General features: G+C 43.5%; 52 protein-coding genes and 2 pseudogenes (2 of these 54 running past the window's edge). 22 read left to right on the top strand and 32 right to left on the bottom strand.

Annotation, left to right across the window (positions count from 1 at the left end; all coding sequences use genetic code 11):
- The 6 genes from L1271_RS18285 to L1271_RS18260 all read right to left on the bottom strand — a co-directional run.
- A protein-coding gene (locus L1271_RS18285; RefSeq protein ID WP_235368468.1) for a TonB-dependent receptor crosses the window boundary here: on the bottom strand, positions 1–762 show its 5' end (the start). The gene continues 1,911 nt to the left of window position 1, outside the view; the window shows 762 of its 2,673 coding nt (coding positions 1–762); it begins with the start codon at positions 760–762; the stop codon falls past the left edge of the window.
- 74 nt (positions 763–836) lie between these two features.
- A complete protein-coding gene (locus tag L1271_RS18280; RefSeq protein ID WP_102058303.1) occupies positions 837–1,880 on the bottom strand; it encodes a FecR family protein in 1,044 nt (347 codons plus the stop codon).
- Positions 1,881–1,903: 23 nt separating this feature from the next.
- Entirely contained in the window at positions 1,904–2,479 is a 576-nt protein-coding gene (locus L1271_RS18275) for an RNA polymerase sigma factor (RefSeq protein WP_010375741.1), read from the bottom strand.
- Positions 2,480–2,566: 87 nt separating this feature from the next.
- Positions 2,567–5,311 (bottom strand): family 20 glycosylhydrolase, encoded by a 2,745-nt coding sequence (locus tag L1271_RS18270; protein WP_235368467.1) that lies wholly within the window; start codon positions 5,309–5,311, stop codon positions 2,567–2,569.
- Positions 5,312–5,453: 142 nt separating this feature from the next.
- Positions 5,454–7,739 (bottom strand): beta-N-acetylhexosaminidase, encoded by a 2,286-nt coding sequence (locus L1271_RS18265; protein ID WP_235368466.1) that lies wholly within the window; start codon positions 7,737–7,739, stop codon positions 5,454–5,456.
- Between the two features lie 226 nt (positions 7,740–7,965).
- On the bottom strand, positions 7,966–10,488 hold the full coding sequence (locus tag L1271_RS18260) for a TonB-dependent receptor (protein WP_235368465.1): 2,523 nt from the start codon (positions 10,486–10,488) through the stop codon (positions 7,966–7,968).
- A 728-nt stretch (positions 10,489–11,216) separates the two neighbouring features.
- Between L1271_RS18260 and L1271_RS18255 the strand changes: the two genes are divergently transcribed.
- Positions 11,217–11,855 (top strand): hypothetical protein, encoded by a 639-nt coding sequence (locus L1271_RS18255; protein WP_235368464.1) that lies wholly within the window; start codon positions 11,217–11,219, stop codon positions 11,853–11,855.
- A gap of 121 nt (positions 11,856–11,976) precedes the next feature.
- Here L1271_RS18255 and L1271_RS18250 read toward each other — a convergent pair whose 3' ends face one another.
- The 3 genes and pseudogenes from L1271_RS18250 to L1271_RS24980 all read right to left on the bottom strand — a co-directional run.
- Complete coding sequence (locus L1271_RS18250; RefSeq protein WP_233525260.1) at positions 11,977–14,202, bottom strand: sensor domain-containing protein; 2,226 nt, start codon at positions 14,200–14,202, stop codon at positions 11,977–11,979.
- Between the two features lie 348 nt (positions 14,203–14,550).
- Positions 14,551–14,895, bottom strand: a complete 345-nt coding sequence (locus L1271_RS18245; RefSeq protein ID WP_010603872.1) for a VOC family protein — start codon at positions 14,893–14,895, stop codon at positions 14,551–14,553.
- Positions 14,896–14,929: 34 nt separating this feature from the next.
- Positions 14,930–15,093: pseudogene (locus L1271_RS24980) on the bottom strand (GTP cyclohydrolase FolE2); the annotation flags it as partial.
- A gap of 234 nt (positions 15,094–15,327) precedes the next feature.
- On the opposite strand from L1271_RS24980, the gene L1271_RS18240 reads away from it, so the two are divergent.
- The 4 genes from L1271_RS18240 to L1271_RS18225 all read left to right on the top strand — a co-directional run bounded on the left by L1271_RS18240 (position 15,328) and on the right by L1271_RS18225 (position 19,268).
- Complete coding sequence (locus L1271_RS18240) at positions 15,328–17,124, top strand: glycoside hydrolase family 3 protein (protein WP_102058296.1); 1,797 nt, start codon at positions 15,328–15,330, stop codon at positions 17,122–17,124.
- 12 nt (positions 17,125–17,136) lie between these two features.
- Positions 17,137–17,937 (top strand): D-glutamate cyclase family protein, encoded by an 801-nt coding sequence (locus L1271_RS18235; RefSeq protein WP_102058295.1) that lies wholly within the window; start codon positions 17,137–17,139, stop codon positions 17,935–17,937.
- Positions 17,938–17,946: 9 nt separating this feature from the next.
- Positions 17,947–18,675 (top strand): 5-oxoprolinase subunit PxpA, encoded by a 729-nt coding sequence (locus tag L1271_RS18230; RefSeq protein WP_039496314.1) that lies wholly within the window; start codon positions 17,947–17,949, stop codon positions 18,673–18,675.
- Between the two features lie 62 nt (positions 18,676–18,737).
- On the top strand, positions 18,738–19,268 hold the full coding sequence (locus L1271_RS18225) for a GNAT family N-acetyltransferase (protein ID WP_102058294.1): 531 nt from the start codon (positions 18,738–18,740) through the stop codon (positions 19,266–19,268).
- Positions 19,269–19,634: 366 nt separating this feature from the next.
- On the opposite strand, the gene L1271_RS18220 is transcribed toward L1271_RS18225, so the two are convergent.
- The gene (locus L1271_RS18220) at positions 19,635–20,048 is read right to left on the bottom strand and encodes a VOC family protein (protein WP_102058293.1); all 414 of its coding nucleotides are present in this window, start codon (positions 20,046–20,048) and stop codon (positions 19,635–19,637) included.
- A gap of 166 nt (positions 20,049–20,214) precedes the next feature.
- Here L1271_RS18220 and L1271_RS18215 point away from each other — a divergent pair, with 166 nt between their 5' ends.
- From L1271_RS18215 to katG, 3 genes are all read left to right on the top strand, one after another.
- The gene (locus L1271_RS18215) at positions 20,215–22,233 is read left to right on the top strand and encodes a S9 family peptidase (RefSeq protein ID WP_235368463.1); all 2,019 of its coding nucleotides are present in this window, start codon (positions 20,215–20,217) and stop codon (positions 22,231–22,233) included.
- 102 nt (positions 22,234–22,335) lie between these two features.
- Positions 22,336–23,109, top strand: coding sequence for a class I SAM-dependent methyltransferase (locus L1271_RS18210; protein WP_174169631.1), 774 nt, complete (start codon positions 22,336–22,338; stop codon positions 23,107–23,109).
- A gap of 330 nt (positions 23,110–23,439) precedes the next feature.
- Positions 23,440–25,662, top strand: a complete 2,223-nt coding sequence (katG, locus tag L1271_RS18205) for a catalase/peroxidase HPI (protein WP_235368462.1) — start codon at positions 23,440–23,442, stop codon at positions 25,660–25,662.
- Positions 25,663–25,952: 290 nt separating this feature from the next.
- Here katG and L1271_RS18200 read toward each other — a convergent pair whose 3' ends face one another.
- The gene (locus tag L1271_RS18200; protein WP_235368461.1) at positions 25,953–27,065 is read right to left on the bottom strand and encodes a VarG family subclass B1-like metallo-beta-lactamase; all 1,113 of its coding nucleotides are present in this window, start codon (positions 27,063–27,065) and stop codon (positions 25,953–25,955) included.
- 111 nt (positions 27,066–27,176) lie between these two features.
- Here L1271_RS18200 and L1271_RS18195 point away from each other — a divergent pair, with 111 nt between their 5' ends.
- Positions 27,177–28,109: a LysR family transcriptional regulator gene (locus L1271_RS18195; protein WP_102058289.1), complete on the top strand. Its 933-nt coding sequence runs from the start codon at positions 27,177–27,179 to the stop codon at positions 28,107–28,109.
- A gap of 78 nt (positions 28,110–28,187) precedes the next feature.
- Here L1271_RS18195 and L1271_RS18190 read toward each other — a convergent pair whose 3' ends face one another.
- The 5 genes from L1271_RS18190 to L1271_RS18170 form a co-directional block, all read right to left on the bottom strand.
- The gene (locus tag L1271_RS18190; RefSeq protein ID WP_102058288.1) at positions 28,188–28,643 is read right to left on the bottom strand and encodes a hypothetical protein; all 456 of its coding nucleotides are present in this window, start codon (positions 28,641–28,643) and stop codon (positions 28,188–28,190) included.
- A 111-nt stretch (positions 28,644–28,754) separates the two neighbouring features.
- Entirely contained in the window at positions 28,755–29,603 is an 849-nt protein-coding gene (locus L1271_RS18185) for a lipase secretion chaperone (protein ID WP_102058287.1), read from the bottom strand.
- The gene (locus L1271_RS18180; protein WP_102058286.1) at positions 29,600–30,517 is read right to left on the bottom strand and encodes a lipase family alpha/beta hydrolase; all 918 of its coding nucleotides are present in this window, start codon (positions 30,515–30,517) and stop codon (positions 29,600–29,602) included. Before L1271_RS18180 ends, L1271_RS18185 begins: the two co-directional genes overlap by 4 nt.
- Before the next feature lie 242 nt (positions 30,518–30,759).
- The gene (locus L1271_RS18175) at positions 30,760–31,722 is read right to left on the bottom strand and encodes an LNS2 domain-containing protein (RefSeq protein WP_102058285.1); all 963 of its coding nucleotides are present in this window, start codon (positions 31,720–31,722) and stop codon (positions 30,760–30,762) included.
- 157 nt (positions 31,723–31,879) lie between these two features.
- Entirely contained in the window at positions 31,880–32,911 is a 1,032-nt protein-coding gene (locus L1271_RS18170; protein ID WP_227388054.1) for an NAD(P)H-dependent flavin oxidoreductase, read from the bottom strand.
- A gap of 166 nt (positions 32,912–33,077) precedes the next feature.
- On the opposite strand from L1271_RS18170, the pseudogene L1271_RS18165 reads away from it, so the two are divergent.
- Positions 33,078–33,518 (top strand): annotated as a pseudogene (locus L1271_RS18165) (GNAT family N-acetyltransferase).
- Positions 33,519–33,605: 87 nt separating this feature from the next.
- Positions 33,606–34,121: a hypothetical protein gene (locus L1271_RS18160; protein ID WP_010603889.1), complete on the top strand. Its 516-nt coding sequence runs from the start codon at positions 33,606–33,608 to the stop codon at positions 34,119–34,121.
- Between the two features lie 103 nt (positions 34,122–34,224).
- On the opposite strand, the gene L1271_RS18155 is transcribed toward L1271_RS18160, so the two are convergent.
- The 10 genes from L1271_RS18155 to L1271_RS18110 all read right to left on the bottom strand — a co-directional run bounded on the left by L1271_RS18155 (position 34,225) and on the right by L1271_RS18110 (position 38,525).
- On the bottom strand, positions 34,225–34,431 hold the full coding sequence (locus L1271_RS18155; protein ID WP_010375685.1) for an EF-hand domain-containing protein: 207 nt from the start codon (positions 34,429–34,431) through the stop codon (positions 34,225–34,227).
- Positions 34,432–34,440: 9 nt separating this feature from the next.
- A complete protein-coding gene (locus L1271_RS18150) occupies positions 34,441–34,662 on the bottom strand; it encodes a crotonobetainyl-CoA--carnitine CoA-transferase (RefSeq protein WP_010375684.1) in 222 nt (73 codons plus the stop codon).
- Between the two features lie 49 nt (positions 34,663–34,711).
- Positions 34,712–34,933, bottom strand: a complete 222-nt coding sequence (locus L1271_RS18145) for an EF-hand domain-containing protein (protein ID WP_010375683.1) — start codon at positions 34,931–34,933, stop codon at positions 34,712–34,714.
- Between the two features lie 50 nt (positions 34,934–34,983).
- Positions 34,984–35,205 (bottom strand): calmodulin, encoded by a 222-nt coding sequence (locus L1271_RS18140; protein ID WP_017218753.1) that lies wholly within the window; start codon positions 35,203–35,205, stop codon positions 34,984–34,986.
- 68 nt (positions 35,206–35,273) lie between these two features.
- Positions 35,274–35,495: an EF-hand domain-containing protein gene (locus tag L1271_RS18135; RefSeq protein WP_010603891.1), complete on the bottom strand. Its 222-nt coding sequence runs from the start codon at positions 35,493–35,495 to the stop codon at positions 35,274–35,276.
- Between the two features lie 73 nt (positions 35,496–35,568).
- Positions 35,569–35,790: an EF-hand domain-containing protein gene (locus tag L1271_RS18130; RefSeq protein WP_010603892.1), complete on the bottom strand. Its 222-nt coding sequence runs from the start codon at positions 35,788–35,790 to the stop codon at positions 35,569–35,571.
- Positions 35,791–35,849: 59 nt separating this feature from the next.
- On the bottom strand, positions 35,850–36,071 hold the full coding sequence (locus L1271_RS18125; RefSeq protein WP_010375679.1) for a calmodulin: 222 nt from the start codon (positions 36,069–36,071) through the stop codon (positions 35,850–35,852).
- A 573-nt stretch (positions 36,072–36,644) separates the two neighbouring features.
- Positions 36,645–37,016 carry a hypothetical protein gene (locus L1271_RS18120; RefSeq protein ID WP_235368460.1) on the bottom strand — a complete coding sequence of 124 codons (372 nt, stop codon included), beginning with the start codon at positions 37,014–37,016 and terminating at the stop codon, positions 36,645–36,647.
- Positions 37,006–37,467, bottom strand: coding sequence for a GNAT family N-acetyltransferase (locus L1271_RS18115; RefSeq protein ID WP_235368459.1), 462 nt, complete (start codon positions 37,465–37,467; stop codon positions 37,006–37,008). The genes L1271_RS18120 and L1271_RS18115 overlap by 11 nt, the downstream gene beginning before the upstream one ends.
- Positions 37,468–37,598: 131 nt before the next feature.
- Positions 37,599–38,525: a hypothetical protein gene (locus tag L1271_RS18110; protein ID WP_102058280.1), complete on the bottom strand. Its 927-nt coding sequence runs from the start codon at positions 38,523–38,525 to the stop codon at positions 37,599–37,601.
- Positions 38,526–38,704: 179 nt separating this feature from the next.
- On the opposite strand from L1271_RS18110, the gene L1271_RS18105 reads away from it, so the two are divergent.
- Positions 38,705–39,517: a hypothetical protein gene (locus L1271_RS18105; protein ID WP_102058279.1), complete on the top strand. Its 813-nt coding sequence runs from the start codon at positions 38,705–38,707 to the stop codon at positions 39,515–39,517.
- A 70-nt stretch (positions 39,518–39,587) separates the two neighbouring features.
- Here the strand turns inward: L1271_RS18105 and L1271_RS18100 are convergent, their stop codons facing one another.
- Positions 39,588–40,313 (bottom strand): YebC/PmpR family DNA-binding transcriptional regulator, encoded by a 726-nt coding sequence (locus L1271_RS18100; protein ID WP_010375669.1) that lies wholly within the window; start codon positions 40,311–40,313, stop codon positions 39,588–39,590.
- Positions 40,314–40,510: 197 nt separating this feature from the next.
- On the opposite strand from L1271_RS18100, the gene L1271_RS18095 reads away from it, so the two are divergent.
- The 5 genes from L1271_RS18095 (at position 40,511) to L1271_RS18075 (ending at position 45,575) form a co-directional block, all read left to right on the top strand.
- Positions 40,511–43,255, top strand: a complete 2,745-nt coding sequence (locus L1271_RS18095; RefSeq protein ID WP_235368458.1) for a methyl-accepting chemotaxis protein — start codon at positions 40,511–40,513, stop codon at positions 43,253–43,255.
- Between the two features lie 162 nt (positions 43,256–43,417).
- Positions 43,418–43,858 (top strand): GNAT family N-acetyltransferase, encoded by a 441-nt coding sequence (locus tag L1271_RS18090; protein WP_102058278.1) that lies wholly within the window; start codon positions 43,418–43,420, stop codon positions 43,856–43,858.
- Between the two features lie 426 nt (positions 43,859–44,284).
- Positions 44,285–44,692, top strand: coding sequence for a hypothetical protein (locus L1271_RS18085; RefSeq protein WP_010603899.1), 408 nt, complete (start codon positions 44,285–44,287; stop codon positions 44,690–44,692).
- A 46-nt stretch (positions 44,693–44,738) separates the two neighbouring features.
- A complete protein-coding gene (locus tag L1271_RS18080; protein ID WP_235368457.1) occupies positions 44,739–45,155 on the top strand; it encodes a hypothetical protein in 417 nt (138 codons plus the stop codon).
- Between the two features lie 12 nt (positions 45,156–45,167).
- Positions 45,168–45,575 (top strand): hypothetical protein, encoded by a 408-nt coding sequence (locus L1271_RS18075; RefSeq protein ID WP_157782766.1) that lies wholly within the window; start codon positions 45,168–45,170, stop codon positions 45,573–45,575.
- A 47-nt stretch (positions 45,576–45,622) separates the two neighbouring features.
- Here L1271_RS18075 and L1271_RS18070 read toward each other — a convergent pair whose 3' ends face one another.
- The 3 genes from L1271_RS18070 to L1271_RS18060 form a co-directional block, all read right to left on the bottom strand.
- On the bottom strand, positions 45,623–46,381 hold the full coding sequence (locus tag L1271_RS18070) for a phytanoyl-CoA dioxygenase family protein (RefSeq protein WP_102058277.1): 759 nt from the start codon (positions 46,379–46,381) through the stop codon (positions 45,623–45,625).
- A 280-nt stretch (positions 46,382–46,661) separates the two neighbouring features.
- The gene (locus L1271_RS18065) at positions 46,662–47,135 is read right to left on the bottom strand and encodes a peroxiredoxin (protein WP_102058276.1); all 474 of its coding nucleotides are present in this window, start codon (positions 47,133–47,135) and stop codon (positions 46,662–46,664) included.
- Between the two features lie 68 nt (positions 47,136–47,203).
- Positions 47,204–49,261, bottom strand: a complete 2,058-nt coding sequence (locus L1271_RS18060) for a winged helix-turn-helix domain-containing protein (protein ID WP_235368456.1) — start codon at positions 49,259–49,261, stop codon at positions 47,204–47,206.
- 336 nt (positions 49,262–49,597) lie between these two features.
- On the opposite strand from L1271_RS18060, the gene L1271_RS18055 reads away from it, so the two are divergent.
- Entirely contained in the window at positions 49,598–52,633 is a 3,036-nt protein-coding gene (locus L1271_RS18055; RefSeq protein WP_235368455.1) for a TonB-dependent receptor domain-containing protein, read from the top strand.
- A gap of 46 nt (positions 52,634–52,679) precedes the next feature.
- Here L1271_RS18055 and L1271_RS18050 read toward each other — a convergent pair whose 3' ends face one another.
- Positions 52,680–53,837: a serine hydrolase domain-containing protein gene (locus L1271_RS18050; protein WP_235368454.1), complete on the bottom strand. Its 1,158-nt coding sequence runs from the start codon at positions 53,835–53,837 to the stop codon at positions 52,680–52,682.
- A gap of 246 nt (positions 53,838–54,083) precedes the next feature.
- Here L1271_RS18050 and L1271_RS18045 point away from each other — a divergent pair, with 246 nt between their 5' ends.
- From L1271_RS18045 to L1271_RS18030, 4 genes are read left to right on the top strand one after another with little or no spacing between them, the layout of a single operon-like run.
- On the top strand, positions 54,084–54,875 hold the full coding sequence (locus L1271_RS18045) for a MipA/OmpV family protein (protein WP_010603906.1): 792 nt from the start codon (positions 54,084–54,086) through the stop codon (positions 54,873–54,875).
- A 10-nt stretch (positions 54,876–54,885) separates the two neighbouring features.
- Complete coding sequence (locus L1271_RS18040) at positions 54,886–55,257, top strand: DUF3019 domain-containing protein (RefSeq protein ID WP_102058272.1); 372 nt, start codon at positions 54,886–54,888, stop codon at positions 55,255–55,257.
- An 8-nt stretch (positions 55,258–55,265) separates the two neighbouring features.
- Positions 55,266–55,958 carry a winged helix-turn-helix domain-containing protein gene (locus L1271_RS18035; RefSeq protein ID WP_235368453.1) on the top strand — a complete coding sequence of 231 codons (693 nt, stop codon included), beginning with the start codon at positions 55,266–55,268 and terminating at the stop codon, positions 55,956–55,958.
- Positions 55,958–57,211, top strand: coding sequence for a sensor histidine kinase (locus tag L1271_RS18030; RefSeq protein WP_235368452.1), 1,254 nt, complete (start codon positions 55,958–55,960; stop codon positions 57,209–57,211). Before L1271_RS18035 ends, L1271_RS18030 begins: the two co-directional genes overlap by 1 nt.
- 92 nt (positions 57,212–57,303) lie before the next feature.
- Here the strand turns inward: L1271_RS18030 and L1271_RS18025 are convergent, their stop codons facing one another.
- Positions 57,304–57,671, bottom strand: the 3' portion of a protein-coding gene (locus tag L1271_RS18025) for a beta-propeller domain-containing protein (protein WP_235368451.1). The gene runs 1,636 nt beyond the window's last position; 368 of the gene's 2,004 nt are visible here — the last part of the coding sequence; its start codon lies off the right edge, out of view; its stop codon occupies positions 57,304–57,306.

Here is a 57,671-nt window from a genome sequence, read left to right as displayed (position 1 = left end):
ATAGCTCAATCCCTGACTCACTTTCACTAAGTTAAAAGGATTTTCTGAGCCTCGCCTGCCGATATAGTTCACCATTGCCGCAGGCCCGTTCACCGTAAAAATACCGCTACTGCCGCCACGCACCGCTTCAATGGCTTGATGGGTTAGGTCTGGACGTAAAAAAAAGTCCCCCCAAATACCGTCATAGGTCACGGGCAATCCATCTTCCATCAGGCTGATAAATCTAAACCCCTCTCCACCTCTGAGTCCCCTTGGCGCAACATTATTGTTAGTTTCGCCACCCGAGTCTTCAACCCAAAAGCCGGTGATATTTTTGAGCGCTTCTGCACTGGAATACGGTGTTTGTTTTTCAAGTTGTAGGCTTGCAAGCTGAGTGATTGAAATAGACGAGTTTAAAATGCTACGGTTTTTGCCGCTTACACCCGTTACGATAATGCGCTCAAAGTGTTGTGCAGACTCAAGTTTTTTAGGAGTCACAAAAATACGCTGCTGCTCTGGGTCTAGGGAAAAGTCGTAGGCGGCTTGTTGAAAACTGGTGAGCAAGACTTGTTCGAGGGTGTAGCGGCCAGTTATCTGCTCAACGCTAATGTTATCTGGAATTTCGGCTGCACTTAACTGCCAACCACTTTGCGCAGCAATATCGAGTAAACGCTGCTGCAAAGTCGCTTTAGGCAAGTTAAATTGATGATCCGTGGTAGCAAATGCAACGCCACCAAACCATATTAACCACGCTAACAGCGGGATTAATAGCTTGAATAACATAGTTTAAATCAATGTATTTATTATTGTATAAACTTTGTACCACTTATGTTGTGACTTTGCTATGACACTTTTAGCTAATTTGCGATTAGGGTGTATTCCTCGCCTTTTTGCATCACGGTGATCGGATAAATTTTTTCTAAACTGTTGATCCAATCGCCTATTTCAGTGGTTAAAAAGGTGCCGTTGTAGGTCAGTTTTGCTAGGCGTTGATCGCTTAACTTCACTTTGATTTCGCTATATCGCGACACATCATTAAGCACATTGCCTAATTCTGCGTTTTGATACACTAAGTAGCCTTTTTGCCACGCCATGGTCAACGCTTCACCCTGGGCTTTACTGCGGGTAACTTCGCCTTGCTGTGTGACTTCTACCGCTTGCCCTTGGGTCAATTTGATCGCTTGTTGCTGAGTCACAGCCACACGGCCCTCAAGCACATCGACTCTAATTGAAGCCGGATTGGCGCGAACATTAAACACTGTGCCTAGCGCCTCAACTTGGTTGTTTTGGTAGCGCACGATAAACGGTCTCTGCTTGTCTTTACTCACGCTAAACAGCGCCTCACCTTGATACAACAGCAGTTCTCTTGAAGTGTTGCTGTAGCGAACAGCTAATTGGCTATTGGCCCCTAAATCAACCTGACTATTATCATCAAGGGTAATGGTGCGATGCTCATTGACCTTAGTTTGAAAGAACTCGCTGTACACTGTATCGACTGGTGCTGGCTTCGCACTGGCAACAGGTGCTTGCTGTAGTGGCTGCTCTGGTGCCATAAAAGTCACCAAACTAACCAGCAGCAAAGTCGCGGCAATCGCAAGATACCAAGGCTGAGCGCGGCGTTTGGACTGTGGCTTAATGTCAGTTGCAGCCGTGGCGTTTTGTGCATCCAGCTGTGCAAGCTGCTGAGTAACATAGTCATCGTCAAGTTGGGCTGAAAGCGTCCAAAGCTCCAACATGTTGTTGAACACATCACTGTGTAGCGGATTTTCAGCTAGCCAAGCGTTTAGCGGCTGTGGATAGTGAGTGCTGTCATGAGGTGAGATCTGCTGCTCGTCTAAGACTAATAACCAATCAGCGGCTTGTTCTTCAATTATTGCTAAATCGTCAGATAATGGAGTCATGTTTATATCCTTAACACTCATGATCAAAGCTCATGCTGTAACTGCTGGTAGCAATGACGAACTGCACGTAATACATATTTTCTTACCATACTTGGGGATATCTGTAAGGTCAAAGCTATCTCCTCATAGCTTTGACCTCGTATTTTATACAATAAAAAAGCCAGCCTACATTTGTCGGGTAAGCTTGCGAGAGACTTTTCCATTTCTTTAAGTAGCTCTTGGTTGTGGTGGTTTTGTTCAGGGTTAGCACTTGCGTAAGGTTGTGGCATTTGATCGCTATCGTGCTCACGGTCATCAAACGGGCTACGCGCTTTACGCCGCAGCTTATCAATGGCCAAATTGGTTGCAATTTTATACAAGTACGCGGCGATATAGTTGCTGACATTATCCTGCTCAAGTCCAAGCAATTTTACAAACGCCTCTTGGGCAACGTCTTCCGCCTCACGTTTGTCTAACCCTTTGCCCATAATGTGGCGGATCAGCTTTTGCTGTTGTTTTAAAAACAACTCCTCTACCTGTTGACGACGTGCAAGGTCGTCGTTTGCAGCTACCGTAGTGGTATCGACTGCTTTACGCTTAAAAGATAATAACGGTGGCATGAATACGCATCCTACTCTTCCATTTGTGTTAGCGCGCAGCGAACCCATAAATTAATAGGTTCGCTGGCGTTGCTTAAACCAATTTGCTTAATTAACCGTTGCGACTCGGCTTACCTTGCCCGAATCACTCACCGTTCTGAGTTGTACTTTAGATGACGCGGTCAATGTCACAGGCCCTTCATAGCGATGCCATGTTACGCCTTGGTCAATCGAATACTCCGTAGCCATGCCAACAAACCGGGTATTGACGATTAACTTACCACCTTCAATCGCGCCTCCAGGTAATGGAATACGATAATTTACCCCGACCTGCTGTGGTATTTGAGCATTAATATCGACCACTTGGTAATAGTCCAATAGTGGTAGAGCGTATTGTCCTAAAGTGTTGGTAAAGGTGTGCCAAGCCTCGGTAGTCGCTGTGCCTTGCTCTGGCATATCTTGCACCCATGCACGCTCAGCGGCCCCCAGTAATTTCGGGAAAGTCATATAATCAAGAATTTCTGGTGACTTTTGGTTTTCGCCAAAAAGTTGCGCCTGAATACCTTGAACATTTTGTTTACCCGCTTCGCTCAGTAACACCCATTTCGGGTCCCACGGTACTAGGTTGCCCAGCTTGTCATGCTCGGCGTTAGCGTAGATATTAAACGGACGATATTCAAACGCCTTTTTGGTATCTGTGTAACCTGCCCAGTGATAGCCAATTTCATCAGGATGTTTGTTATACGCAAGGTCAAGATACAAGTTTGTCGCATGGGCCAGCACGACTTTATGACCTTGGTTCGCAAACTTGTAGGCCTGATGTTCATTGCCCCAACCCCACACGTTATTCCAAAACACGGGGAATATCTCACCGTAACTTACATTACCCGTACCATTGTGCGATAACACATCGCCCCAAGTTGCCATATCAAAACCATGCTGATTGACTATCTGTTTCCAGCGTAAAAAGAAGTAGTCAAACAACTCTGCATCGGTTTTGCCCGCCGTAGCTGGGTTTTGATCGACCGCTGGAGATTGCGCCCACCATTCATTCGGACCTAAATGTGGCAGCTCGTCACCACCGCCATGCAGCCGAGTCAATGTTGCATCGGGCACGGCATCATAAATGGCGCGTGTTTCTTTCACCACATGGTTGAGGAAAGTAAAAGTGCTCTCAAGTGCTGGGTTCACAAAGTTGTCGGTATAAAATTGTGGGGTGTAATACTGCGACTGGTCGAGCGGATCAATCAATCTAAAACGGTTTGCTTCAACTGGGTCGCTATCTTTGTATTTGTTGTAGCGATATTCCATCGCTTTGATTGCCGCGCGCGCATGGGCTGGAAAGTCATATTCGATGATCACATCAATATGACGGTCAGCGGCATACTGAAGAATTTCTTTAAAATCATTCACCGTGTAGTAGCCCCAGCCTTTACCGAGAAAGTTTTGCTGAGCAATTTCAAAGCCCTGATAACTAGGCGCGGTGCCTAAGTTTGCTGCGGTTTCATCCGTGGGCTTATTTTCAATCCCATCTCCTGGTGCAAAACCATTGGCAGCTCCCATAAAAGTATGCAGCATCGTGCTTTCGCTCAGGTCATATCCCCGCTTTGCCCCAAACTCGGTGAGTTCAGGAATACCCGGTATTTCTAGTCGCCAACCTTCATCGTTGGCAAGGTTAATTTCAAATTTGTTTAACTTGTAAAATGCCATCAAGTCCAACAACTTAAATACCGCTTCTTTGCTTTGGAAATTACGCGACACATCCAGCATCATGCCTCGATATTCAAACCGTGGTGCATCCAAAATGGTGCTCGCGGGTAGTACGGCATTGTCGGACAAAGTGGCTGAGTTTTTAGCCGTTTTATACACAGCGGTGGGGATCATCTGACGAAGTGTTTGAATACCATAAAACACCCCTTGGGCGTCACTTCCGGTAATGGTGATCCCCGAGAATGCATCGACCTCAAGCTTATAACCACTTGAGTCCGGCTGATTGTCTTGATTGGTATCGAGATTTGGGTCTAGCTGCAACTTGATAAGGTTTGGGCCATTTTGCACAGTGCTATTAATCGCAAATGTGCCGCTCAGAATATCGCGTAGCGCAGTTTGTAAGAAAGTGGCTTCTTTCGCCAATGAAGCTGGCGCTGAAATACTGGTTAATTGGCTCATCAAAGTTAAGAATTCATCATTCGGTGTGACCACTGAATGGGGCTGAGGAACCAAGCGATTTTTTAGCGGCAATGTCATGTGCGTCGCGCTGTTTTCGGCGAATCGGATGGCGGACGTTTGCACCGGCATATTATCGTTAACCGCTTGCTTTGTTTGTTTTGGATCGCTTGGGTTCATCATCACGTCCACCAGCACAGCTTGAGGCGCTTGATTATTGTAGCTAATGTGAAAACCCGACGGTGAGTCGTTTTTCAGCATTTGCCAATACTGTGCAACGATTTCAATAGTACGAGATTCACCCGGTTGAATGGGGGCAAAACCCGCTGTGGGCTTAAGTACAAAGTAATCACCACTTTTTGCGTCATCGGCATTTTCTAAACTTAGATTCTGTGCGGCGATATGCTGGCGCGCATACTGACCATTTGGATCTGAGTCTGGTAGTACGCTTGCAGGCGGCCTTACCGAGCTAAAATAAAGCGCCCAGCCAGACTCACCCAATGGCTCAAAACCATTATTAGTAATCGTCAGACTGCCAAGAAAGATATTCTCTCCAATGCCATGATCCACGACTTGCCAGCGTAATGCTAAGTTATCAGGATGAGGATGTGCGACGCTATAGTGGCTCGCAGTCAACAAGGCTAAGCCTGACAGTGAGGCAGTAATTATCTGTTTTTTTGCAAACATGTTGGCTCCTAAAATATTGTTATTGTTCGGATAGAGCGCGTACTGCTGCCACTCTATCTATGTAAACGTTTGAGCCGAGGAAGTTGGGAATGGAATCATAAATAATGCCCTAATTACGTATTTAGTATTAGGGCTGGTGTGATTAATATACCGCTATTTCATCGATATACAGGGGAAGTTTGGGGATTTGAATATCGTCAGATTGCTTACTATTAATGGCCACCACCTTTAAAAAACGCACACTTACAGGAGCAAACGACAACACCGACATTGGCCCACGAGGATTATTAACCTCAGCTAACGTTTGCCACTGCTGTTTATCACTTGAACCCTGCACTTGAATATGTGTTGGCGGGTGCAATTGTCTATGTCGCCCGCTGTCAAAGCCCAGCTTAACCTGCTGCACTTGCGTTGACGCATCTAAGTCAATAACCGCCTCAAGATCGGTATCGTAAAAAATCGCATAATCATCAACGCTGTAAAATTGATCATAAGCAAATTGACCATCCTGCAGCTTAGTCGCAGAGCCTTCGGCAGCTAACGAGGCAAGCGTTATTTCTTTTCCAAGTGCTAAATGAGGTGAAAGCGTTAAACGCGCATCGCCTACCAGTTGCCCTAACTCGCTTACATAACTGCGGGCGCGAAGCTGCGTTTCGTCAGTTATCACTAGTGGCTTTTGATATTGCTGCGATTGTAGCGTTGGCTCGCTGCCGTCTAAGGTATAGTAAATAGCCGTGTCGGCAATTTCAGAGGTAATGGTGGCGACGAGCTGCTGCCCATTAATCTCGCTTGAAATAATAGGCTTATGGCTACTATAAGCGGTATTGAGGTGCATCTGCTGGTAGCGTTTTAAAAGCGCGGGTAAACGATATTGGCTGTAATCAGACCACGACTTTTGTGTTTTATCCGACCACAATGTTTCGGCAAGCGCACTCAAGCGCGGAAACAGCATATACTCGGCATGACGAGGTGTTTTTATATATTCAGTCCAAAGTGCCCCTTGCGCACCAATAATAAAGGCTTGTTGCTCAGCAGTTAAGTGGCTGGGCTGTGGCTCATATTGATAAACGTTTTTTAGACTTGAAAGCCCGTGGATGGCTTTGGGCTCGTCAAGATTGCGCGATTGATAGGCATCAAAATAAATATATTGATAAGGACTCATGATCACCTGATGGCCCATTTTTGCAGCTTGAATACCTCCTTCCGTGCCCCGCCAAGACATGATCACGGCGTCATCCGCCACCCCTCCTTCTAATATTTCATCCCAACCAATTACCGTTTTGCCAAGATTTTGGACGATTTTAGCGACCCGTTTAATAAAATAGCTTTGCACTTGCTCAGGTGTGGTTAACTGATGCTGTTGCATCAACTTTTTCACCTCGGGGCTTTCTAACCACTGCTTTTTTATCACCTCATCGCCACCAATGTGGATATATTGGCTCGGAAATAGCTCGGCAACCTCTTTGTATACAACACCAAGAAACGCAAACACGTCTTCACGGGGACATAGCACATCTTCAAAAATCCCAAACTGCGGCTGTACCTTCACTGCTAGCTGGTGGCAAGATAACTCGGGATATGCGGCAAGCATCGCACTGCTATGCCCGGGAATATCGATTTCAGGGATCACTTCAATATGTCGCGCCTGCGCATACTCAATCACTTCCTTAATTTGCGCCTTGGTATAAAAGCCCGACACCGTTTTATTATCAAACAATGGTTGATAATCATAGGTATGACCAACCACGGTATGAGGCCGCGTTGCCCCAATTTCAGTTAATTTAGGGTACGCATCAATGGCAATTCGCCAGCCTTGATCATCGGTTAGATGCCACTGGAAGACATTGAATTTATGCATCGCCAGCCAATCGATATAACGCTTCACAAACGCCACATCGAAAAAATGCCGACTCACATCTAAATGCATGCCACGGTATGAGAATCTGGGCTGATCTTTTATTTCTACCGCAGGTATTGCCCAATTCGCCTGATTGATGGGCATACGCGACTCTATCTCAGCAGGGAGTAATTGTCGCAGTGACTGCATCCCCCAAAATAATCCGGTCGCAGTATTCGCTTGTATTTCAACCCCTTCAGGTGTAACGCTCAGCGCATATCCCTCTTGAGATAGCGGTGCATCGACAATCTTAAAGGCAATACTATTTTTAGTTGTGCTATCAGCCTGAGACACCGGCAACTGATAGCCCGTAGGCGAGCGCAAAAAGGTCGCTAATTGCTGCGCAACGCTTTGAGCTTGCTGCTGGTTAAAGGTAATTTTACTGTCATGGGTAAGGTTAAAGTGACCATTACCAACACTAGCACTCAGTGGTTTTGGGGTGATTTGTAGCGCTGCACAAAGTGGTGTGAGCAACAAAGAAAACAGTAATAAACTGCTTTGCAAAAATGTATAAAAGACACTCTGGTTCATAAATAACTTCCTGAGAAAAGCCCGCTTTTAGCGGGCTTGAGTGAACTAATGAGCACTGGGCAGTGTGCAAATTAGCAAGGGAAATACAGGGTCTAATGACCTTTGCTATTTAATTTTTGTTCCCCTGAGTGAGTTTTGGTCGCGACGGTCGACTTGCTACATAGTGGGCTGAGCAAAAAGTTAAGCAACAATGAACTAAGCGCACTCAGGTGAACCCGATTAGGCCCTAAAAATTCAGCGTCAGCGAGGCGCTGATGGTGCGTCCTAAGATCGGCCGAGCATAGTAATAGTCGTATCCTGCTTGAACATCGTTAATGGCCCGCGGGTTTCCTTCGGTTAACCCGAGCTCATCACTAATATTTGTCGCTTTCACATGCAGCGCAACCGCGTCGGTAAACCGATAATTCACCCCCATATCGATTGTGGTGTAGGCAGGGAGCTCAAACTTATTCTCCCCATCTGAGTAACGCTCCCCTAAATGGTGAATAGTTAAATAGATATCACCATCGTCAAAGTAGTAGGTTGGCGTTAACCTAAGCTGCACTTTGGGTGTGCGCTTCACTTGCTTGCCTTCCCAATGTGCAAATGCTCCGGTAAATCCTTCCATTTTTGGGTCTTGCAACACGCCAGTCAGCTCAAGCTGTAAATTGTCATGCGCCTGCCACACGGTTTCAAACTCAAGACCATCGGTGACAGTGTCTATCGTTTGATTCGCCACTTCACCATCGCTGCCGGTAAAATTACGTTCCACTAAGTCATTAAATTTAGTTCTAAACAAGGTCAGTGATGCACCAATTGAATCACCAGCATAGCGAGCACCCAACTCGCTAAAGGTTAGATTAACGCTGTCATTAAAGTCGGCATCAACCCCTGAGTGAATATTCTGACCGAAGCTCATTAACCTTGGCATTTCGAAGGCGTCGGCATAACGACCAAATACTGACACATCATCCGAGAAGGTATAATTGAATCCCACCGTCCATGCGGTTTCGGTTTCGCTACGAGTTTTTGACAGGAATTTGTTTGACGGCATATCGACGTAATTGTTGGCAAGATTGTTATCTATGTCATTACCAGCGCTGTCAAAAGCGCCCGCAACAGGCTGTGCAAATGTGGTTGCGGAGGCGGTGCTATCTAGCTCCAACCACTCAATCCGTACACCACCGTCAATACGAAGGTTATCGGTTGCTTGATATTGTTCATTAATAAATAAAGAGTTGGAAGTACTGGTACCAAAAGCGGTTGCCTGACCCCAACCAGGAGCATAACCTGTTGAGCCATGGTCGGTTAGTTGACCAACCACTTGCTGATTGCTGTTAACCGCAACAATATCGAGTAATCGAGCATTGTCTTTTACTTCCGTTAAAAACTGCGATTCCCATTTATCAACTGGCAAGGAATCCGCATCTACATAGGCAAATAACCACCCGATGGTCAGCGTGTGCTGATCACCTTCATAGGTGAAATTGAGCTTATTAACAAACTGCTCAGCATCGTAGCGCGAATAAAGCGGGTAGCTTGTGGTGACTAAGCCGTTTCCGTTTAAATTGCTAACATCTGTCAGTATTTCACCACTATCGACGTATCGGTACCGTGCGGCAACGGCGCCATCACTGGCAAACTGGTCCAGCATATTTTGCACATCTTGCTGCCCAAGTCGGGTATTGGCATTGACGAGCGTCGAGTTATCGAAGTTAAGCAAAATATACATGTCGTTTTCAAACTGTGAGTAACGGCCAGCTGTATTGAGTAGCCAACGGTCGCTTAACTCCCAATCTAAGTGATAGCCTATGGTACTAAACTTGGTATGCTGCCCATCTTTAAGGTCTCGTGTTTTATAGCTGCCATCAGGCTGTAAATAGTGTAAAAAGCGCTGACCATTACCAATTAAGGTGCCATGCTGTGGGTCGACACCAGCAATGCCTTTAGGGTCACTTTGATCTCTAAGCGGAATAGGCACAAAGAAAGTGGTATGGTCATTGAGGTGTTTGGCAGACAGCGTGAGTTGGCCTTTGTCAAACTCACGTACTAAATTGAGTCGAAGTTGGCCGCCGTGATCTGCGGTAAACTCTGTGTCTCTCACGCCATCAGAACGACGATAAGAGCCACCTATCGACATTTTCCAGTTGTCACTAATGGGCGTACCATAAAAGAACTCGCCGCGATACATGCCGTAATCGGCAGCGGTTAAGCGGATCGTTGCTTCTTCAATGTCATCCGGTTTACGGGTAATAAAGTTTACTAACGCCGCAGGGCCATTGGTAGTAAGTAGACCTGAGGTGCCCCCACGAACCGCTTCCATATGTTCAATCGTAATATCTTGACGCTGATAAAAATCAACCCAAACGCCGTCGTACACCACAGGTAGCCCGTCTTCTTCAACGCCGATGTAACGGAAGCCTTCACCGCCACGTAGTCCTCTAGGCGCAACATTATTGTTGGTTTCACCACCTGAATCTTCAACCCAAAAGCCTGGCACGCTTTCCAGTAGATCCGCCGTACCTAGCGGTGCTTCTCGCGCCAACTGCTCAGCGTTTAATGTGGTCACTGAGACCGATGATTCCAATTTAGTCTGGCCGCGCCCACCGCTGCCAGTCACGACAATTCGCTCAAGGTCGAGTAGTTTCTTTTTTTCTGTAGTTTCTTGCGTCTCTTTCGCTTGTGCAACCGCAGTGTGCGAACCCAATAACGCGCCACTGATAGCAAGCGCAATAAGATGTTTGTTATAACGAGATGTATTATTGCTCATGGTATTCCCTTCATTCTTGTTGTTGGCAGAGCAAGTGAGTGAAGCTCTGTAAATCTATAAACGAACGAAGGGAAAGTTTTAGGAATATTTTTTTAGCTAAATTGATTTACCAAATGTTAGTGCGTACTTAAACATTTCTGTACCCAAATTATTTTTGGTTTAAGGTTTGGCGCTTAGTCTATTTAAATATTTTTAAAAATATAAAATTAGTGAAGTAACTTTTTGATACTAATAGATAAAAAATGATATCGCCAAAAATTATTGCTTCACTCTAAAAAATTACTGTAGCCTACCATTTGACAATTGCAATTTATAGAACTATACGCGATAAACTCATAAGGATAGAAAAACTCCTTGATGAGCTGTCCCACGCGTGCATATAAGCAAGGTAAAAGATTTTCCATAACATGCAGATTTCAGTGGGGGTTTAACCCGAAATTTTGTACAATTTACGATAAGGAATTCTTTTATGAAAGTATTATTCACCTTAACTATATTAGTATTCAGTGCCTGTGCATTGGCAACTCACACTACAAACGAGCCCTCCGTTCAAGCTAAAGCTGAACTAGATAGTTTACTAATTAAAAATAACCAACCAGCTAGTTTAAACTTGTTGTCATCTAGCAGAACTCCTCCTTCATGTGACTGGAGTGAGTGTGTTGATAATTGTGATGAAGCCCGAAAAGATTGCCTAAAAGGTAGCAATTCTTCTAATTGCGGTCCTATTTATGAGCGTTGTAAAAAGCGCTGTAACAAGCGCTGTAAATAGGGGCTGGAATTATAAAATGATCTATATAGGATATGGTATATTTGCTCTAGTACTGGGGTATTTTATTGGAGCTTCAAATACCCCAGTCGTTGCTTCCTTCTTTGCTATTGTCGCAGCTTTATTAGGGACTATTTTTGGAGTTATTAAGATTGAGGTTAATTCACCTAATCAGAAAAAACTTAACTTGCTGGGCATATTAATTTCAATATTTTCAACATCATTACTCATCGGCGCAATCATTGGGGAAAAATATAGAAACTATGAAACACCAATAAAACAGAAAATAGTTCCATGGGAGAGAAGACAGGCTCCTTCTAATACATATGAAGCGCTCGACTGGATAATAACAGCTAAGAAGCTCTCAGCACTTGGTTATAATACAAGTCAGATAGCAGAGTTATATGAAATTAGATTAGTTGAGAAAGCAAGGTTAGAAAGAATCATTGCTCAAGAAAAAGAAAATAGAAATGATTATTATCCATCTGAAAATACAGTTATATATAACCAATCAAATCCATTTCACACCATGCTTCCAGATAATTTAACAGCACCGAAAAAATCCCCTGCAAGAGGCCCTGCTAGTGAGACAGACAATTAAACCTACTTTGTCTTCGCATCAGAATCTACATGTTCCAATCCAGAAATTAAGCGGTGTTATGCATTTAGCAGATGATGCACTCGGGGCTTGAATTTGCGTACCATTAAAGAAACCGTTAAATTTAGTTTTGACCTAATCTGCGCCGTTCTATACTCATATGGGTACTGAGAATCGGGGTGATCTCTGACTCTGGGGCGGGAGCAAAAAGGTGGTTGCCTTGAATAAGGTGACAGCCATTGAGATTAAGAGACTTAGCTTGCAACGCGGTCTCAACACCTACCGCTACACATTCTACATCCAAGCTCTTTGCCATCTGTACAATCAATTTTGCAATATCATTTTGTGAGGCAACCGATTGAGGGGTCGCAAGGAAAGCCGGTGGAATTTTAATGGTTTCAAACGTAAGTTTTTGCAAGTACAGCATGCTGGTATGCCCAACACCAAAATGATCAATTGAGATCCGCATACCAGTTTGCTCTAATTCCGCCATCACTTCCGGTGCTTTATCAAGTAGCTCTATCAGGTCAACTTCTTTGATTTCTATTTCAATTTGCCGAGATGGCAACTGATGTTGTGCAGCCTGCTCCATAAAGTTTTTTATTACAGTTTTATTGGTGAGTTCAGCAAGCGAAAAATTAAAGCTAACCACGAGATTATCGTACTCGTAAAACCATGTTTTCATCGCCTTGAAAGCTTGTGTTCTGAGCTGTTGCCCAATTTCTACCATCAGATCGCCATCACATGCCGCTTCAAAAAAGTCTTCAGGTACCAACAATTGTTCATCTTGCTGCCACCTTGCGAGCACTTCAAGTTTTTTAATCTTGCGGGTATGCGCATCGACAATAGGCTGGTAATAAGGAATAAACTCTCGATTATCTAACCCCTGAATGATCCGACTTTCTTGCACTAAGCGCTGCTCCGATTCGTGATCTAGGCGTGCGTTATAAAATTGAAACTCCGTTTGTGTGGCTTTTTTAGCTCGATACATTGCGGTATCAGCATGCTTTAACAAAGCTTCCGTGTTGTCACCATCATCAGGGTAAATTGCAACGCCAGCACTCACCGTGGCTTTTAGACTAACTTGGCGCAAACAATATTGTCCATTAACGCTACTCAATACTTTACTCACCACCTTACGTACATATTTTTTATCTTGGATCCCGTCAATGAGTAACACAAATTCATCGCCCCCCATTCTGGCAACGGTGTCACATCCTCGAATTTGCTGAGTTAATCGGCTCGCAATTTCTTTGAGTAATAAGTCGCCATAATCATGCCCCAGTGAGTCGTTGATTTTTTTGAATTTGTTGACGTCAATAAATACCAAAGCAAATTGGTGACTCATGCGCTTGGCTCGTTTACAAGCCTGCACTAAACGGTCATGCAGCAATAAGCGATTGGGTAGCCCAGTTAATGCATCGTGATGAGCAAGGTGATTCATTTTTTTCGCCATCAATCTCGACTCTGTCACATCTTGAAAGACCATTACAGTGCCAAGGTAGCTGCCATCTTTAGCTATAATAGGAGAGAAGGAATCTTGGATAGCAAAGGTAAGACCAAGATGATTGGTGATGGAAGTGAGTTCAGGTAAACAAATGGTATGGCCTTGCTTTAGGCAAAGTTCAGGGAATTTATTGACTGAAGCTTTGGTTTCTTCGTGATACATAGACATCACATCATCAAATCGCCGCCCGACCACTTCTTCATTTAACATCGCGAGAATGGCTTCTGTGACAGGGTTAATATAAGTGATCACGCCATTTACGTCTGTACAGATCACGCCATCACCAATAGAGCTCAGCGTCACTTCGAGCAATTCCTTTTCTTCTTCTAGTGCTTGAGCGAGGCGGTTTTCTCTGTTGCTAGTATTAAAATAACAGAGATACCCTGTAACGGTATCCGCGACTTTAATTGGTAAAGTAACAGGACTAATAACTTTGCCACTGTGTTTAGTCGTGCAATTACCATAACTTTGCATAACAAGCGCTTCGAACATGCTTGTTGCACCACTCTTCCCCTCACTATGGATGTTACCGCTCACAGCGATTAAATTTTCAAGTTTTAACCCTATTACTGTGCTGCCAACACCCAGTATGGATTGCATTTGGTCATTGGCTTGTAGAATAACGCCATCGCTGTCTAACACCGCTTGTGGCACGGTAGAGTCATCATCAACCATAATTTTTTTAGTATCTTGAGCTTGCCACCAAAGCAGTGCTACAAACAAAAAAACTAAAGCGATGATGATGATAAAAGTCACTGGTGACAGTAAGAATAAGCCCAATTTATCGGCCATAAGCATGGTTAAGGAGAGTAAAATACCAACAACTAAGAATATCCGTCTCATTGCCTAATCAAACCTAAGTATGGTGATGATGCGTTTAGCGGTGTTTTGTACAATTATTGCCCTTACTATCGGCACTTCTACGCTGAATCTAAACTCGTTAGATAAGTCTATCGGCTGATTACGCAGTAAGTAGGTATCAAACACAAAAAGATGCTTGCATCAGTGTTTAATAACTATTGTTCACAATAGCAATGAATTCAAGTTTTTATCTGTTCTGAAAACGAAAGATTATTGCAGTAAAACCTCAGTATCTACGTGTGCTGTAAAGGGGCTTTACAGCACTTCGGCTGGTTATTTAAGCTGAGGTTTGAATAAGGTATGTGTTAACTAATTATTTTTAAGCTCAGATTATTTAGACCACACCGCAAATTCATTGCCGCTCGGCTCAATAAAGTGAAAGCGACGACCGCCAGGAAATTCAAATATAGCCTTGCTTATCTCTCCGCCCGCTTGCTCTACTTTGCTTTGCACGGCTTCCAATTCATCGCTGTACAACACTACGAGCGCTCCACCTTGCGCTTGTTTAGAAGACACATCGGCTCGGAAAAAGCCGCCATCAAGGCCTGAATTTGCAAACGCAATATAATCTGGCCCGTAAGATTCAAATTGCCAATCAAACACCTGCTCGAAGAAAGCTTGTGTTGCTACTAAGTCTTTTGCTGCTAATTCTACATAGTTTATATGGTTGTTCATTTTTTATTCCTTTTAAAATCTGTGCTTCATTTATGCTGTTATCGCCTAGGGCCTGTTGACCTTTGCTGTTTGATTTTTGTTCTCCTGAGTGTGTTTTGGTCGCGACGCTCGACTTTTGCCTAGTAATCTAGGCAAAAGTTGAGCAACAATGAACAAAGCGCACTCAGGTGAACCCAAAGGGCAGCGCTTGATTAGCATTTCTACTGTGTTCTCGCCTGACTCACATAGAATAACTATGCTACGCAGGCTCTACCTTGTACAAATTCCAATCAAACTGCTGCAAAAACAAACTTGAAAGAGCAACAGGCCCTAATAGAAAGCATTTTGTAGTCGCTTCTAAATCAATGTTAAAGTGTAGGCAATTTTATTCAGCGTTTATTATTGATTGTGCGATTATTATCTCTGCTCACTACTTTAGGAACTATCACATTCATGAGTTTCATCACTTCAGCTCACGCAACAGCAGCACAAGTGCCACTGACCACTTCGCAAATGCTTGGACAAAAGCTTATGCTCGATTTCCGCTATTACTGCGGTGAAAGCAAAAGGCCAAGTGGAGATTGTAGAGCAGCGATGACAACTTTACCGCCTGAGCTGTCCGAATTAATTAGTAAATATGACATCGGTGGCGCTATTTTGTTCGCCGAAAATGTGCAAAACACCGCGCAAATCGTCAGTCTAACCAATGCTTTGCAAAGTGCGGCACAACAAAGTAAAAGTCAACTTCCTTTATTTATTGCCATAGATCAAGAAGGTGGCCGTGTTGCGCGAATAAATCGTGAACAAGCAACGTCGTTTACCGGCAATATGAGTATTGGAGCAACCTATCCAAAACAGGGTGATACTTACGCAACCAAAGTGGCAAGCGCAATTGGAAAGGAGCTAAATAGCTTAGGGATCAACGTAAACTTCGCCCCAACGGTAGATGTGAACAGCAACCCGAACAACCCGGTGATCAATGTGCGTTCATTCTCGGAAAATCCAAAAGTGGTCGCCAAATTAGGTCTTGCTCAGGTAAAAGCATTTGAGGCCGCAGGCGTTCTCTCTGCGCTAAAGCATTTTCCTGGCCACGGTGATACACATGTTGATAGCCACACGGGACTACCTCGTGTTGATCACGACCGCGACAAAATTAACCAGCAAGATTTATTGCCCTTTGCCGAGATAATCAAAGCATCGCCTCCTGGCATGATAATGACTGCCCATATTCAATATCCGGCGCTCGACAACAGTAAAGTTGTTAACTCTCAAGGTGAGAGCATGATAAGGCCTGCGACTATGTCTTATCAGATCATGACACAACTACTGAGACACGAGTTGGGATACCAAGGCGTGACCGTCACCGATGCGCTAGATATGGCTGGGATCAGCGACTTTTTTAACCCAGTCGATGCGACAATTGAAACGTTTAATGCCGGCGTGGATATCGCGCTAATGCCTATTGCTATTCGCAATCGTGCAGACATCAAACGCTTTGAGCAATATATGGCTCAGCTAGGCGAAGCACTGGATACCAATAAACTAAACCAAGCACAACTTAGCAGTTCTATGGCCCGTATCGCTAAGCTCAAGACAAAGCTGCCGCAATCGAGCGCTTCTTTGGCCATTGCCAATTCAACACTGGGTAATCCAAGCCATCGTCGCTTAGAAGCAGAGCTTGCACTAGCGGCTATCACCGAAGTAAAAAATGATGGTGTATTGCCGCTCAGAGATAACGCACAAGTTGTTCACCTTATCATGCCTGACAGACAAAAATGTTTTGCACTGGAGCAAGCGTTACAAACATACAGCAAAAACTCGCTCACACTTTCTTGTACAAGCCTACAAGCCTACGACCCAAACATTGCACATGATGCAATTAAACAGGCCGACGTGATAATCGCCGCACATGCATCACCACCGCAAAGTGCGGTAGAAATTGGCGGCATGGACGATGTAAAAAAGTTACGAGAGCATGGGGTGGCGCGTAATGTACAACCTGAGGCGCTGAAAGCATTACTGCAATACGGTCAGAAACTGGGTAAAAAGCAGCTATTTATCAGCCTAAGAGCACCATACGAAATTAGTACCTTTGGCCCTCTTAGTAACGCAGTATTAGCAAGTTATGCTTATAATGTAGACGTAAATCATGATAAAAAAGTAGCTGGGCCTGCCTACACGGCGCTGGCCAAAGTGATTTTAGGAATAGCGAATGCGGAAGGTTCACTGCCTGTTACAGTAAACCACTAATTGGAGGAATCTATGGATCCCAGTGCTTCTTTAAGTGCACCACATGCAATAAGAAAATTGATCAAGGATGGTGATTATACGGGCCCTACTAAAGGGTTCGTGCCTGGGTTCACACAATGTAATGTGATTATTTTGCCACAAAGCGAAGCATATTCATTCTTTCGCTTTTGTGAGAGTAATCAATCTGTTTGCAAGCTAATTATTCCGCCCAGCGAGCCGGGTAATTTTAACTTTGACACTTTGGGGAAAGATATAGACATTCGCTACCACCTCCCCAAGTATCAGATTTTAGAGCATGGCCAGCTCGCCCAAGAATGCCATAATATAGAAGAGCACTGGCGCGACGATTTAGTTACCTTTGCTTTTGCCAGTTATCTTTCTTTTGATAACTTACTCGCGCAGTATGGAATAAACCCGCCATCGGCGAATCCAACCACGCCTTTACCACTCTACATCAGTAATCTGCCTTGCAACTCTGTGGATAAGTACGAGGCGAATCAAATATTGGCGATGCGCCCATTAACCAAGCAAAATCTTATTAGTACCATTCAAGCGGCAACGCTGAGCCGACTTCCCTATGCGTTGCCACTTCATTTTGGTGAACCTAATGAGGTCGGGATCAAAGATCTGAGCAAGCCTAATTTTGGCGAGCCATTGATTTGTAAAGAGGGGCAGCTTCCGGTTTTTTGGGGTTCCAGCCTAACAGCTCAGTTAGCCATAGCAAAAGCGGCACCTGAGTTTTGTATTATGAATAGTCCACACCATTTATTGGTGACAGATAGACAAGATTTAGAGCTTGCAGTAACGAAGTAGGAAATAAGCATGTTATTAAATTGCGACTTGGGTGAAAGCTTTGGCGCTTGGAAAATGGGGTTAGACGAACACGTAATGCCACATATCGACATGGCCAATGTCGCTTGTGGTTTTCACGCAGGAGATCCTGATGTACTCGCGCAAACACTAAAGCTGGTCAACACGCATCAAGTGACGCTTGGCGCACATCCAAGCTATCCAGACCGCCAAGGGTTTGGCCGCCGCTCAATGCAGCTCTCTGAGCAAGAGATAATCAACGCCTTACATTACCAAATTGCCGCAATTGAAGGGATGGCAAAGGTGCAAGGCTTAACACTAAATTATGTAAAACCACACGGCGCACTTTATAACGATATGATGAAGTCACAAAGGATATTAAGCTGTGTTATCAAGGCCATTTCACACTATCCAAGTGAGCTTAAGTTGATGGTGCTAGCCACTGCGCAACAAGCAAGTCACCAACAACTCGCCGACGACTATAATGTATCACTGATTTTTGAAGCCTTTGCCGATAGGCTGTACACCGATGAAGGCTTACTGACTCCCCGCTCTGAAGCGGGCGCAGTGCATGACAAATCAGCACTACTTGCGCAAGTTAAGCAATTACACCAGCAAGGCAGTGTCACGACTGCAAGTGGGAAGTCACTTTCCTTACGCGCCGACACCTTATGCGTTCACGGTGACAACGAGGCGAGCATTGCCTTAATTGAAGAAATAAGAAACGTGATAAATCAATAATTTGTGATAGTCTGGCCGTACATGTTTAATAAGTGAAAGTTAACTAAGCGAAAGGACTTTACATGCAGCTCACAACAGAAAGACTTACCTTAAGACCTATACTTAATACAGATTGGCCGCTATGGTTAGAACTTCATCAACAACCAGATGTCATGCGTTTCATCGGTGAGATTACCGATGAAGCTACGCTGCGTGAAAAGTTTAACCGTGGTTTAAGCGCCGGACTTGGGCAGTGGCACAAAGAAGATAACACCTGGCTCACCTTAGTGATTGAAGAAACGGCCACAGCGACCCCAATCGGGCTACACGGATTTTTAAGTATGTGGGCCCCATTTCAACAGGCCGAGTTAGGTTTTATGCTTTCCCCCGAATTTCAAGGAAAGGGTTACGCCTTTGAAGCTTCTAAAGCCGTCATTGATTTTGCCTTGCACGAATGTAATTACCACAAGCTCATCGCCACCGTTACCCAAGGAAATCATGCCTCTCACCATTTACTCAAAAAACTAGGATTTGAGCTTGAAGGCACGCTAAAACATAACTTCCAAATTAACGGTGAGTGGGTAAATGACGAAAAGTTTGGGTTGCTAAAGTAACCTGAGCTTCGGATAATTAATGCCTTTCTAGCAGCCAGTTTTAGCGCTAACTGCGTTGAATTCACTTCCAATAGCCAACTATTGGTGCGTAAATTTGCCTTGCCTACAAGGATGTAGGTACCAGGGCGGTAGCAGGACGCGAGAGCGGAGTTATCCCTAAAACTCTCTGGCTAGATAAGAAGATAGTTTAAGGTGATTAAAAAACAATGAGTTAGCTCATTCCTTATCCAAACCTCAGGTTAAGTAATAACAGAGCTGTACTCACCAAATGAGGGCGGATCATTTGTTTTTAAAAACGCTAGATCTCCCTCATTCTAACCACCCGCTATAGCTATAACATGGGTAACACTCATGCTTCTTAGCAAGTTAATCACTATTACGCTCAGAAGGCAGATCACTCATATATTCCACAAACTCAATTTCATATCCAGCTGGATCAATAAAGTAAACGTTTTTTCGGTGTGGATGCTGCGCCCCGACTTTATCGACCGCATAACCCGCTTCGGTTAGCCTATTAACGACACGCTCGATACTTTGAACCACATAGGCAAAATGTGCCAAGCCGACTTGGTGACCTTCGAGTGCTCTGTTGTGACCCTCACCGTGATCGCTAAACGCTATATAATGATAGTCATCACCAAAGTGCAGCCATGTTCGTGCTTTGCCGTACCACTCGCCTTGCCCTTTGCGTCTAACTTTCCAGTGAGGAAATGCGGCGCGATAAAAGTGAAGCACCTCTTCTAGGTCGCTAACTACCAAATTTACGTGTTCTAAGTACATATCATCCTCTTCATTATAAATTTCGTTAACTGCTGGCAACGATAAAACCGCAAGCTAAGTTGAGGTAAAGCACTTTTTTATAGACTTTTAATTTGTTCACCGCAAAGAGTTGATTAAGCTGCAATATGGCGCATAGTGGAAATGATAATTAGAAACAGGATAAGTCATGAAATACTTTCTAGCAGGCGTCGCGATTGCGAGCTCAGCTTGCACTGTGCAAGCCGCATCGCTTGAGCCAACCGATATATTTAATCTTGAATATGCTAATCAAATTGACATCACCAATGACGGTGACAAAGTCTTCTTCGTGCGCAACCGCATGGATATCAAAAGTGATAGAAAAGTCGGTAATATCTGGTCTGTAGACCTTGCTACCAATGCAATGCAGCCAGTTACCTCTGGATTGCACATGGATTATTCTCCTGTGCTGTCGCCTAGTAATGATCGCATCGCTTTTGTTTCTACTCGCGACGGTAGTAGCCAAATTTATGTGAAATGGTTAGCAACTGGTGCCATTGCCAAGATCAGCAATTTAGCCCATGGACCATCAGGACTGCATTGGTCCCCAAATGGTAAAAGCCTATACTTTAGCCAGTTTGTTCCCAGCCAGAAGGCACCACCGGTATCTGTTGCAGGGAAACCCAAAGGGGCAGAATGGGCAAAACCACCCGTATTTATCGATGAGGTATACTATCGTGCCGACGGTGCTGGTTATACCGAACCGGGCTTTAATCATATTTTCAAAATTGACGCCAACGGTGGCAATGCAAAACAGTTAACCTCAGGCAACTTTGATCATGGCGGCGAACTGAGTTTTGCTGATGACGCAAAGACACTGTATTTTTCGGCTAATCGCCACAAGGATAACCAGTTAAACCCAACCAACAGCGAAGTCTATAAGCTAGACCTAAACTCGCTTGAAATCACCGCGGTAACTGACCGAGTTGGCCCAGATAATCACCCCGAGGTGTCACCTAATGGCCGCTATCTGGCTTACCTTGGTTATGATGATAAAAAAACCAATTACGAGAATAGCCTACTCTATGTCAAAGATCTCAAATCCGGCGAAACCAAAACCTATGCAGCCGATTTAGATAGAAGCCTTGCCTCTGTCACTTGGGCCGCCAACAGCCGTGGTGTCTATGTAAGTTACGACAGTGAAGGGAAAACCACACTTGGCTACCAGCCGTTAAAAGGGCGTTTTGAGCAGATAACGGATGCCATTGGTAGTGTTAGTTTTGGTCGCCCCTATTCAGGTGGTGACTATGCCATCAGTGATCGTGGACTAGTGGCTTTTACACTTGCAGATACCCAGCGCCCTGCCGATGTCGCAATTGTAAAACGCGGCGAGCCAAGACCAATTACAAAGCTTAACGAAGATGCCCTTGGCGATAAAACACTGGCAAAAGTTGAAGAAGTTTGGCTAAAGTCGACACATGATCAACTGCCAATTCAAGCTTGGGTCGCCTACCCTCCAGGGTTCGATAAATCTAAAAAGTATCCGCTCGTACTTGAGATCCACGGTGGCCCAGTTGCAAACTATGGCCCACATTTTAGCGCCGAAGTACAACTTTTTGCCGCCCAAGGCAGCGTCGTGCTTTACATGAATCCACGAGGCAGCGACTCCTACGGCAAAGAGTTTGCTCAAACTATCCACCATAACTACCCAAGCCATGACTTTGACGACCTAATGACAGGTGTCGATCACCTGATTGGCGAAGGCTATATAGACAAAGACCGCTTGTTTGTTACGGGCGGTTCAGGTGGCGGCGTACTCACTGCGTGGACTGTCGGTCACACGGATAGATTCGCAGCAGCGGTCGTAGCAAAGCCGGTGATTAACTGGTATAGCTTTGTATTAACTGCAGATTTCTATCCATTTTTTGCGGACTACTGGTTCCCAGGAAAACCATGGGAGCACATGGAACATTATATGAAACGCTCGCCTATTAGCTATGTGGGTAATGTAAAAACCCCAACCATGCTACTGACAGGTGAAGCGGATTATCGTACGCCAATTTCAGAAACCGAGCAGTATTATCAGGCGCTTAAGCTACAAGGTGTAGAAACAGCTATGGTCAGAATTCCAGATGCCTCACACGGAATCACCAAAAGGCCATCCAACCTGCTAAACAAAGTGGCTTATATTCAGTGGTGGTTCGACAAGCACGATCCGAAGAAATAAACAGGATCCCAACCAAGCCGGGGCAGCCTTGCCTCGGTTTCTTTACTAATTTATCTAACTTGTTTATTGTTAAAGAAAATCCACAAAAATAGGGAATTCAATATGGATTATGTCTCTCTCAATCGTGCGGCATGGGAAGAACGAGCCAAGGCACATTTTGACTCTGAGTTTTATGACGTCAATCGCTTTTTACAAGGTACCTCTTCACTCAATCCCATAGAATGTGAGCTACTTGGTAATGTATCAGGCAAGAGTCTGCTTCACCTACAATGTCACTTCGGCTTAGATAGCCTGTCATTCGCAAGGCTGGGGGCTAAGGTAACAGGTGTCGACTTTTCGACAGAAGCCATTACCCGAGCAAATACATTGGCTCAGCAAACTGGGCTTGATGCCAGTTTTATCTGTCAGGATATCGCGCAATTTGGGCTTGAGAATACCACACAATTCGACATTGTCTTTGCATCCTATGGCACCATCTGCTGGTTGCAAGATTTATCTCAGTGGGCTGCCACTATTGCCCGTGCATTGAAGCCCGGCGGTCAGTTTTGTTTCGTGGAGTTTCACCCAAGCATTGACCTTCATTTGGGTTACCCTTATTTCCCACAAACTCAGCCTGATATTAGCGAAGAATCAACCTATACCGAAAACCACCAAGATAGCAAACAAACCATTGCGACTTGGCCACACTCAATCGCCGAAGTGATGCAGTCCTTAATGCAAGCTGGTCTTACAATTACCCACTTCGATGAGCACCCTTTTAGTCCATATAACTGCTTTGAAGGTTTAGAGGCAGTGTCTGGACAAGGCTTTCAGTTATTGAGTAAAGGGCATCAAGTTCCATTGCTATTTTCAATATTGGCGAATAAAGCGGAGTAGGACTCATTACTCCGCCGTATATTTTTTCATACCCAATACAATTACGAGACTATTAAGCACTATCTTTGTGCACCTAGCTAGCTACCAAAATTCAATATGATCTTACAAGCTTTCTGTTTTAAGCCAATTATTGCAAAAGACTAAATTAAAGTTTTACTTCAAAAATATTCTTGCTATAGAAAATAAATATAACACTTTGATAAGTTAGATTTTTTATCGATTTATTTTTCCGAACATACCAATTTGTTTTTCTGGATTTTCTCTTTTTAATTTGTGAACTAAAGTTTAACACGCAGTTTGAGACACACTTTAATTACGAGGGAAAACCCCATGAATAGAAAATCTAGAACGATGTTGTCTGCCGTAGCGCTCGCAGTAACAACAACGCTATCAGCCCCGAGCTTTGCTGCAATGAGCGAAGCGAAAACCAACCAATTTTGGTGGCCAGAACAACTAAACCTAAGCCCATTAAGACAACACAGCCCAGAATCCAACCCTTATGGCGCAAGCTTTGACTATGCCGCTGAATTTAGCAAACTAGATCTTAAGCAAGTCAAAAAAGACATTGAGCAAACACTCACTGATTCGCAAGACTGGTGGCCTGCCGACTGGGGTCATTATGGTCCCTTTATGATCCGTATGGCATGGCATAGCGCTGGGGTCTATCGTGTACACGATGGCCGTGGTGGCTCGGCAGGTGGCCAACAACGTTTCGATCCGTTAAACAGCTGGCCTGATAACGCGAACTTAGACAAAGCAAGACGATTATTGTGGCCGATTAAACAAAAATACGGCCGTAGCCTATCGTGGGCAGACTTAATGGTCTTAGCGGGCAACGTTGCGCTTGAGTCAATGGGCTTTAAGACCTTTGGTTTCGCCGGTGGCCGTCAAGACGATTGGGAACCTGATTTAGTTTATTGGGGGCCAGAAGATGCTTTCTTAAAAGACGAGCGTCGTGACAAAAAAGGTAAACTAAAGGGCCCATTGGCAGCAGTTGAAATGGGACTTATTTATGTCAACCCTGAAGGCCCACACGGTAAACCAGACCCATTACTTGCCGCAAAAGATATTCGCATGTCATTTGGTCGCATGGCCATGAACGACGAAGAAGTGGTCGCACTTATCGCGGGTGGTCACACCTTTGGTAAAGCACATGGCGCGAAAAAGCCGTCTGATTGTGTGGGTAAAGAACCAGCCGCAGCAGAGATTGAAGCACAAGGCCTAGGTTGGAAAAATAAATGCGGCACGGGTAAAGGTGCAGACACCACAACAAGCGGTTTAGAAGGGGCTTGGACGGTCACACCAACTCAATGGTCAACCAATTATCTCGACAACCTAATGAACTTCAACTGGGTAATGACAAAAAGCCCAGCAGGTGCGACCCAATGGATCCCTGACAACAAAGCTGCGGCAAACCTAGTGCCAGACGCCCACATTGAAGGTAAACGCCATGCACCAATAATGTTCACCACGGATTTAGCATTAAAATTTGACCCTGAATATCGTAAGGTCATTGAACGCTTCCGCAAAGATCCAAAGCAATATGAGTTGGCGTTCGCGAAGGCTTGGTTCAAATTGACCCACCGTGATATGGGTCCAAGAGCCCGTTATGTGGGTTCAGAAGTACCAAGCGAAGTACTGACTTGGCAAGATCCAATTCCAAAAGCGGATTACAAGATGATTGATAACAAGGACATCAGCGCACTGAAAAAATCAATCTTGAACTCAGGTCTAACAAAGCAAGAACTGATCAGAACGGCATGGTCGGCAGCATCTAGCCACCGTGTTACTGATATGCGTGGTGGTGCAAACGGTGGCCGTTTACGCCTCGAGCCTCAGGTAAGTTGGGAGGTAAACAACCCTGACGAAGTAAACAAAGTGCTAGCTACATTGACGGACATTCAAACCCGCTTTAATAAGCGCGCTGGCAAAAAAGCAGTCTCTATTGCCGACTTGATTGTATTAGGTGGTTCTGCAGCAGTTGAAAAAGCCGCAAACGACGCAGGTTACAAAGTAAATGTAGCGTTTAAACCGGGCCGTACCGATGCCTCACAAGCACAAACGGACGTCTTATCATTTAGCTATCTGGAGCCAAAGGCAGACGCGTTCCGTAACTATTACAGTGATGAAGCGTTTATGTCACCAACTGAAATGTTAGTAGACAAAGCCAATATGCTGGACTTATCTGTACCTGAAATGACGGTACTATTAGGCGGCCTACGTAGCTTAGACGCAAACTACAAAGGCGCAGAGCACGGTGTATTTACTGACAAACCAGGTCAGTTGAGCAACGACTTCTTTGTTAACCTGCTAGATATGTCGACTAAATGGTCAAAGGTAGAGGGGCAAGAAGGCTTATACGAAGGCCGTGACCGTAAAACTGGAGAGATAAAATGGACGGCAACACCGGTTGATTTAATCTTTGGTTCTAACTCTGAGCTTCGCGCAATTACCGAAGTCTATGCATCGGACGATGCCAAACAGAAGTTTGTAGACGATTTTATCGCCGCTTGGGTGAAGGTAATGCAACTAGACCGCTTTGACTTAAAATAAACCAATTAAGTAGAGCAAACAGGGCCTGATTTAGGCCCTGTTTTTTATTCGTGCTGCACATCTACTAAGGTCAAAATATAGCTAACATGCGTTTTCGCACCACATGCCCGCAGTGTTTTCACCAGACAATTTGTAAATTAGTTTCAGGTACTAGAGACCCTCGTGTAGACAAATATGGTTGATAATTTATCTGACTGGCCATGGGTAGTTGGCTTTATGTAATAGGTAGAGAGCCAGTTCTTCAATTTAGTTGATGCACAAAAAATCGGCGCTTAGCGCGCCGAGTGAACTTAATGATCAATCATATCAGCCAAAATGATGGCTGCGTGGGTTTCCACCGCACCTGAATCGAAACCATACATGTGCCCATATTTGTTCGCTAGCTCGGAATGCACATTATTGATGATCTCTTCTTGCCAGCGTTTGAACCAAATGAAGTGGTTGTCGTCACTAAAAACTGGGGTGTAGGGCGCAACTTCTAATTGTTTACCGACTTCCGTTCTAACATCAGCAATGTATTCCAGCAGATCTTTTACGTCCTTTTTTGAACCTATATTGCCATGACCGCCATTAATAAAGTTCCAGTGCTTACTGAGCGGTTTCCTCAGAAGATTTTGTAGATCCACTTCGTAACCATGGAAATCTTCCGCTCCCGCAAAATTGTAAAACGGCAGCTGATCAGGGTTAATCATGTCAGCGAAATGCAGCACGCGATCGCTTGGAATTAGAATCATCGTGTTATCCGGTGTGTGACCAGAACCTTCTGGTGCCATCATCTTCAGCCTTATTGAGCCAAATTTGACCGTTCTAGCTCTTTTCAAATCGTACACTTCATTTGGTGCAGGAACTTTAGGGGTTCTCACACCGTTTTCGTTCAATTCAGCGTGAAGGTTGATCTTGTCAGCAACGGTTTGACTCGCGATAACACGGACACGCCCCACCCTTGGGTAATTTTTCTTAATTAAGTCAATAAGTTGATTACCTCCACCTACATGATCTAGGTGATAATGAGAGTACATAATAGCAGTGATCGGCTTATTGGTGATGGATTGAATACCTCGAAACAGCGCATCAATACGACCATCACCAAGAGGGTCAATCAGCAACACCGAGTCTTTGGACACCACAACGGTAGCGTTGTAGTAATTTACTCCGATCCAGTAGGTGTTTTTACCCAATTTCTGTACAGTGAATTTACTGTCATCAAACTGGCGTTCATAAAGGTTATTGATTTTTTGGCCGATTTTTAGCGAGTGCTTTGCTGATGGTTCAACTTCGAGTTGAGCCGTTTCACCAGGGAATAAAATCGCGTGTTGGTTATTATGGTCATGGCCTATCGCACTGACATTAAAAGTAAACACTGCAGCAGCAATAGGGGTTAAAGCTAGGGTGGGTAGTTTCATTTTTCTCTCCTCAATAAGATGAAAAAAAGATAAAACAAAAACAAACATATCAAAAATGCATGTTTGTTATAGTATGTAGATCATTTACGCATAATTTTATACGGTGATGGCATGGGTGTACCTGAGTTGAATCTACGCAGTATTGACTTAAATCTGTTAACGATCTTAGAGAAGGTGTTGATCCACAAGCATATTAGTCAAGCCGCTCATGCATTAAACATGAGCCAGCCAGCAGTGAGCCGAGCCCTGATGCGCTTGCGAAAGCAATTTGGTGATCCATTGTTGGTAAAGGTGAAAAATGAGTACCGTTTAACTGCAAAAGGCGAGCGCCTTCGTAGCGAACTGGAGCTATCACTCACTACTATTCGTCATATGTTGGTGGATGATGAGTTTGACCCTCTGCAATACTCGGGCGTGTTCACTATAGGGGCGCTGGATTTCGAAATGATGATGATTGTGCCGAAATTGTTGGCGCGCTTTCAACAGCGTGCTCCAAATTTGAAATTACAAATTGTGTCTTACAACTCGTTTATACCGCTTCATGACTACTTGGAAAAGGTGGCGGATTTATTATTGTACTCCACAGATGAGACACCCACCAACGTATTTAAACAACGCTTATTTAATGACAATTATGCCATAGTAATGTGTTGTCAGCATAAATGGGCTCATCAGCCTATGACGTTAGCGCGCTATTGCCAGAGCCGACATCTCATCGTTTCTGGTAATGGCTTGTGCAAAACGGATATGGATCATGAGCTAAAAAGGTTGGATGCTCAGCGAGAAGTAGTGGCATCTTTACCACATTTTTCGATGGTGCCGGAGTTATTGATTAACACGGATCTGATTGCCACTTTACCAAAGCGTCTGGTCACTCATTTAAGTAGACGTTATGACATCACGGTAGCCGATTTACCGTTCCACACTGCCGATTTTCAAGTTGAACAATTTTGGCATCTCATTCATCACAATAGCCCAATCCACCAGTGGGTGAGGCAGGAAATAAAAAGCTTGGTGGATGAAGAAATCGGTGAAACGGCGTGAGGCGACTTGATTGAATCGCCTCTTCACTCGATCTCTCAACTGAGCGTTATCTTTATCGATAGCCCTGTTATTAAGCGGCTAAACAGCGCCTCGCGCAGCTAGACATCCAGAGTTATTTTTAGGCAATGCTACAAAGCAAAGCCGAGATGCGAACTTATCCGTCACCACATCGCTTTGTGCTTTATCGCTACTGTTATAGAGGTGCAAGTGATTATTTTCGACAAAATAAAGTCCCAATTGGTTTAATCGTGCCGCCCACCGAAACCCCGATGCTAAATCACACTTTATATAAACACTTAACTCTCGATATTGCATTTGCTGATCACCGCCCCACAGCAACTGATAAGGCACATTTGCGCGCTGTAAAGCCCCTTGCCAAAATCGTGATAAGCGCTGATTTTTATCTTCACAAAGTACCTTTCCATGTGGATTCCAAAGGCTCAAGATAGCGCCCCGTGTATCAAAGCGGGTTGGCCGTAACGGTTGAAAATATACTTGTAAATAAAGCTGCCACAGGTTTGGTTCAATTTTCATGTTTTACTGCTTGTTTGATTGTATTGACCAGTTATCAAAATGGGCTCATGGCTGCTGGTTCGGCTGCTCCATGTAACCGGCCTATACATCTTATCAATAACTAAAAAATTATCACTTAACCAATACAGCAACTCGCTTTTGCTCGTTCTCCGTGAAGGTTTGTTTGAGTAGTAACTCGACTCTTTCTTTTGCGATTTGGCTATCACCAAGCTCGGCTAGAATATTTTGCTTTTGCAGCATAAAGCTTTGTAGTTTTTGCTGCCAATGCTGTTGTTGCTTCTGGACTTCAAGTATACGAGTTGCGGCTTTATCGCCATATTCAGCACTTAGTTCGTTATAGTGTTTTTGCTGCCAGTTTGCGTTTAGGGTGTGTAACTGGGCTGAGGTTTGAAATAACACTTGTTCACGCTTTGGAAGCCCACTGATATGCGTCTCAATTAATTGCTGCTTTTGCGATTCAGATATAGATGCGTCTGACAAAATTTGCCAGCGACTCAAAGCTTGCGTATCCCACGCATTAGCATCTTCAAACCAAACTGCTATCACTTCATCCGTAAAAAATTGCCGCTGCAGTGCGTGTAGCAGCTCAACACGTTCTAGTAGATTAAGATGCGTATCCACATCAATTAAGGCCTGCTTAAATTGCACGTAGAGACCTGCAACTTCGTGAAGGCATTGTGGTAATAATTCCAGATAAGCTTGCCACTGCTCGGCTTGGTTATGGTTTTGTAGCTCAAAAAGCCAATCGTCGATTTGATGCTTATGCTGTTTATTAATGGTCTCACAATGTACGCTTACAGATGCACTCCTTGTGGGTTGTGGGACCTTATGCGCATCATTTTTCAGCTCAGATAACTCCGCGAACCGGGGAACATGACGCGGCGTCTCTTGCTGTTCACTCTCGATATAAACCAGCGACAGCATAGTCAAAATGATTAGCAAAAGGCCCCACTTTTTCATAGCGCCAAACCTTTTAAGCGGCGAATATGCTGGCGATAAACGGTTAATGGGTCTGTTTCGAACAAGTGATGAATACCAATGGTGTGGTTTACCTGATCTAAATGGTTCATTTTGAATTGGTTATTGATCACCTGACCTAAATTACTAGAACAAGCTGATACTAGGCCGTCGTTGGCCTCATCAAAAACTTGAGAGAACAGTGCAAGTACGTTGTCAGCGGGGTCAAATACGTTGGTCCATGCTTTGCTGCCACTCCATGAAAAATAATGCACGCCATTGCTCGCTAGACTTTGCGTTTCGCCACAATAATGACTTGGCACACCCTCTGGGTATTTTTGGTTAAATGCTAATGTGCCAGCCGTGGTCAAAGCACCTAGTGCTTCGAGTGCGTCTTTTGGTGCGGTGGCTTTACCAGATAGCAAATCAATTAACCCCGCAAGGCCGTTAGCAAGCGACGCTAAAAACTGCTCCGAAAATGAACCATTGTCTACTCCACCGCGAACAACATCAGCAAAACGGCTACCCCAGTTTACGCCACCAATACTAGTCGCTGAGGCCACCCACTCAGGTTTAACTGAGGCAACGTAGCGAATAGTTTGCGCGCCTTGGCTGTGACCAATTAAATTAACTTTGTCTTTACCCGTTAATGCTCGAACCAACGCAACTTGCTCTAGTAGTTGCTCACCACGCAATTCTGAATTATGGGCTGATGATACTTCTGCAACATAAACCTGCCCTCCTTCATCATGGATCACTTGTGGTACGCGATAAAAATAATCTACTCCGAGCAGATTATCAAAACCAAACAGACCGTGAACTAATACCACGGGATACTCTAATTCCTCACCGCTGTGGGCGGGAGAGGTAACGATCGATAGCAACCCAAGCAGGGCGCTGAGAATTAACCTTTTCATGTACTTGCTCCAATTATTACAATTTAGTAACAAATAAACTTTAGATTACAATGGTCAGAGGTCAAGCCAGAATAGTGTTAAAAATGAAATTTTGATGAATGTTACGTAAACAAAAGTAAATAATGGGAGTGTAAGTTAGTACCTAGGCCCAGAGGTTAGCACGCACAGGGTACCCCCAAAAGAAGCCAAAATACGGCTCCTTTTGCGAATTTCTAAAAATTAGATTCAATCGAGGATAAGGTCTACAAGCAGTCAGCATAAGGATAAGTTGTGAGCTCACCTAAATGCACTTGGTAACTATTGCCGGTAATAGCTGTGGTACCGTAATACCCGGCATCAGAACCAATAGTAAACGCCTCTGAAGCTGGGATCCCGGCTTTGATAAAGGCTTCAGCATCTGTTTTGGCATTACCATAAGCACGAACGACATCAATGCCCTGCGCCTTTAAGCGATTAATCTCCGCAGTTTTATATTCTGCTGTTTTAAACAAACTGGTTTCATTACTGAGTGATGTGCGTAGAAAGCCTTGCGGTAAGCCCATCCAATTTAACCAACCGCGCGTCCCTTTAGCATACCAATACACTCTGGCTGTCAAAAATACGGGTTGATAGCCCAAATCAAGATAGTGACGAACTAAATCATAAGCGCCATCTTTGGGGTCGGCATGATCTATTCCGGTATAGTCGCCAATTTGCTCGGCATCGGATTCGGTCAATGTGCCATCGATGTCAAACAGGACCGCTTGAGTGCCTGGCTCAACAACCGTGACATAACCTTGTGCACCGGTGCCATCAGCTGGTACGCCTGCATATATACGATACTGACCTGCCGATAACTCGGGCAAGGTGATAAACGCCTTGCCATCGCCATTGGTTGTTTGCTCACCAAGATACTGCCAATTTGTGTCCGACTCAGCACGGTAGTAAAACTCCACCGACTCGAATTCCAAGTCTTTATGAGTGATGCTACCGTAGTCAAATTTAGCAGTGATCTGAGTTGCAGCACCGGCAGCAGTTACTTGATCGTGTACCATATGGTAACTCGGCAGCCAAGATAAGTATTTGTTAAATGAGCTAGAAAAGCTACGCTTGACCATATTAGGTGCTACATAATGGGTTTCTAATGCGGTAATACTTGGGCAAGTAGGGGTTGCCAGTGATGAAAAAGAGGCAAATAACGCTGCGGTTAAAATAGAATGTCTCATGCACGACTCCGTGTTTATTATTGTCATAACGAATACGTCACCCAAGCAAATAATCGACTTACGTAGGTAACAAAGAGCAAGGCACAACAGAGTTGGCCTTGTCATAAAACGCTAGAGCATAAACTCGAAATGTGTCAAATTTGTTAACTTAAATATTTTATTTAACATTCCATAGATGTTCTACCATCTCTTGTGTACTGACTTCCATACAACCTTGGCGGTTAACGCCTGCCCAAAGGGGGCTAAAATCGCCGCATCCTTGCTTTTCAGCAGCAGCGCGCAATGGCGTCAAAGCAGCTGATGCATATGGAAAAGTCGGTACGTCTTCGTTAATGAAGTTAAGATCTATCATTAGCCGATTTTCAATCCCACGGGCAGGGCGACCAGAAAACACATTGGTCACGGCAGACGGCTCAGCCAGTGATTTAAGTGCATCACGATGTACCAAAGAGGTGCTTGCTTCATCACACAGTAAGAAGCAGGTGCCGATTTGTGTTCCACAGGCACCCAATTCGTGCATCATAGTAACATCATGATGAGAAGCAATCCCCCCGGCAGCCACTACAGGCACAGATAGCGCATCACTAAGGATAGTTACTAATTGTCGAGTATGCAGTTGAGACTCAAGTTTTGTCTCGGTGAAGGTTGCCCTATGCCCACCCGCTTCAATCCCTTGCGCTATCACAATGTCTGCACCATTTTCAGCTAACCATATTCCCTCTTCCAAGGTCGTTGCGGAAGACAAAATAGTCGTCCCCCACGATTTTACGAGCTCGACCAGTTCAGTATCAGGAAGCCCAAAATGAAAACTGATCACGGGAGGTTTATAAGGCGCAATGGCCTCAGCCATTTCCCTATCAAATGGGCGTCTTAAGATCCCCATTTCATCAGTAGGTGTTAACTCAAGCTCATCGTAATATGAAGCCAGCTTTTTCTTCCACTTGTCTTGCTGATAAGGGTCAGGCTCCGGCATCTCATGGCAAAAAAAGTTAAGGTTATATGGGCCTGAAGCATATGCTTTAAAATGCTCAATTTCTACAACGACCTGCTCTTTACTCAGCATCCCACAAGGGATTGAGCCGAGTATTCCGGCATTGGTCGCTGCGACCGCTAAGCGCCAATTTTGCACACCTGCCATTGGCGCTTGGATCATAGGAATGGAGATATTAAGTAATCTGGTAAGCTGCATCACAAGGTCCTTGTTTTAGGCAAAACGACATAAAGCCGAAGGTGCTTTCCAGTGTGGGGAAGAAGCGCTTAACGGTCAATGATTGTGCGGCTAATAAAGCAAACTTTCTCTTGCCAAAACAACCATATTTGAAATAGTGTTTCTATAACAATACAAGGACGCCGTGATGAATATCTCTCTAAGAGCCATTGATAAACAAAACTACGAAGCCATTTGCGATTTAGATGTCAGCCCTGAGCAGCAAGATTTGGTAGCCTGCAACATGTTTTCCATCGTGGAATCAAATAATGATGGCTATACCACACGCGCAATTTATCAAGATGATGAAGCTGTTGGGATGCTAATGTGGGTACAAGAGAGTATAGAGCGCATCTCCATTTGGCGCTTTATGGTTGATCAGCAATTTCAGCAATAAGGGATTGGGCGTAAAGCACTCACCCTCGCACTCGAAGAAATCAAGCAGACACCAAACCTTGCCACCATAGAAATCTGTTATGTACCAAGTAACCCCGTTGCCAAACCATTTTACGCAAGTTTTGGCTTTCAAGAAATTGGAATCAATGAAGACGATGGTGAGATGCTAGCGGTGATCAAGCTACCTCTATAATAAGTTGTAATTTATGGTAATTTGCGCAAATGAAACATTAGGTTAAACTCACTTAAAAATGTAAGTTGGCCAATTAAAGGAATTACCATGCACGAGCATACTAAACGCATTTGTGATTTTCTCACCGAAATCCAGCTACCTTTTCGATTTCATGAAGTCGAGGAAAATACGTTTTTACCGGGTCTAAAAACGGTAATGGGCACGCTCTATATTGATAATGAGAAATTGCGATATCCAGGTGATATATTGCACGAAGCTGGCCATATCGCCGTATGCGAGCCAATATTCCGCGGCCAACTTCATGAAGATGTGTATAAAAATGGCCTAAAAAATGGCCGAGAGAAACAAGCCATGCAAGGCGAAGAAATGGCCGCCATTGCTTGGTCGGTTGCTGCCATCCAATATATTGGATTGCCTCTAGAGGTCGTATTACATAAGGATGGCTATAAAGGCGCTAGCGCTAGCTTCGTAATTGCTTTTAAGGAAGGAAACGGATTCGGCTACCCATTACTCAGTGCGTGGGATATGACTTGCCCAAAGCAAGGCTTTCCTAAAATGCAGAAATGGATCCGCGAGCTTCGTTGGATCAATGAATTAAGTTAATCTATTCCCTATCTACATCTTAAGCTGTCTAGTAGCTCGAAATAAAAAAGCCCGACCACAAAGTCGAGCTTGGGGAGGCGTGGCGCTTTGGATTGCCACTTGCTTACTGATTAAATTCTTTCTCAGACAGTTTGCCATCTCCGTCGCTGTCGAGCTTATCAAAGATTGAAGCAAGAGATTCTGACAGTGACGCTTCACTTTTAGAAATAAAACCATCTTTGTCTAAGTCAAAATCGTTAAATTCTGCTGCCATTGCTGAGCCGGCAAAAAGTACTGTGGCGGCTGTAATTGCTGTTGCTAACTTTTTCATTGTGACCTCCTAGCCTTTAAAGTTAGAGAATTCAGAAGCACTTAGCTGACCATTTTTGTCTGCATCTAGCTTCTCGAACTGACCAAGTAGTGTTGATGATACTGATGCTTCTTGCTGGCTGATCTGCCCGTCTTTATCCTTGTCTACATCTTGAAATGACAAGGTTGCTGCCAGGGCCATCGTACTCACCAATACACCTATGGTCGTTGCACATACCGTTCTAAGTTTCATAGCCATTCTCCTCACTATGCCCGTCTCTCATTGCGGCTCTAGTCGCAAATTAACCTTTAAAGTTAGAGAACTCAGTTTCGTTTAGTTCTCCGTCAGCGTTTACATCTAAGTCTTTAAACTGTTCGATAAGCGCTGTATTTACTTTTGCTTCGCTCATGCTAATAGCACCGTTGCCATCTGTGTCATAGCTTGCGAAATCTTCACCAGCAATAGTATTTGCTGAAGCCAATGTTAGACCTGTGATTGATAGTGCGATAAGTACATTTTTCATCATTCTGCTCCTAAAATTTCCTAAATATGATTTGCTTTTGGACGGCTTGATTAGCCTTGGTAATTTGCGAATTCAGACTCGCTTAACTCACCGTCGGCATTACTGTCTAGTTGCGTAAATTGCTCTGCAAGGGACTGATTTACTTTTGCCTCAGTCATGCTGATAGTGCCGTTACCGTCAGTATCATATTTAGTGAAATCTTCACCAGCTAATGCAGAAGCTGAAGCGAATGTTAAACCTGCAATTGAAAGTGCTGCTAATACGTTTTTCATGATAGTCCAATCCTTCTGTCGTTTTCGTAATGGTGTTAAAGGCAGTGGGCGCTACGCCCACCTAGCGATTAACCTTCGTAGTTCGCGTACTCAGATTTGCTTAGCTCACCATCGGCATTAGTGTCTAAGTCTGCAAACTGCTCAGTTAACGAAGTGCTTACGCTTGCTTCAGTTACACTGATTGAACCGTTGCCATCAGTATCTAGTTTTTCAAAATCGCCACCAGCGAGTGCTGATGCTGAAACCATTGATAGACCTGCGATAGATAGTGCTGCTAGTACGTTTTTCATAATCTAATCCTTCAATTGTGTTATTTTTTGAGTCAGGCACGTGGCCTAACCCATTGTTAAACTCAGTGCTAAATTAGCCTTCGTAATTTGCGTATTCAGACTTACTTAGCTCACCATCTGCGTTAGTGTCTAGATCTGCAAACTGCTCAGTTAATGAAGCGCTCACACTTGCTTCTGCTACACTGATTGAACCGTTGCCATCAGTATCCAATTTTTCAAAATCGCCACCAGCTAGTGCTGATGCTGAAACCATTGATAAACCTGCGATTGATAGTGCTGCTAATACGTTTTTCATAATCTTTTCCTTAAATTGGGGTATATTTTAAACTCTGCTATTATATCGTCGGCTTGTGACTAGCCTTCAAAGTTATCAAACTCAGACTGGCTTAATTGGCCGTCTTGGTCGGCGTCAAGGTCTTTAAACTGCGCCATCAAATTTGGATTTGCTTTTGATTCGCCTAGTGAGATGTAACCATCTCCATCAACATCGTATTTATCAAACTCAGAGTTTGCGTGAGCACCTACTGATGCGAAAGAAAGTACAGCTGCTGATAGTGCGATTGCTAAAGTTTTCATAATCAGTTCCTCTCATATTTCTAAACTTGTCGTTTCTGCTTCTCTACGTTGGTTTGTGTTGAAGCGAATGTTTTTTGCTTTCGAGATAACTATTCCAACTTTGATGCCAAAGTTTAAAAGTGATTAAGAATCAATAGGTTAAAATTAAATGGAGATTTTCATTAAGGATGGATTCAGTGAGATTGTTGCCATTTAGCAACAGGTGACTTTGAGATAAAATAAAAAAATATTTATTTTCAATAAGTTAAGGTGTCGCATAAAAGCAACACCATAAAAAATTAGGATGTAAGTGCAGCCCAAAGCGGTTAAGTTTCATGCGACAATCATTCACATTCGGTATTGAGCAGAGTCGCCAGAAAAAATTTTTATAAAAATATCGAAAATTTTTCCTTATAGTTTCTAAGAAACCAGAAAACAAACAAAACAACTTAAAAATCAATAGATTAAAACTAAAACCCATCTTAAAGCAATTGCTATAAAAGTGACGGAGTGAGCAGGAAACTGACGAAAAACAGAAGTATTTTAAAAAAGTAGCAGAGAAAAAAGAGAGGTGTTGCTAAAAAGCAACATCCGCTAGATTGGTGTTAGATTACGAAGCGGTACCCAACCTTGCAGCTCTGACTTTTTACTTGAGCACCACACCCAACCATTGAGTTGGTTATGACCCAACAAGTGTTCACCTTGAACTACCGATAGTTCCTGAGCGGTATAGTCCATTAATGCAACACCTTGTTTGGGGTTGACTAAGCAAAGCACTTGAGCAGGTACCCAACCAGACACTTGCTCCTCAGTTTCACAGAAAAACCTATTGTCCCACCCCTCTTCGCCTTCATATTCTTCACCAACGATCAATCTCGCACCTTGTTTAAACGTGATGGGGGTCGGAAACTCATTGATATGTTCCTTGATTACTTCGTATTCGATATCTAACTGCTTATTTTCCAAGTTTTAACTCCATATAGACAGACAGCGGATCCGATTTGTGATCACCGAATTCTTTTCTTTCGATAAAACCAAACTGCGCATATAACCTGAGGGCTTCTGGTTGCTTAACTCCGGTTTCTAACCGTATCAGTGGATATTGACGATTATCTGCAAAAGCGATTAACTCGGACAAGATTGCTTTTGATAAACCAAGACCGCGATGATTTGGCTTTACATACAGTCTTTTCAACTCACCATAGAGACAATCATGATGCTTTTCGACGATTGCGCCGCAAGCAATGATCTCGTCATGCTGGATAATGCCAATAAAATGCGCAGTAGGTGAGCATAACTCTTGCAATGCCGATAGCTGGTTGCTTTCAGCAGGGTATAGCGAATTCATCAGCGCATCGATTTCTGCTATTAATGTATCAAGCGATGGAAAACTCGCATCAAGTGCAACGATTTGCATTTATCATTCCTTGATTTTCGGTATTAATTAACTAGAGTCGAGGATTAAGCTGAACACCCAAGTGCAACTATTACTAAAAGTACTAAAGTTTGGTAAAGCTCAGCTTCTCACTCAGTTAGCCTTAATGTACGTCAGCCATTAGACTGGCGCTTTAGCTCTTCTAGCATACGCTCATCGCCCATCAAGTTTTTGAGGATGGCTTTAACCTTAGGATCCGATGCATTTTCGTAGAGAGACAGCAAATCTTGTGCGATCCTTTGCTGCTGCTTTGGGTCGGCGCCTGATTGAAAGTACTGTGACATCAACCCTTCTGCTGCGAGACTTTTCACGTAATCATTAGGCTCTTGCTCTAGCATTTTCACGAATGACTGTGACAAACGCTCATCAACGATAGGTGTACGCGACACGAGCTCAAGCGCCTGTAGCCTCAACTTTTCATCACTCATGTTATGCGTCATATTGAGGATAGATTCTACTGCTTGATAATCATATTGCTCTAATTCATTGCGATTTAGCATAAACATGTTCATTTGCAGCTGACTCATTGCCGCTAAACGTTCTGCCGCCGGCAAACTGTTATTTAGAATTTTCTGTTTTAAATCGTTGCTGATTTGACTTGCGTACTCAGGATCAGTTTTGATCCGCATTTCGTAGTCTTCGGGTAAGTCTTCATAAAAGCCATAAATGGGGTTTTCTGCTTTCATCTCGTCGATTTTCTGCTGTTCACGCTTTTCAATCAAAGAGAAGATTAAAGACTCAAACTCATCCGGCGCCTGCTCAGAGAGTAAATCTGACTTTTCCATCGACAACGCCTGTAACCTCGTTTCAAGTTTATTGATCCGAGCCATTAACTGAGCAATTTGTTCAGACTCGTCAGTTGAAATCTGAGTGCCCTGTGTATACTGAGTTGCATTATAGTGAGGCTGTTGAGTAGGACTCTGATACACGTGCGTTGCCACAGGAGAGGTTGCTAATTTGGTTTGAATGACATTAAACCCAGAAAAAGCCAATGCAAGAACTGAGCATGAAAGCGCTATATTGAGTTTAAGATTAGACATGAACGAGTTACCCTTATAAAAAGTAGCAATGTAATAGATCTGCAAGACAAATACTGTAAATGATTGTACTGTAAATTGATACAGCAAGAGGCAATTACGCGGATAATTATTACACTTTGCTTAAGGTGGCAGAAACGAGCCCCCAAACAGCTTGCCATGATTGCCAACAAGGAATGACCGTGAATAATATACTGCAAACCGTCCACTATAAACCTATCACATTGCTTTTACTTGGCATTGCAACGGTTACGTCATTGCTTGGCAGCAGCCCACTTTGGCAAAGTCACCAAGCCTTATTTCAATGGATTTTACCATCAGCCGCACTACTTCTTGTGCTGCGATTAGGGTGGCATGTTCGCCAAACAAGCTTGGCTGCTAGTCCCAGTACTTTACATAAAGACATAAAACTCTGTTGGATAGCCCTGCTCTTATGTACTTGCGGAGATATCGTCAACTTCAATTTCTTTGAGCTTTATCATCGCCAAGATCAAACCATAAGGCATGACTACTTGATCGACTCCATTTGGTTTTTTGCCCTTGGCTATGGGCTTTTACTTGGACTGCTTATTCGATTTTTACGACGAGAATTTGCATTAACATTAGCAACCGCGACCGTATTGGTTGTGGTGTCTATTACGCTATCGTCGCTTAGCTATAAAATGATGTACCTACCCACGATAAGCCAATACTCCCTGCTGTTGAGCGCAAGTTATAGCTTATTAGTGACCTTGCTCGGCGTATTTGGCTTTTGGCTTATTATTCAAAACGTTAAATTCAACGAAAAAGCCAACTTCGCAGTTGCCAGCGGCTTTATCCTAGCCATGCTAGCGGATGCTATTATCGGTCAATTTTGGCTGTTCGCAAACCAAGGGGATGGCTACTTTCCCATTGCAAGGCACATTAATTGGGTCATCTATATTGGCTCGCAAACGCTACTATTATTGTTTCCTGTCGCCATGATAAAAACTAATGTTGCGAGGTGTAAAGCATAGGCAATAAAAAGGCCGAACGATGTCGGCCTTAACTATTTGCGCAATGTGCCGCGCTATATCGATAAGCGGCTTATCTTTTGACAATCGCATTGTGGTAAACGTTTTGTACGTCATCCACATCTTCAAGCATATTGATTAGCTTTTCGAATGTCTCGATTGCTTCTGGATCTTCGATTTCTACGTGAGTTTGCGGCACCCAAGTGATTTCGTCTACCTCAAACGTGATCCCCTCAAACGCTTCTGTCAGTGCAGTTTTCGCTTTGAAGTATTCAGTGTGAGGGGCGAAAACAGAAACTTGGCCGTCTTCAACTTCTACGTCAGTAACATCAACATCAGCCATCATTAGCGCTTCCAAAACTGACTCGTCGTCATCACCTGCAAATCCTAAGATTGCAAAGTGGTCAAACATATGCGCCACACAACCTGGGTTACCTAAGTTTGAACCAGTTTTGGTAAACGGTAAGCGAACATCTTTGATAGTACGGTTCATGTTGTCTGTTAAACAGTCAACGATGATCATGCTGTTGCCTGGACCGTAACCCTCGTAACGCGCTGGCGTGTAATCTTCACCTGCACCGCCTGCCGCTTTTTCGATTGCTTTATCAATAACGTGTGCAGGAACTTGATCTTTCTTTGCCTTGTCGATTAAACGACGTAGTGACAAGTTCGTTTCAGGATCTGCGCCGCCATTTTTAGCAACAACGTAAATCTCTTTTCCGTATTTTGAGTTTACTTTTGTTTTTGCCGCCGCCGTTTTTGCCATGGCGTTTTTGCGGACTTCAAATGCTCTGCCCATCTTAATGCTCGTTTTTATAAAAATTGGCGAAGATTTTACCAAGACATTTGAGTTACGGCTATACCCTTATTATCCGTGATGGTAATTTGCTTTAAGTCACACGATTATATGCTTGTTTTGCGGCTATTTTGTGGCGGACCTAAGCAACTTTACTATAGTTAATATTGTTAAAATTTACCGCTACGGGTGGCTTATATATGATTACGTTTGGCTTGGGAAAAGCAAAAAAGCAAGATGGACAAGATACAGCGCTATTTCAACACTTTAAGGCAACAACCCCTTACTTGGAAGTCGATTCTCAAACAGATATTTTTCAGGTAAGTTCGGCCTTTAACCGTTTACTCGGATACCCAGTTAGCCACGAGCTGAAGTCACTCGCTTTTATATGTCACACCTCAACCGATGCCGCCGTACTTAAGCGTGGACTCGCTAAACTTGAGCACCAAGCACATGCAAAGGTTGAGCTCTCTCTCAATACAGCGAATGACAACAAACCGAAGAAGTTATTACTTGAGCTGTCACGCACTCAAGAAGGCAGAATTTTAGTTATTGCGAATGACATCGGTCATTACCTCACCAACATTGCCAACATGAGTGCAAATTTACAAGCTTTATCAGCGTCCTTTGCGATTATTGAGTTCGACATGCACGGTAAAGTGCTGAGCGCGAATGACAACTTTTTGTCCGTTATGGGATACAGCTTAGAAGAAATACAAGACAAGCATCACAGTCTGTTTGTTAAGGATGACTACGCAGCCAGTGAGGAATATCAAGCATTTTGGCAACGCTTAAATAATGGCGAATTTTTTGAAGGTGAATTCGCAAGGCAAACAAAATCGGGTAAAACGATATGGATCCAAGCCACTTATAATCCAATTTTTGATGAACACAATAGACCTATTAAAGTCGTAAAATATGCCTCAGATATCACCGCACAAAAATCAAAAGCCGCTGACTTTCAAGGGCAAGTTGATGCCATCAAACAAACTCAAGCCGTTATTGAGTTTGACCCTTACGGCAACGTAAAGACTGCAAACAGGCTATTTTTAAATGCGGTTGGCTACACATTAAGTGAAATACAAGGTCAACACCATCGACTCTTTGTGGCACAAGAAGAAGCTGAGAGCAGCGAATATCAAGACTTTTGGCACGCTTTACGACAAGGTAAACATCAATCAGGTGAGTTTAAACGTCTAACCAAATCAGGAAACACTCTATGGATCCAAGCAACCTATACTCCCATCTATGACGAAAATGGCCAGTTGGACAAAATCGTCAAATATGCCTCCGATATTACTCAAGCAAAACTGGCGTCTTTCGACTTTGCCGGACAACTCAAAGCCATCAATCGCTCGCAAGCTGTTATCGAGTTTGATTTGCAAGGTAATATTTTAAAAGCAAATGAAAACTTCCTGTCTGTTATGGGCTACAAGAAAGAAGAAATCATTGGCAAGCATCACAGCATGTTCGTCGACAGCTTTTACGCGCAAAGCAGTGAATACAAAGCATTCTGGCAGCGTTTAAAACAGGGCCAATTTGAAGCCGGAGAGTTTCACCGTTTCGGCAAAGGTGGCAAAGCAATCTGGATTAGTGCCACCTACAACCCAATTTTAGACGAGCAAGGCAAGCCGATAAAAGTCGTTAAGTTCGCAACGGACATTACCGAGCAAAAGGCCACTGCTGCTGATTTTGATGGTCAGCTTCAAGCCATTCGTAAGTCACAAGCCGTCATTGAGTTTGCAATGGATGGTACTATTTTATGGGCCAATGAGTCATTCCTAGATACGATGGGGTACTCACTTGACGAAATCAAAGGTAAACATCACCGTATTTTTGCTACACACGAACAGGCCACTAGCTCTGAATACCAGCAATTTTGGCAAAAGCTCAACCGAGGTGAGTTCGACTCAGGACAATACTTAAGATTGGCAAAACAAGGTCGAGAGGTATGGATCCAAGCGTCTTATAACCCTATCCTCGATCAACAAGGCCGTCCCTTTAAAGTCGTTAAATATGCAACGGATATCACAGAACAAAAACAAGCGGTTGAACATATTAAAAATGCTATCTTGGCAATGGAGCAAGGCGATTTAAGACATAGGATCACCCACCACTTAGGTGGCGAGTTTTCGGTGCTGCAACAAGCGATGAACGGCTTATTCGATAAATTAAGCGACTTAGTCAACACCATAAACAATGGTGCAGAGCAAGTGTTTGATGTGGCTAAACAAATCGCGAATAACAACGAAGAACTCAATAGCCGCATTGAAAATCAAGCGGCGAGCTTAGAAGAAACCGCCGCAACTATGGAAGAGCTTACCGCTACGGTTAAAAAGAATGCGAGTAGCGCAAGTAATGCCGCAGAGAAAGCGACTATTGTTAGAGAAAAAGCACACTCAGGTAAAGCATCGATTGATGATGCCATTTCAGCAGTAGGTAAAATCGAATCTTACAGCACGAAAATCTCTGACATTATCAGTGTCATTGACGAAATCGCTTTCCAAACCAACCTCTTAGCACTCAATGCTTCCGTTGAAGCAGCCCGGGCTGGTGAGGCTGGACGCGGATTTGCCGTGGTTGCCGGAGAGGTAAGAAACCTTGCTCAACGTAGTGCATCAGCGGCACGTGAAATCAAAGCATTGATCAAAAATAGCGTTGATGCTGTGGCGCAAGGCAGCAAACTTGTATACGAGTCTGGCACGACTTTCGATGAGCTAATGCAATCAATTGCCGAGGTGAGCAAAATGGTGGCTGACATAGATAACGCTGGGAAAGAGCAAGCTGAAGGGATAGCTGCGGTTTCCACCACCATCGCGCAAATGGATAATATTACTCAGCAGAACGTTACTCTGGTTGAAACAACATCTCGTTCAGGTAGAAATATGGAAAATCAAGCCAAACTACTTACCGATCAAGTTGCATTTTTTCAACTAGATGAATAGTTAAGGGCGCACTATCTACACAACCACATACAAGTAATTTATCTGAATATACCCGTTGTACCCTTCATGCATCGGGTATGTTATGCTCGTCCCGCTGGTTAGTCCTCCTTTTGTTTATCGCTTTACCCATTTGGACTGTTTTATTAGACAAAAGGAAAAATGATGATAAGTCCAGTTACACCAAGCGATCACCAAGAACTACTGGCTGTTTGGGAAGACTCTGTGCGAGCCACTCATGATTTTATCACTGAGGCGGATATCGCTTATTTTAAACCTATTATTATTGAACAGGCATTTCCAAACGTTACGCTGCACTGTGTAAAAAATAGCGACTCGAATATTGTCGGTTTTATCGGTGTACATGACCGAAAAATCGAAATGTTATTTGTACTCGATAAGAGCAGAGGACAAGGTGTCGGTACTGAGTTACTTCGCTTTGCGCTTGAAACACAAAATGTGCAGTTCGTCGATGTCAATGAGCAAAACCCCGAAGCCGTCGGCTTTTATGAAGCTAAAGGTTTTGAAGTGTATGAGCGCTCACCAACTGACGATATGGGAAAGCCTTACCCAATCCTACGAATGCGACTTCTAACGTCAGCTTAATTCAAATATGGGCCTACGCAACGGGCCCATAATTTATCTTTGTCTAGCCAGAGCACTTAGAAAACGCCTAGCATACTGATATTTAAATCAGAGAAATCGATACAATCACATTACATACAGTAAACGAGCAGTTGAAAGTAAACGCACTAAAGCTGTTTGCTTGGCAAGTATTAGTAACCCGAGCTAATCACTTTCATTAAGGCCATCTCTTGATCGTTAAAAAACTTTGACCATTTACAATCATTTACTATTTAAATAAGAAGCACAATAAAATTTATCTCCATCTTTAAACTGGCTATTTTTCAATCTAAAGTCCCGCTTTTCAGTACAAAAACCAACCCAATCAAATTTATGTAATTAAAGTTAAATTGACAATCGCACACAAAATAAAATAAATGTAACAAAACAAAAACAAGGAGAGAAAAAATGATAAAACAGTTATTACTTACTTCCGCTCTATTCGGATTAGCAATTTGTTCGACTAATGCACTAGCAGATCAAGTGCTGTGCGCTGTAAGCCCTACTAGCACCCCTCAGGAAATGAAACCCGATTTTTGTGGGAGCCAAAGAGTAACATCCTCGAGACCCTACGTAAGCTTTCAATTTGAACCATCCAAACCTGTAGAGCATGTGACGTGGCGTTTCAGCACACCATTATCTGGTAGATGGGACTGTGGTCCAAGCACTGAGTGTGTTTTTTATGATGATGGGCTCGACAGCTCACCTTTGAGAGATGCAACAGCGTGTGTCACCAGAGTACTTTACAAAGATGGCACATGGAAAAGTATGAACGAATGCGCAACTGCGATTTATAACTTAGGTTCTAGGTTCTAGAGCTCATCACAAACCAATAATAATTTGAATTATAAGGAATATAAAAATGAAAAAAACGATAATTTCAAGCACACTACTTTTACTCGCTACAACTACCTACTCACAGCAAGCTGAAGCAGCACACGTTGAGTGCCTGATCGGTGGAACTAGTACACAACAGTTTTTTGAACCCGACTTCTGTTCAGCGATGGCTAACACAGACCGTCCCTCCGTTGCATTTAGATTCATCGCAGACAAAGATGTTGCAGATGTGGTTTGGTCATATAGTGCATCCGCTACAGGGAGCTGGAACTGTGGTAGCAGTACATACTGTAGCTTCCGCGATAATGGCAGACAAAATAACGATTTGTTCTACAATGCTTCGGCCTGTGTAACAAAAGTACTTTATAAAGATGGGACGTGGGAAAATACAAACTATTGCGCTAATGGGCATTACTCAAAGCAGTCAAGCAATCCATTCTAAGGGGTTATGCGTATGAAATTTTCAATATCAGCCTTGGTATTTCTCACGACTTCTGTCTTTTCAGGCCACGCCTCAAGCTCAGAAAGTGTACAATGTGTAATTAGCCCTACGAGTACCCCACAAGAGTGGCAAGATATGTGTGTAACTCATGATGTTATGTCACCAAAGCCTACTGTAAGCTTCCGTTTTCAATCGACAAAACCGATTGAGCAGGTTAGATGGAACTACAGTGCGTCCGCTACAGGCGTTTGGGATTGTGGTACAACACAATACTGTCAGTTTAAAGATAACGGTAGAGACTCGAGTAGTTTCAGAGATGCTAGAGCTTGCGTAACCCGAGTTTTATACAAAGATGGAACTTGGAAAGACACTAACGAATGCGCACAAGCTTTGTATGGAACTGGAAATCGTTCTAGATAGTGTCAATGGATAAAAATGAAGCTTTGCATTCATATAAAGCTTCATTTTTATTTACCAAACTCAGAAAATAAATTGGGGTAATCTACTTCAGCAAGCTGCATACTATTTGGCAGGCAATCATTTCTCATAAAAGTCATTAGTTCTGGGTGCTTCTCACATAGCAACACATCCAATGCTAAACGATTTTTTCCATACACACCTCGATGTATCATATTGGCTGAAAATACAAGAAGATCTCCGGCCTTTAGCGCTATAACCTCACTGTTAGGTAGATTGTTATGGTTTCGATACCCTGCCTGTTCTAACCTGACATTTAGCTCTTGAGGTAAGTCCCAACGTTTATGAGTACCCGGGATCAGCTCTATTCCTGGTTCATCTTCCAATGCTAACCGAAAATGAACAACTTCAGGCCCCAACAACAATGCTTGTTTTTGCTCCTCAATGGTTAAATGATATTGAGGATCTCGATGCCAATAATTTAGTTGGCTTGCATTCACGGGATTAAAGAATAGTTGAGTATTCATAAACCCAAACTCACGCGTGAATATCGTTGACGCGAGCTTAAAGAGTGAAGCAGAGGCAATAAATTTAAAAAGGACAAGCCTTTGCTGTTCGTCTAGATACTTTGGTGCGGTAAGATAAGCAGAATTGACTGCCTTATTTTGATAAAAGTCACTATTATCATTCTGCCAGGCTCGATGGAATGCTAAAACAACCTGCTTTATCTTATTAAGCTCAGTGGAGGATATAAACTTGGGTTTTAGAACGTAACCACACTCATCAAAATTATGAACCGACTTTCCCATCACTTATCGACCTCTGACATTGCAGAAAACTCTCCGATAACTAAACCAATTTCATTTTGCCTCATATCGTACTCTTCCATTTATGGAGCGTGTTTAACCTGAGGTTTGGATTACCAACATCATATATCATGGGGTTTATCTGGTGATATAAACAAGGTAATGTTGTTGCAAGAGTCATGAAACAATTGGCTTCAACCTTAGAGCATATAGTTTTAAAGCATCATTTACGGATTGCAGGCTGATTGCTTCGCTGTTTGACTCTAGCTTTTAAATTTTGCAATCACAGCGCGTCTAAAATGACTTCAGCCTTACTTACTTCAAATTGCTTAGGTTGTTCTACATTGAGCTTTGTCACAACACCATCTTCAATAATCATAGCGTAACGCTGCGAACGCACACCGCCAAATGCTGCGGTATCCATTTCGAGCCCCAACGCCTTGGTAAAGCTTGCATCGCCGTCTCCAAGCATCATAATTGCTTCTGCATTTTGTGCATCACCCCAAGCTTTCATTACGAAGGCATCGTTTACTGATATACATGCGATAATATCAACACCTTTTTCAACAAACTTATCTGCATTCACGACAAAACCAGGTAAATGAGATGCTGAGCAAGTTGGTGTAAAGGCACCAGGAACTGCGAAAAGTACAACTTTCTTACCTGAAAAAAGTGTCGTTACTTCATGATGAATCATACCGTCAGAGGTGAGCTCGCTCAGCTCTGCATGTGGTAATTTTTTTCCAACTTCAATCATTGTTTACGTCCTTAAAATTAGGGCTAAATGCCTATATTTTGTTACTTAACCAAAAGTCACTATTAGTGCTACATTTGGATTCGTTTTATATCCACTTGCGGGATTTCATAACCGGTAAATAGCAGCCATTGTTTTTCTGCTATGTATGTAAGACCGCGACTTCGGCTAAAGCTGCGCTCTGGAACTCGGATAATATCTTTGTGCGCATTATTGGCAAAGTCAAAATAGCTAATACGAAAATCACCACGCTGAACATACAAATAATAGAGCCCTGAATCAGAAACAGACCAACTTGCACTTGAGGCCAAATGTGCATTTTTAAATAAAAGCGTTTTGTCTCCAGTTGTAATCTCCATACGCCACATTTCTTGCGGTTCGCTTTTATATACATACAACACCCCATTATGTTCAACTACGGTGGTGCCCGCCGTTAACTTCACTGGTTCGCTTTTTGAATCAACAAAAACGCGAAATACATTATTACCATCAGAAATATAAATTGAGCTGCCATCTTGAGACCAACTGGGTTTACCGTGATATTTAAGCCCTGTTTCTAACCGTGTCACTTGTTGAGTAACCATGTCCAAAAGTTGAAGTTGACTTCCTTTATGTGACTTTGTCGTGAAAATCGCTTTAGTACCATCCGGGGACCAAGCAGGATGCATTGCCTGTAGTCCCAGCGCAGTCAGCTGTTTTCGTTGATCACCTTCCAAATTAGAAACCCAGATTTCATCAAATCCTGATTGATTGGACACGAAAAGTAAACGCTCCGATACCGATGAGTAACTGGGATAACGAAAACTAGTTTGTGACTGTAGTAGTGGAAAGGGTGAACTGGCAACTTGCGCATTAAGGTCAAGCTTCATAATGGAGGTATTAATATTCCAATCATGAAAATACAAATATCCAGAACGACTAAAGCTTGGGTAACTTAGGCCATCAAATGGTAGCGTCCCTAACACTTTACCATCGAGCGCCAGTTTATATGCCGTACGAGCACCATGTTCAATCGAGGATACAACTAAATAATCATCAGTTGGATGCCAGCTTATTCCCCGTAAATCGTCATGCCCGCTTAGTAGAGTAATTTCCTTCCCAGTCTCTAGACTTTTTAAATATAAATTCTCAAGCCCATTGGGTAGGTTTCGACTAATCACTATTCGCTTGGCGTCGGGTGAAAGAGCTATGCTCTCAAGCTCACTCCCCTGACAATCTAACTCACAGCCCAACTCAGTTGCTGTTTTATCATTTAAATTCAATAAGGTTACTTTTGGGTTACCAGCTGGCTGCTTGGCGATAAATCCAAAGAGGTTTTTCTCTGCAGAATAAGTTAAAACGGTTGTTATGTCTGCAACACAGTTTGCTATTTTTGACTTTTTACCCGTCACTACATGTAACGACTTGATGGTACATTTCCCTGCATGTTTCTCTATATAAAATAAGGTTTGATTATCTCGGCTCCATACTGACACGGATGCATTTTCAGGACCATCAGTTAGCGTCTTAAGAGGGGCTTCTGGTTTCAGTAAGTTCTTTAAATATAACCCTGCATGGCTCCCAAACTTACGCCATGCAAATGCCAAGTATCGTTCATCCGGAGAGGTGCTAGGAAATAACTCACGACCTGGAAAGTCTGTTACTTCTTCAAGTTGTTGCTTAGGCTGGAAAACTTGAAAATAAAGAAAGGCAATAAATACAATCAATAATATTGCCACAACACCAACTGCTTGCGTCGATAAAGTCGAGCTTTGCTTAGTGGGTGTATCGCAGGCTTCTATAAAAATGGGTTCAATCTTTAATCTATATCCAGACTTTCTTATCGTTTCTATTATTTCGTAATCTTCCTTGTCACTCCCATCTTCGCTGGCGCTACTCAGTGCTTTGAAAGTTTTGCGAAGATGCCAAATGGCATTGGTAAGTGCTTTCTCTCCAACAAATAGATTCCCTCCCCAAACCTCTTTTATTATTTCTTCTCTCGCAACAACGTTCGGATAAGCACGCGCTAGTACCGTCAGCACTTCAATAAATTTTGGTTGCACGCAACATACCTGTCCTTTACTGGATAGTATATGTCCAACCGGATCAATATTGACATGTAGTAACTGATAAGTCGCGCTGTGCTGCATTTTTCCAACCATGAGTAAACACGATGTAAATCATACCTAAATTAGCGACCAAAAGACAAAATTAACGCGATAAACATCATGATAGAAATTCACTTCCACCCTCAAAGAACAATATAAACAATTGAATTTAATACTTATTTTTCAATAGATATTAAATAGAGATAAAAACGTCAAAGAATAGATGTCGAATTTATTGCGTGAACATTAGCGATAGTCACAATGGGTAAAATGAGAAGCCGTACTTTTTTGTAGTTTAATCAGCACAATAAGATACGTACTTCTTTCTTCAAGCCCCAAAAATAAACAACAATCAGAAATTAAAAAAGAGGGACTCCCGTGTCACCTAACAATAATATTAAATTACTCGCCCTATCTATCGCGCTCGCCTGCAGCAATATGGCAACTGCCGAAGAGCAACAAATCGACCGTCAGCAAGTTGAACAAAATAATGCGGTAGTTAAAGCACAAAATGAAGATAAATCACTAGAAAAGATCGTCGTCACCGGTTCTCGCATCAAACGTGATAGCTTTTCAGTGTCAACCCCTATCGCCACAATGGGAGCCGAGTCGCTAAATGATGCAGGTTTAGGTTCGCTTTCAGATATTCTTTTTGAAGAAATGCCCCAAGTGAGTGAGGGGACCGGTAATGGTAACTCGCAAAGCAGTGTGCAAAATACCGGACTTTCAACTATCGACTTGCGCGAATTGGGTGTTAGCCGAACACTGACTTTGATCGACGGAAGAAGAGTCGTATCCAACAGCTATTCGGGTAACTATGTCAGCCTATCAACCATCCCTAAAGGTATGGTTGAGCGAGTTGAAATTATCACTGGAGGCGCTTCTGCAGCGTATGGCTCCGATGCCATTGCAGGTGTCGTTAATATTATTACTCAACAAGACCAGGAAGGGGCAACATTTAGTGCCCGAGGCGGTGAAAGTACCGAAGGTGGCGCTCAGGAATACACAATAAGTGCGGACTACGGCACAACTTACCATGATGGCAGAGGCTACCTTTTCATTAGTACCTCATACGACGAAGAAAAAGGATTGAGCTACTGGGACAGGAAACGTGCTCAGCAACAAGATAGCTGGGATTATGATGATGATCGTATGTGCAATGTAATGCTCACAGCAAACTACGATCCAGATACCAAAAGCGCTTACCGTTGCATGAAAGATATTGATAAATCACAATGGACTAGTTTGAGCGACTCTATCCCTGGTGGTGTATTTGATGAGTCAAGTAGCACTAAGCCAAACTCAGGTTTTTGGTATGATGGCACAACCTTACGCGACGATTGGCAAGAAGAACTCCATGGTATCCACATCAACCAGTTCACTATGTTGAGAGTACCGGACAAAGACCTCTCTGCGGCAGTAAAAACAGAGTATGAGTTTGACTCAGGTATTGAAGCTTACTTTCAAATGCAATACAGCCGAAATACCTCGCGCAACGTAAAGTCGCCTGAAAGCGAGGATGAATGTGATGCGATTGTTACCTATGATCCAAATAGCAGTCAATTTGGCTCAGACTGTATGGGTCGGATTCCGTATGATAACCCCTATATGCCAGAAGCAATTCGTGCAGAGGCTAGCTCCAAAGGCGTGAAGTGGGATCGGCTATTCACCGAAGTGGGAAATATAATCACTAGTAATGAGAGAACAACTATCAGATCTTGGGGTGGGTTACGTGGTTATATTTGGAATGACTGGGAGTGGGACGTTTCTGTTGGCTACGGCAAATTTAAGCAAGAGCAAACCCGCAGTAACGAAATTTACGTTGCACGAGTCAAACAAGCGCTAAATGCTGAACGCCTTGATGATGGTACGGTTCAGTGTAAAGATGAGCAAGCACGTAGCCAAGGCTGTGTACCAATCAACCTTTTCGGCGAAGGCTCGATCACACCTGAAGCGGCGGATTATATTCGCGCTAATCCCGCTATTACGACTGATATAGACCAAGTGACTATTTCTGGCTTTATTACTGGTGATTTATTTGAACTTCCAGCGGGCTCTGTTGGCTCGGCATTTGGCTTTGAATATCGAAAAGACACGCAGAGCGTATCAACTAACGTGCCAAATGGTGGCGTAACATTTAACTATGTTCCTACATTTGAAGGCGATGTGAGTGTTCGTGAAATCTTCGGTGAGTTGTCACTGCCACTATTAAAAGACGCACCGATGGCCAAGTCACTTAGCGCCGAGGTTTCTGCGCGTATCGCAGATTACAGCTGGGCAAACACAGGATTAATCCAAAGCTACAAAGCAGGCTTCATTTACGAACCAATCGAAGGCTACTCTATTCGTGCTAATTGGGCTCGAGCAATGAGAGCTCCAACAATAACAGAGCTAATGTCACCACCTCGTGGAGACTATGATAGCTTTGATGATATCTGTGATGGTGTTACCGCGACGTCAACAGATGCAGGCCACGACAATTGCCGCAAAGATGCGGGAATACAAGCCGCTATCGCCGCTGAAGGTACTTTTGAAGACGAAAATAACGGCTACTCACCTAACTCAGGAAATAGCGAGCTGTTTGAGGAAACCGCAGATACTATCACCATTGGCTTATCTTTAGCGCCTTCCTTTGCACCGGATTTTAGAATTGCGCTAGATTACTACGACATTCAAATTGATGATGCGGTAAGCTCACTTGCTAACGAAGACATCATTAAGTTCTGTTATGCATCATCAATGGAATTCGGTGACGGTAACGAGTTTTGTCGTGATGTTAAACGCGATGAAGAAGGCCAGATTTATGAAGTTAATCAACGTGTCATTAATACCGATGAGATCCGCACTAAAGGTTACGACATCGCACTCGAATATGTGTATGACGCTAGCGACTACGGTAGCTTTAAGGTGAAAGCAGACTGGACACATGTTATCGAATACTCAATCACCAGTACGGGTCCTGATGGACAATACGAAGACCTTTATGAAGGCTACCTCAGCACCGATATCTTTGAAGACAAAGGCGCTATTTCACTAACTTGGTATAAGAATGACTGGCGTGTACGGTTTAGCACAAAATATAAAGGTGCAGTGGAAGCCAGCCGTTCGAGATATGAAGACTGGCAAGCTGCTATCGAGAAGAATAATGAACGCTGTGCAACAGGTGAAACAACCTGTATAGCCAATCCAGAGCCCCTATGGCAAGGTGCACTGCCATCAGTAACGACTCATAGCTTAACGGTAAACTACAGCATGGAGCTAGGCGATAACCGCACTCTCTCTGTTTATGGTGGTGTGAATAACCTGTTCGACGAAAAAGGTCCGTTCATCGTCGGCGGTACAGGTAATTTTGATAGCGCCTATGGCTCAGGTGTTGGCCGTTTTGCGTTTATTGGAGCAAAATACCAGTTTTAGACTTCTGCATTGATCCGAGGGGCTACCACTGAGTAGCCCCTTATCTTTACAAACCAAAAAGTGTATCGCGTAACTTATCTGAGATTTTGTCAATCTCTGCATTGCATTGGTTGTAGCCTTGGCAATTAATAATTGCACTCATAACCATGTTTTTTGACGGCAGATACCAATTTAACGTCGCATACCCAATCTCAGCACCGTTATGATGATAAACAGGTTCATTTCCGACGTGCTCACTAAAGATACCCATGCTGTATTGCTGTCCGGTGACATCAGTATCCACCCATACGGATTCTCCTAGCAATTGCTCACGCACATTAGCGGGAATATCTGGGCTCGTTATCATGATTTTAAATAAGTCACCAAGATCCTTAGCCGTCGATACAATCGGTGCATCAGCCACACCAATATTGGCATAGTAAGGCTGCGTATTAATTTCATTACCCTCACCATCAACAAAGTACCCTGATGCAATTTCACCAAATGCCTTTTCGATTCCTCCATAACTCATACTACTTAAGCCAAATGGTTCAAAGATATACTCACGCATCGCCTTTGAGTGATGCCCCCCTAAAACTTTATCCATAATTAGGCCCGCCAATAAATACCCGGTATTAGAATATTTCCACGCAGCTCCGGGTTTGAAATTGGCGTCTTGATTGAGGGCAAACTGCAGCGCAAAGCTGTCCGTTTTTATTAAGTCTGGCTGTTGTAATACTGCAGCAAAAAATTCACCGTTAGCATCATTGAGATAATCATATAATCCAGCCGTATGATTAAGTAATTGCCGAACATACATTTCGTCACCGTTTTCTATCTGTTGTAAAAGTTCGTCAGACAAATAATCACTTATCGGTGCATCTAGATCTAATAACTGTTGTTCATGCAACATCGCCATTAAGAGCGCTGTTACTTTTTTCCCCGCACTGCCATTTGGGATCCTAGCGTCCGTGGTCATGGGTATCGTATTTTCTTTATCTGCTAACCCGGCAGCACCATAAAATTGAAGCGTAGGCGAATCAATATAGAGCACAGTACCAGGGATACCCGCTTCAACACTTTGTTCGAGCATCGCTTGAAAATCAACTTCGGCTACGGGAGGAGAGACAGGGCTCGGTTTAGGGTTAGACGTCGACTGACTATCATTACAGCCAAATAATGACAGTCCACCACACAATAATGTGACCAGTTTTAGTGTTCTCATGAGAAATACCTCGTTTCGTTTAAGTGATAAAATAATAACTAAGGTATGTACGCCATGCTGTCTCTGACTTTTTCAAAATGTATCAAACAGTAACGACTTCCTTTATTTTCATGCATAATGTCAGACCATTATGGAAGGCCAGAACAAGCTTGATACAATTCGATACAACTTGCAGAAAGTCGATACAGCTATACTCGCTTACACTCACTACAGTAACTAGCAAATTAATAACTAATAGAAATTGCTATGAAAACACATTTATTGATTGCAGCCTCACTTATGGCCGCAAGTGCAGCGCAGGCCAAAAGCACTGACGCAAAAAAAGAAGGTCACGGCTATTTGGCCATTGGTTACGGGATCAATTACAACAGCGATATTTACAATAATGCCGAGACCTCGCTTTCGCCCACTGTACATGGCGCCTACTATTTTAGTAATGGTCTATTTGTCGAGTTTCCAGGCCGCGCTGAGAAGTATGACCCAGCACTTGCACTTGGTTATCAGTTTTATGAAACAGAAAATTGGGAATTTGATGCCCTACTCTCAACCGCTCATGGGCGAATAAATTACCGTTTTGGCGGGACTCGCTATGAGCTAAACACTTCGTCTTATCTTGGGGTAAGAGCTACAGGGAATGTATTTGGCTTACAAATTAGAGCTATTGTTGCACCAAAAGTGATTAACTCAGATTATTCAGATGGTCGCTACGCTTCATTATGGATCTCTAAGCCTTGGCAATACAAAAACTGGCACTTTTATAGCGCAGTCGGTGCACAATACCGAAACTCAGCCATGTTAGATTATTACTACGGTGGCGCACCATTTAAAGATTACGATGCCAAAGGTGGGGCTAATCTTGGGGTAAAGCTCGGATTTTCACGCGCTTTAACAGAAAATTGGATAGTCGATGGCCACGTCAGCTACACCAAATATGCATCAGGTATTATGGATAGCCCTATCACTAAAGCAATTGTCAGTTTTAACGATAGAATTGAGCACGGTGAAAGCATTGGCCTGTCACTTAGCTACGTATTTTAAGGAGCTAAATATGAAAAAACGACTATTTGGCTTAGCCCTACTCGCTATGCAAACTCAAGCGAAAGAAGAAATTAAGGTCCCCGTATGGACCGTAAAACCAGGGCAATGTGTTGCGCTCGAACAAGGTCAGCAATGTTTTATCGACCTCTCAGTGACCTGGCAAACCTCTGTGACCGGTAACTTTTGTCTCCATGCCGATGAAAAAGAGCTGGTTTGTTGGCAGCAGCAAAAAACCGCGAGTTGGCAAGGCGAGATTTTAGTTGAGAAAGATTTGCTCATTACCTTAGAAGATAACAAGGATATTCTCGCAAGCTATGCTCTGCAATATGCTTGGGTGTTTAAACAACAAAAAAGTAACGCCGTGCGTTGGCGACTTTTCTAGGAGTAGTTGTGGTAGCCGAGTTAGTCCTAATAGAAGACGATAAAGAGTTGGCCCAGTGGCTGAGTGATTACCTCTCTACCAAAGGATTTTCAGTGCGGCTATATCATGATGGTCAAGACGGGCTGGAGCACGTTTTAGCCTCTCCCCCCGACTTGGTGATTTTAGATGGTATGCTGCCAAGTTTAGATGGCTTTGAAGTCTGCAAGCAACTGCGTCTGTCGCTCAGCATCCCAATTTTGATGCTCACCGCACGGGATGAGGAAATTGACGAAATTATCGGCTTAGAAATGGGGGCTGACGACTACCTCAAAAAACCTGTAAGAGGCCGGTTATTAGAAACTCGTATCAAAGCGCTATTAAGGCGTCATCAACCTCAACACCAAGCGCCCAAAGCAACACTTGAGTTTGGCACACTCTACATTAATAAAGAAGATAGGAACGTTACCCTTGCAAAGCAGCCAGTTAACTTATCCAGCAATGAGTTTGATGCGCTTTGGGTACTTGCCAGTAAAGCCGGAAAAATTGTCACCCGAGATGAGCTTACTAAAGCACTCAGAGGATTTGATTATGATGGGTTTGACCGCTCTATAGATTTGCGTATTTCGCGCTTGAGAAAGAAGCTAGGTGACGATGGCCAAGACCCATTTAAAATAAAAACGGTATGGGGTAAAGGATATCAGTTGGCGAAGGACGTGTGGTAATGTGGCGCTTTGTGTTTGCTTTACTGACCATCTTAACGCTTACAAGCGTTATCACAGGTCAGGTGTTTGATAAGCTTATCGCCGCATCCTCCGAGAGTAATGAAGCGCATTACGATCCACTTAGCACAACCGCACCAATTATTGCCGCAATGGCTAAAGACAACATACCTGAGTCACAAATTACTGCGCTTCCACTGCACCAAACAATAACCGCTCAACTTATACCAAGGGCCGACTATCCACTCCCTGCGAGCTTAAGCAGCATACTCTCACAACAGCGACTTATTTACCTCGAAAGCGAATCATCAGTAAGCGCTTGCATACTTACAAGCCAAGATAATATCTATATCTTGACAATGCCGAAGCAATTCCAGACCAAATATGGCCTGCTCATGACCTTGTTGTTTTACACTATCGTTCTGATTGTTGTCGTCGCCTTTTTAACCCCATTTATTGCTAGGCTGTTAAAGCTCAAAAATGCCGCACATCAGCTGGGTAAAGGCGAACTCAACGCCCGCGTGCAAGTCGGTACGGTATGGTACTTAAAGGATATTGAGCAAGCGTTTAATCAAATGGTACGACAAATAGCCGGGTTAATGACTGACATGAAGCTATTAAGCAGCGGACTTTCTCATGAACTACGTACGCCACTTGCAAGGGTAAGAATGGGGCTAGACACACTGGTTGAAACTCATGATGATGAGCTGCGGGCACAGTACGAAGATAGGATCAACCAAAACCTTGATGAAATGGAGCAAGTGATTGATGCTATTTTAGATTACGCAAGATTGCAGCACCGCCTTGACGACGTGGAACTTCAGCCTGTTGACTTGAATGCTATGGCTCATCAGTTAGCCAATAACGCCCACCATCATGACTTAACACTAAAACTTTCGTCAAAACCTTGCTGGATAATCGGTGAAGGTCAGTACTTACGCATGCTAATCAATAACTTATTATCTAACGCGATAAAATATGCCAACGCTAAAATATCACTAGAAACCCGAGTCGATAATGACAAGGTTAAGTTTATTATTGAAGACGACGGGATAGGTATAAGTAACGAGGTTCGAGACAAAGTGTTACTACCATTTTATCGCGACGATTCTCAATCACAATCAGGGTATGGAATTGGCTTGGCCTTTGTGCAACGTATAGTCACTCGTTTTGGTGGTACCATCGTAATTCAAAAAAGCCCCGCGCTGGGCGGGGCCAAAATCACTGTTTCGCTGATACAGACTCAGCAAAAGTAACGTTAACTCTGAAGCTGTGGTAAGCAGTGCTACAGTTCACCGCTTGGCAACGAAACAGTGTACAACAACCTAATATTCAAAGGGAGTTAGGATTAATGTGGTCCACTGTTGTCAGCAGGCGTTTGCCAATTACTCTGCCACACGTAGTTGCCATGGATATAAAGCAGTTTATCAGCCTGAATAAGCCCTCTATCTGCTTCGGTATACCCGAGTGCTTTGTCACTCGCTATGGGCGTTGCTACCTCGGCACGGCTACTCCCGCGATAACTGAGTGTTGAGTCCACGCCGTGGATAATTTCAAATGCGGCGAGATCGTTTTGGCTATACCAGTTATAACTACTTTCATTCACTTGCTCTGTATTCCAGTAAACAATCGGCAAAGTGAACCGAGTTACTGAGGCATTGTCTTTTAGCATGGCCAAAGCGCGATAATCATATTCCAGCGGTGTAAACCCCCCTG

It is taken from the genome of Pseudoalteromonas sp. OF5H-5 (assembly GCF_021530695.1).
GTDB lineage: Bacteria > Pseudomonadota > Gammaproteobacteria > Enterobacterales > Alteromonadaceae > Pseudoalteromonas.
This window is presented reverse-complemented; position numbering and strand designations above follow the sequence as displayed.

Coding starts and splice junctions, on each gene's coding strand:
- katG (WP_235368462.1), top strand. CDS start 23,440: ATGAATAGAAAATCTAGAACGATGTTGTCTGCCGTAGCGCTCGCAGTA.
- L1271_RS18075 (WP_157782766.1), top strand. CDS start 45,168: ATGAAATTTTCAATATCAGCCTTGGTATTTCTCACGACTTCTGTCTTT.
- L1271_RS18275 (WP_010375741.1), bottom strand. CDS start 2,479: ATGCCACCGTTATTATCTTTTAAGCGTAAAGCAGTCGATACCACTACG.
- L1271_RS18090 (WP_102058278.1), top strand. CDS start 43,418: ATGATAAGTCCAGTTACACCAAGCGATCACCAAGAACTACTGGCTGTT.
- L1271_RS18240 (WP_102058296.1), top strand. CDS start 15,328: ATGAGTTTCATCACTTCAGCTCACGCAACAGCAGCACAAGTGCCACTG.
- L1271_RS18220 (WP_102058293.1), bottom strand. CDS start 20,048: ATGTACTTAGAACACGTAAATTTGGTAGTTAGCGACCTAGAAGAGGTG.
- L1271_RS18045 (WP_010603906.1), top strand. CDS start 54,084: ATGAAAACACATTTATTGATTGCAGCCTCACTTATGGCCGCAAGTGCA.
- L1271_RS18255 (WP_235368464.1), top strand. CDS start 11,217: ATGAGCGTTGTAAAAAGCGCTGTAACAAGCGCTGTAAATAGGGGCTGG.
- L1271_RS18050 (WP_235368454.1), bottom strand. CDS start 53,837: ATGAGAACACTAAAACTGGTCACATTATTGTGTGGTGGACTGTCATTA.
- L1271_RS18155 (WP_010375685.1), bottom strand. CDS start 34,431: ATGAAAAAGTTAGCAACAGCAATTACAGCCGCCACAGTACTTTTTGCC.
- L1271_RS18115 (WP_235368459.1), bottom strand. CDS start 37,467: ATGCAAATCGTTGCACTTGATGCGAGTTTTCCATCGCTTGATACATTA.
- L1271_RS18270 (WP_235368467.1), bottom strand. CDS start 5,311: ATGTTTGCAAAAAAACAGATAATTACTGCCTCACTGTCAGGCTTAGCC.
- L1271_RS18135 (WP_010603891.1), bottom strand. CDS start 35,495: ATGAAAAACGTACTAGCAGCACTATCTATCGCAGGTCTATCAATGGTT.
- L1271_RS18260 (WP_235368465.1), bottom strand. CDS start 10,488: ATGAGCAATAATACATCTCGTTATAACAAACATCTTATTGCGCTTGCT.
- L1271_RS18060 (WP_235368456.1), bottom strand. CDS start 49,261: ATGCAGCACAGCGCGACTTATCAGTTACTACATGTCAATATTGATCCG.
- L1271_RS18080 (WP_235368457.1), top strand. CDS start 44,739: ATGAAAAAAACGATAATTTCAAGCACACTACTTTTACTCGCTACAACT.
- L1271_RS18225 (WP_102058294.1), top strand. CDS start 18,738: ATGCAGCTCACAACAGAAAGACTTACCTTAAGACCTATACTTAATACA.
- L1271_RS18110 (WP_102058280.1), bottom strand. CDS start 38,525: ATGTCTAATCTTAAACTCAATATAGCGCTTTCATGCTCAGTTCTTGCA.
- L1271_RS18230 (WP_039496314.1), top strand. CDS start 17,947: ATGTTATTAAATTGCGACTTGGGTGAAAGCTTTGGCGCTTGGAAAATG.
- L1271_RS18190 (WP_102058288.1), bottom strand. CDS start 28,643: ATGAAAATTGAACCAAACCTGTGGCAGCTTTATTTACAAGTATATTTT.
- L1271_RS18215 (WP_235368463.1), top strand. CDS start 20,215: ATGAAATACTTTCTAGCAGGCGTCGCGATTGCGAGCTCAGCTTGCACT.
- L1271_RS18095 (WP_235368458.1), top strand. CDS start 40,511: ATGATTACGTTTGGCTTGGGAAAAGCAAAAAAGCAAGATGGACAAGAT.
- L1271_RS18130 (WP_010603892.1), bottom strand. CDS start 35,790: ATGAAAAACGTATTAGCAGCACTATCAATCGCAGGTTTATCAATGGTT.
- L1271_RS18185 (WP_102058287.1), bottom strand. CDS start 29,603: ATGAAAAAGTGGGGCCTTTTGCTAATCATTTTGACTATGCTGTCGCTG.
- L1271_RS18125 (WP_010375679.1), bottom strand. CDS start 36,071: ATGAAAACTTTAGCAATCGCACTATCAGCAGCTGTACTTTCTTTCGCA.
- L1271_RS18175 (WP_102058285.1), bottom strand. CDS start 31,722: ATGAGACATTCTATTTTAACCGCAGCGTTATTTGCCTCTTTTTCATCA.
- L1271_RS18250 (WP_233525260.1), bottom strand. CDS start 14,202: ATGAGACGGATATTCTTAGTTGTTGGTATTTTACTCTCCTTAACCATG.
- L1271_RS18200 (WP_235368461.1), bottom strand. CDS start 27,065: ATGAAACTACCCACCCTAGCTTTAACCCCTATTGCTGCTGCAGTGTTT.
- L1271_RS18160 (WP_010603889.1), top strand. CDS start 33,606: ATGCACGAGCATACTAAACGCATTTGTGATTTTCTCACCGAAATCCAG.
- L1271_RS18150 (WP_010375684.1), bottom strand. CDS start 34,662: ATGAAACTTAGAACGGTATGTGCAACGACCATAGGTGTATTGGTGAGT.
- L1271_RS18210 (WP_174169631.1), top strand. CDS start 22,336: ATGGATTATGTCTCTCTCAATCGTGCGGCATGGGAAGAACGAGCCAAG.
- L1271_RS18245 (WP_010603872.1), bottom strand. CDS start 14,895: ATGAACAACCATATAAACTATGTAGAATTAGCAGCAAAAGACTTAGTA.
- L1271_RS18170 (WP_227388054.1), bottom strand. CDS start 32,911: ATGCAGCTTACCAGATTACTTAATATCTCCATTCCTATGATCCAAGCG.
- L1271_RS18145 (WP_010375683.1), bottom strand. CDS start 34,933: ATGAAAAATGTACTTATCGCACTATCAATCACAGGTCTAACATTGGCT.
- L1271_RS18085 (WP_010603899.1), top strand. CDS start 44,285: ATGATAAAACAGTTATTACTTACTTCCGCTCTATTCGGATTAGCAATT.
- L1271_RS18180 (WP_102058286.1), bottom strand. CDS start 30,517: ATGAAAAGGTTAATTCTCAGCGCCCTGCTTGGGTTGCTATCGATCGTT.
- L1271_RS18140 (WP_017218753.1), bottom strand. CDS start 35,205: ATGAAAAACGTATTAGCAGCACTTTCAATTGCAGGTTTAACATTCGCT.
- L1271_RS18195 (WP_102058289.1), top strand. CDS start 27,177: ATGGGTGTACCTGAGTTGAATCTACGCAGTATTGACTTAAATCTGTTA.
- L1271_RS18280 (WP_102058303.1), bottom strand. CDS start 1,880: ATGACTCCATTATCTGACGATTTAGCAATAATTGAAGAACAAGCCGCT.
- L1271_RS18265 (WP_235368466.1), bottom strand. CDS start 7,739: ATGAACCAGAGTGTCTTTTATACATTTTTGCAAAGCAGTTTATTACTG.
- L1271_RS18040 (WP_102058272.1), top strand. CDS start 54,886: ATGAAAAAACGACTATTTGGCTTAGCCCTACTCGCTATGCAAACTCAA.
- L1271_RS18100 (WP_010375669.1), bottom strand. CDS start 40,313: ATGGGCAGAGCATTTGAAGTCCGCAAAAACGCCATGGCAAAAACGGCG.
- L1271_RS18070 (WP_102058277.1), bottom strand. CDS start 46,381: ATGGGAAAGTCGGTTCATAATTTTGATGAGTGTGGTTACGTTCTAAAA.
- L1271_RS18030 (WP_235368452.1), top strand. CDS start 55,958: ATGTGGCGCTTTGTGTTTGCTTTACTGACCATCTTAACGCTTACAAGC.
- L1271_RS18235 (WP_102058295.1), top strand. CDS start 17,137: ATGGATCCCAGTGCTTCTTTAAGTGCACCACATGCAATAAGAAAATTG.
- L1271_RS18065 (WP_102058276.1), bottom strand. CDS start 47,135: ATGATTGAAGTTGGAAAAAAATTACCACATGCAGAGCTGAGCGAGCTC.